A 57671-nucleotide genomic window follows, 5' to 3' on the forward strand; every position below is an offset into this window, starting at 1 on the left:
TTTTGTAGTAAGTGGCAATAAATATACATGATCAGCCATGGAAGGATCTGTCATGATGGTTGCAGGATTAGAGTTGATCAAAATTACTTCAATTCCTTCTTCACGAAGCGAACGTGCTGATTGTGAACCTGCATAATCAAATTCACATGCTTGTCCGATTACGATTGGACCTGAACCTATAATTAAAACCGATTTGATTGAATTGTCTTTTGGCATTGTATTTATTGTGTTGTGATTGTAGTTTAGTTGTATCTTCAAATTTAATCTCTTTGGCTTACATTATAAACTTTGAGATTTGAAACTTATTAAAAATTATAAACAAGTTTAAAAAAAAGCCGCTACTAATAAAAGTAACGGCTTGATATTGATTAGTAGCTAATCATTATTTTTTATGTCTTGGTTCGCAAGAAACAGTTAATTTGTGTCTTCCTTTTGCTCTTCTACGTGCAAGGACTTTTCTACCATTAGGAGTAGACATTCTATCCATAAACCCGTGTTTATTTCTTCTTTTTCTTTTCGATGGTTGAAACGTTCTCTTGCTCATTGCTTTATATCTTTAAAAATCTATTTTACTTTTTGTTATAGCTTCCTATAAATCGAGTGCAAATATACAAAGGTTTTTTTCATTTACAAGTAGTTTTTAAAATATTTTTTAGTTAGAATTTATTACCTTTGCTCCAAATTAAAAAATACAGTATGTTTAACAAGAATATCAAACTAATTTTAGCAGGTTTAATCATTGCTTTTGCTATATATCAATTTACAGAAGGCAATATAGGTAACGGGATTTTCTTACTTCTTTTTTCAATCATTTTTATTTTCTTATACTTTAAAAATGAAATGATTTTGTTAGCTTTTTTAAAATTGAGAAAACAAGATATGGATGGAGCCAAGTCTTGGTTAGATAAAATAAAAAATCCAGAAGCAGCTTTAGTAAGAAAACAACAAGGTTATTACAACTACTTAAACGGAATTATGGTTTCGCAAACTAACTTAACTTTAGCTGAAAAGTTTTTTAAGAAAGCTATTGAATTAGGATTAAGTATGGATCAAGATTTAGCTTTAGCGAAATTACAATTAGCTGGAATTTCTTTAACAAAAAGAAGAAAGATGGAAGCTACTAAATATTTAAATGAAGCAAAGAAATTAGACAAACACAATATGTTGAAGGAACAAATAGATATGTTAAAACAGCAATTGAAAAGGATTTAAGATTTTTAGATACTAGATTTTAAGATAAAAAAAATCACAAATTAGATAAACTAGTTTGTGATTTTTTTTGTGCTGTAATTTCTAAATATTATTTTTTAGGGATTTCAATTTCATAAGTCTTTCCTGAAGAAACTGTAAGTTTTTTGTCGCGTAACCAAGGATTTAAAACTTTAAGTGTTTTATAATTTGTTTCATGTTCTTTAGCAAACAAAGCTAAATCTTCAATTGTATTTTCAATTATTAATTTTTCTGTTGGAACATTAATATATAGTTCGTTTATTGGAATATCAAATCCGTATTTAGGTGAATTTTTCATAATTTCTTTCAAAGCTAAAATTCTGAAAACATAACGACCAGTTTCTTCATAAAACAAAGCATCATAATAACTTGAAACTTGCTGAGCTTCTAAAACTCTATTAATTCCAGCCATTCCACCATTGTATGAAGCAGCAACTAACGTCCAGTTTCCAAATCTCTTGAAAGCATCATTTAAATATTTACAAGCAGCTTCAGTTGATTTTTCCAAATGATAACGCTCATCCACTTCACTAGAAACTTCCATTCCATATTCTTTGGCAGTTGTAGGCATAAATTGCCAAATACCTCTAGCTCCAGCTGGAGAGACTGCATTTACCAAACTACTTTCAATTACTGCCAAATATTTAAAATCATCAGGAATTCCATTTCTTTTTAAAATAGGCTCAATGATTGGAAATACTTTATTAGCTCTTTTGATTACTAAAGTTGTATTTGAGTGGTAATTGATATTGGTAACCATTTCTCTATCCAAACGCTCACTAACATCGTTATCACTAGTTGGAACCATTTCACCTGCAAAATTCATTTCTGAAGGATAAGGAACTGTTGGACTAATTCTTGTAATTGTATTGGAAGCAGCATAAATAAACAAACTACTAATAGCTATAATTCCTGTTATTTGTAACGTTTTTCTAAGTTTCTGATTCATCTTCTTCATTGTTTAAAATTAATTTAGGTAAATTTTCATTCAACCATTTGTACTTCGTTATCACTAAAATATGTGTTGCACCTTTCACAACAATACTATTTTTAATATGTCTTATTGGAAAAACTGCATCTGCATCACCATGAATATGAATTATATTCTTAGCTGGATTTGTTCTTTGCCATAAAATTACGTTTTCTATTGCCCAATCCAAATATTTTTTGTCTCGCATTTGCAAATATTTTTCATAAAGTTTTAAACGTCTTGTAACTAAATTCTCGCCAAAAGCATATTTTGCTAATGCTTCAACACTTGAAAGCAACTGTGTTGGAATAATCTTATAAGCCTTGGTTGACTTAGCTATTTTCATTCGCAACGGCAATTCAAGATTTGATTTGACACTTGAAATAATAATTACTTTTCTAGTTTCAATATGCAAAGCCATTTCTTGCACTAAAATTCCTCCGAAAGAAACTCCGACTAATACTGGATTCTTATGCTTTATTTTTTTTGTCATTCGCAAAGCATAGTCTTCGATTGTCTCTTTATCATTTGGCAAAAACCATTCCAAATAAAAAATTTCAAAAGTTTCTTCTGGTAATTTTATAAATTCAAAAATTGTTGAACTTGCAGCTAAACCAGGCATTAAATAGACAGGAATCTTACTCATGGGATTTGTAGAAAAAGTTTCGTAACTTTGTGAAACAATTAAATTTAAAAATGGAAATCAAAGATAACGAACTTTTAAGACAATTTGAAATAACAACAGACACTGGTTTAGTTGCCATTGAATATTCTTTACAAGAGCGAAAGATTTTTTTAACAAAATTCTGCGAGAATGAAAATGAAGATATTGATTTACAGGATGAATTTATCAAAAAAGTGTTAGCTATTGCAGAAGATAGAAACTTAAAGGTAGTACCAACTCACTTGAGATTGATTAAATTTTTTAGAAAACATAGACGTTACCAAGAAATGCTTCCTCCAGGCTTAAAAATATAAAAAACAAAAAATGCTCTTTTAAACAAAGAGCATTTTTTTATAAGTTAATTTGATGTTTTCTTAAACTTTAACATTTAAAAACTCTAATCTTACACTTCCATCATCATCTATTTTTGATAATTTGATTTCGTGTGATGTATTAGCTAATTCAGGGTTCCAAGGAGTTTTTACTTTTACGTAATTTTCTGTAAAACCGTGAATGTATCCTTCTTTATTTTCACTTTCAAATAAAACTGTTCGGTTAGTTCCAATTTGACTTTCGTAAAATGCTCTACGTTTTTTAACTGACAAACCTCTTAACATTTTACTTCTTTTGGCACGAACATTCTTTGGCACTACTCCATCCATTTCGGCTGCTTCTGTATTATCTCTTTCTGAATAGGTAAAAACATGTAAATAAGAAATGTCTAAATCATTCAAAAAATGATAGGTTTCTAAAAAATGTTCATCTGTTTCACCTGGAAAACCAACTATTACATCCACACCAATACAAGCATGAGGCATTACTTCACGAATTTTATTTACTCTATCCACATACAATTCACGTAAATAACGACGTTTCATTTTTTTTAAAATGTCATTACTACCAGATTGTAATGGAATATGAAAATGTGGAACAAAAGCTCTGGATTTTGAAACCAATTCAATAGTTTCATTTTTCAATAAATTAGGTTCGATTGATGAAATTCGCAAACGTTCAATTCCTTCAACTTTATCTAATTGGGTAACCAAATCTAAAAAAGTATGTTCGTGTTTTTTATTTCCAAATTCCCCTTTTCCGTAATCTCCAATATTTACACCTGTTAAGACTATTTCTTTAATTCCTTTAGCAGAAATTTCAGCAGCATTTTTCAAAACACCTTCCATAGTATCACTACGAGAAATCCCTCTTGCTAATGGAATGGTACAATACGTACATTTATAATCACAACCATCTTGAACTTTTAAGAAAGCACGTGTTCTATCTCCAAAAGAATAACTTCCTACATAAAAATCAGCCTCTTCAATTTCACATGAATGCACTTCACCCATGTCATTTTTAGACAAATCGTTAATATAATCAGTTATTTTAAATTTCTCGGTTGCTCCTAAAACTAAGTCAACACCATCAACTGCAGCTAACTCTTCTGGTTTTAATTGGGCATAACAACCAACAGCAGCAACAAATGCATTTTCATTAGTTTTTAATGCTTTTTTGACTATTTGTTTAAATTGTTTATCAGCATTTTCGGTAACTGAACAAGTATTGATAACATACATATCAGCAAATTCTTCAAAATCTACTCGTTCAAATCCTTCGTCTTGAAAATTTCTCGCAATAGTTGAAGTTTCGGAGAAATTTAATTTGCATCCTAAAGTGTAGAATGCTACTTTTTTTTTGTTTTCCATAAGTTTGCTCAATTGATGAAATCGTTGTCAAAAAATTGAGTTTGCAAATTTAGGTAAAAATTATACAACCGCAAATTCGCAAATTAAATTTGTAACTTTTTGGTAATTTGGTTCGTATAATTATTAAACTAAAGATTATGGCTGGTGAAGGTTCTATGATGCATGCAATTCATACCATGCGAAATAACAAAGCACTTTTAAAAGATAAAAGAAGAAATAGTTGGAAAAATTACACAGGAAATAAAATTATTCTAACAGAAGACCATATTAAAGCTTCACCAGAATTGTTGGCTAAAATTAGAGAAAAATTTAAAGCAGAAAGAAGACAAAAAGTTAAAGAAAATATCTTTTATTTTATAATTACAATCATCATTCTGATTATACTTTTTTATACTATTTATTGGTTATACTTTTTTGACAATAGTATAAATGTTTACGAACAATAACATATTCTGAGAACTGGAAACTAATTACTCTTTTCTGAATTTTTTAGTTTCTTCAAAAATATGTTCCATTATTTTGGCATCTTCATCTGTGAATTCTACTTTTCTTCTACTCATAACTATTTTTGCCGTTTCAAAAGCTTTTTTAGTGACATAAGTTGTAAAACCAGAAGCTCCACCCCAAGAAAAACTCGGAACAAAATTACGCGGAAAACCTGAACCAAAAATATTGGTTGAAACTCCAACAACTGTTCCTGTGTTAAACATCGTGTTAATTCCACATTTAGAATGATCACCCATCATTAAACCACAAAATTGCAATCCTGTTCGAGCAAAACCTTCCGTTTCATAACTCCATAGACGAACCTCATCATAATTATTTTTAAGATTGGAATTATTGGAATCAGCTCCAATATTACACCATTCTCCTAAAACAGAATTTCCTAAAAATCCATCATGACCTTTGTTTGAATATCCAAAAAGTACCGAATTATTTACTTCTCCACCAACTCTACAATGAGGTCCAACAGTGGTAGCACCATAAATTTTTGTTGCTAATTTAACTTGTGCTTCTTCACAAAGTGCAAAAGGTCCACGAATCACAGAACATTCCATTATTTCTGCATTTTTTCCAATATAAATTGGTCCAGTTGAAGCATTAAGTGTTACGAATTCCAACTTTGCTCCTTCTTCAATAAAAATATTTTCGGGTGCAATTACATTAACGCTTTTTGGAATAGGTTGTGACTTTCTATCTTGTGTTAAATAATCAAAATCTTCTCTAATAGCAATATCATTTTTCTCAAAAATATCCCAAGTATTTACAATTTGTAAAACATCACCTTCATAATCAATCAAATCATATTTATCAAAATCAATTTCTTCTTGGGTATCATTGGTAAAAAAAGCAATAATTTCTTCTCCATAAATAATCGCTTGATTGCTTTCTAAATTCATAATCATTTCAACCAAAATTTCATTAGGCAAAAAAGAAGCATTAATCATGACATTTTCTTCCATTTCGACCATTGGAAATTTTTCCATTAAATATTCTTCAGTTAATGAGGTTGTAGTATATCCTAAATACATTTCCCATTTTTCTCTAATAGTCAAAATTCCAACACGAATATCAGCTACAGGTCTAGTAAACGTAAATGGCAAAAGTGAGTTACGAACAGTTCCGTCAAAAAGTATATAGTTCATGATTTTTTTTAATTTGAAAGCTCAAAGTTACAAAGTTTATTCCATAAAAAAACCTCCCAAATTGGAAGGTTTTCTATGTTTTGAAAAATTTCGATTATTTTTTATCGAATTTAGCATATTTAGTTTTGAATTTATCAATACGTCCTGCAGTATCGATAAGTTTAGATTTACCTGTGTAAAAAGGGTGAGAAGTTCTAGAAATCTCCATTTTAAAAACTGGATATTCAACACCTTCGTGCTCAATTGTTTCTTTAGTTTCTACTGTTGATTTTGTAATAAATACATCATCGTTACTCATGTCTTTGAAAGCTACTAATCTGTAATTTTCTGGGTGGATTCCTTTTTTCATCTTTGTAAATCTTTTTATTTGTTGGCTATAAACCGTTCTGATGCTTTCTCTTTTTACTGAAAAAGGTATAAACGTCTATAACTTTTTGTTTATAATCTTTTATATTTTGAGAGTGCAAATTTACACTTAATTTTTAATTTACAAGCACTTCTGTAACTTTTTTTATTTTTTTATCACTTATATAGGTAAACTTTATTATTTCTATATTTGTAAATTAATTAAAAACAAACTAACCATGAACGAAATTATTAAAAAGAACGGAATTACTTTTGGAATAATCACGGGTGTGATTTCTATCCTAATAACAGGATTTATCTATTTGGTAGATATTAAACTTTTTACTGCTTGGTGGCTAGGATTAGTTAGCATAGCTATATATTTAGGAATTGGAATTTATTTATTAATAAAAACTAGAAAAGAATTAGGTGGAGTTTTCTCATTTAAAGATGCTTTTACTACTTATTTTATTTCAGCAGTTATTGGGATTGCAATTTCTGTAATTTTTAATATTTTGCTTTTTAATGTTATTGATCCTTCATTAAAAGACACTGTTCAAGAATTATCCATTGAATCTGCTGTTAGCATGATGAAAAAATTTGGAACGCCAACTTCTGAAATCAAAAAAGCTGTAGAAGGTATGTCTGAAACAAATCAATTTGAAACTATGAGTTTGTTAAAAGGTTCTGCATTTAGCATTATTTTTAGCTCAATTTTTGGATTAATTTTAGCAGCTATTTTCAAAAGCAAACCAAAAGACCAATACTAAATGAATTTATCCATAGTTATTCCTTTATTAAACGAACAGGAATCTTTACCCGAGTTGCACCAATGGATTGCAAAGGTTATGCATGAAAATAATTTTTCGTATGAAATTCTCTTTATAGATGATGGAAGTACGGATAATTCTTGGCAAACCATTGAACAATTATCTCAAAAAGATGAAAACGTAAAAGGAATTCGTTTTTTGAGAAACTATGGAAAAAGTCAAGCTTTACATGCAGGTTTTGCACAAGCAAAAGGTGATGTGATTATTACTATGGATGCAGATTTACAAGATAGTCCAGATGAAATTCCAGAATTATTTGACTTAATTAGTAAAGAAAACTATGATTTAATTTCGGGTTGGAAGAAGAAAAGATATGACTCTGTTGTATTTAAAAATATTCCATCCAAATTATTCAACTGGGCAGCAAGAAAAACTTCTGGTGTAAAATTGCACGATTTTAATTGTGGTTTAAAAGCTTATAGAAAGAATGTTGTAAAAAACATTGAAGTTTCTGGAGAAATGCATCGTTATATTCCTGTTTTAGCTAAAAATGCAGGATTTGGAAAAATTGGTGAAAAAGTAGTGATTCATCAAGCTAGAAAATATGGAAGTTCTAAATTTGGAGTAAGTCGTTTTATAAATGGGTTTCTTGATTTAATAACGATTTGGTTTATTTCAAAATTTGGAAAAAGACCCATGCATTTATTTGGATTATTAGGAACATTAATGTTCATATTTGGTTTTTTAGCAGCTGGATATATTGGTTTTATGAAAATATGGAAGTTATATCATAATTTACCAACCATTTTAGTGACAAGAGATCCTTGGTTTTATATTGCATTAACCACAATGATAATAGGAACACAATTATTTTTGGCTGGCTTTCTTGGTGAAATAATTTTAAGAACAAAAAATAACGAAGAACGATACAAAATTTCTGAAAAAATAGAGTAAAGTTCATTAATGATAATAAATATGCATATCGATCAAAAGATATTAGACAAAGTAAATATTTGGTTAACTCCAACATTTGACAATCAAACTCAAGAAGAAATTAAAGAAATGATGACTTCTTCACCTTCAGAATTAGAAGATAGTTTCTACAAAAATCTTGAATTTGGAACTGGTGGAATGCGAGGAATAATGGGTGTTGGAACCAACAGAATTAACAAATACACCCTTGGAAAAAACACTCAAGGTTTATCTGACTATTTAAAAAAATCTTTTCCAAACGAAAATCTAAAAGTAGTTATTGCTTATGATTGTCGTCACAATAGTAATACTTTGGCTAAAGTTGTCGCTGATGTATTTTCAGCCAATGGAATTCACGTTTATTTGTTTTCAGATTTACGTCCAACTCCAGAACTATCTTTTGCTTTAAAACATTTGAATTGTCATGCAGGAATTGTTCTAACTGCTTCACACAATCCACCAGAATATAATGGATACAAAGTCTATTGGCAAGATGGTGGACAATTAGTTCCACCGCAAGATGGAGAAATTATTCAATTAATTGAAAGTCTCCAATATAGCGATATTAAGTTTGAGGCAAACGAAAGTTTGATTAAATATATCGATAAAGAAATTGACGAAGCTTTTGTAAATTCTACTATTGAAAATGCTAGTTTTAACACACCTCAAAGTGCTAAAGACAATTTAAAAATTGTTTATACCTCTTTGCACGGAACATCAATTAAATCAGTTCCAGATGTTTTGGCAAAAGCGGGTTATAAAAATGTAAATATAGTTGCCGAACAAGAAGCTCCAGATGGAAATTTCCCAACCGTAAAATCACCAAACCCAGAAGAACCTGAAGCTTTAGCTATGGCAACAACTTTGGCTGAAAAAACAAATGCTGATATTGTTGTAGGAACTGACCCTGATAGTGATCGAGTTGGTGTTGCCGTTCGAAACTTGGAAGGTGAAATGGTTTTATTAAACGGAAACCAAACAATGGTTGTAATGACTGCCTTTTTGCTAGAAAAATGGAAACAAGCTGACAAGATTACAGGTAAACAGTTCATTGGCTCAACTATTGTATCCACTCCAATGATGCTTGAATTAGCTTCTGCTTATGATGTAGAATGTAAAGTTGGACTAACTGGTTTTAAATGGATTGCAAAATTTATAAAAGACTTTCCTAATCAGCAATTTATTGGTGGTGGAGAAGAAAGTTTCGGTTATATGGTTGGAGATGCAGTAAGAGATAAAGATGCTGTTTCTGCTATTTTATTAGTTTGTGAAATTGCAGCAATTGCTAAAGCTAATGGAAGTAGTATTTACCAAGAACTTTTAAATTTATATGTTGATTATGGTTTTTACAAAGAACATTTAATTTCTTTAACAAAGAAAGGAATTGCTGGATTGGAAGAAATAAACCAAATGATGATTGATTTACGCGAAAACCCAATGAAAGAAATCAATGGTGAAAGAGTTGTAATGATTGAAGATTATCAAAATAGTACTGCTAAAAACATGTTCACTGGTGAAATTGAAACTCTACATCTACCAAAATCAAATGTGTTAATTTACTATTTAGAAGATGGAAGTAAAATTTGTGCAAGACCAAGTGGAACAGAACCAAAAATTAAATTTTACTTTAGTGTAAACGAGACTTTAGATAGTATAGACAACTTCAAGAAAGTAGAACAAGAAATAGATACCAAAATAAAAAATATTATTGCTTCAATGCAATTGAATTAATTGAATGAAAAAAATAATTCACAAATTAAGCCCCTATTTAAAACCATTTAAAGGTCATATTATCTGGAATGTATTTTATAACATTCTATATGCTCTTTTCAGCACGCTTTCATACGTTACTTTGTTACCCATGATGAACGTTTTGTTTGACAAAACAAAAAGAGTAACTACAGAACCAGTTTATGAAGATGTTTTTCATTTAAAAGATTATTTAGAAAACCTAATGTATTATAAAGTTACTATGTTTTCTGATAGTGGAACACCTCAAAAATCACTTCTATTAGTAGTTTCTGTTGTGATTTTAACATTTTTATTGAAAAATATTGCAGGTTATTTAGCATCCTTTCACATGATGCATTTACGTAATGGTGTTACCGCAAAGTTACGAAATGTAATGTACAACAAAGTAATTAGCTTACCAGTTTCATTTTATTCTGAAAAAAGAAAAGGAGATGTTATGGCAAGAATGCTGGGTGATGTTGGAGAAGTTCAAAATTCATTTTTCATGCTTTTAGAATTAATTGTAAAAGAACCCTTTACAATCATTTTTTCAATAGCAATGATGTTTGCTTATAGTTGGAAATTGACTCTTTTTGTTTTCATATTCATTCCTGTTTCTGGTTTAATAATCTCAAGAATTGGAAAAAGTTTGAAATCACAATCACTTCGTGCACAAAATGAAGGTGGTTACATGATTTCATTAGTGGAAGAAACTCTAACTGGTTTAAAAGTTGTGAAGAGTTACAATGCTGAACCTACGTTTAAAAACAAATTTGGAGACTCAATCAATCGTTTATTAAATCTATCAAATAAAATTGGTAAGAAAAACAATTTAGCTGGACCTTTGAGTGAAGTAATGGGAATTATAACAATTGCCATATTATTGTTTTATGGAGGAAGTTTAGTTTTGGTAGACAAATCATTAGACGGAGCTATTTTCTTGGTTTTTATGGGATTAGCATACAACATCTTGACTCCAGCAAAAGCTATTTCCAAAGCATCTTATGCGGTTAAAAACGGAATTGCAGCTGCTGATCGTGTATTTGAAATTTTAGAACAAGAAAATACTATTGATACTAAAATTGATGCTGTTGAAAAAACAGATTTCACAGATAAAGTTACCATTGAAAACATCAACTTTAGATATGGTGATGAAAATGTCTTGAAGAATTTTTCTATTGAAGTTCCTAAAGGAAAAACTGTCGCTCTTGTTGGGCAATCTGGTTCTGGAAAAAGTACGATTGCCAATTTATTAACTCGTTTTTATGATGTACAAGAAGGTGCTGTTAAAATTGATGGTGTTGATATCAAATACATGAATATTCATTCTTTAAGAGGTTTGATGGGATTGGTTACTCAAGATTCTATTTTGTTTAATGATACAATCAAGAACAACATTCTCATTGGAAAACCTGATGCAACCGATGAAGAAATTTTTGATGCCTTAAAAATTGCTAATGCTTATGAATTTGTAGTTGATTTACCCATGGGAATCGAAACAAATATTGGAGATGCTGGTGGAAAATTATCTGGGGGACAAAAACAGCGATTATCCATTGCGAGAGCTGTTTTAAAAAATCCTCCAATTATGATTTTGGATGAAGCAACTTCTGCTTTAGATACAGAAAGCGAAAAATTTGTACAAGTTGCGTTAGAAAATATGATGCAAAACAGAACATCAATTGTAATTGCACACCGTTTATCTACTATTCAAAAAGCAGATAATATCATTGTGATGCAAAAAGGTGAAATTGTGGAACAAGGAAATCACGCTGAATTAATGGCAAAAGAAGGTATGTATTCAAAATTAGTCATGATGCAATCTTTTGAATAACTAAAATAAATGTACATCAACAATCCGAATATTAAGCTAACAGACGATGAAGATATTATCGTTTGGAAATATTTAGATTTATCTAAGTTTTTAGACATGCTTATGTCCAAAAGATTGTTTATGTCACGTTCGGATAAATTTGAAGACCAATATGAAGGTACATTTTCTGAACCAACTTATGAGGAAATCAAAAAAATTGCAGCCAACAACCCTAAGTTTTTAGATTATTACAAATCACATCGTGAAAAAGTGGTGATTAGTAGTTGGCACATCAATGAATATGAATCATTTGCTATGTGGCAAATTTTCACTAAAAACAATGAAGGTTTAGCCATTCAATCTACAATCGGAAGACTTAAAAAAGCTCTTGAACCAGAACGAAAAACCGAACAACACATTGGAGAAGTCAACTACATTGATTACAAAAAAGAATACATTCCGTTTGATGATACTTTTTTTCCATTTTTGTTTAAACGAAAAAGTTTTCAATATGAACGTGAAGTCCGCATTATTTCTGATGTAACTACCGATAACTTAAAAATCAATGATGGTTTAAAAATTGATGTTGATATCAATCAGCTAATTGAACGTATTTATATTCATCCAAAAAGTGAAAATTGGTATAAAAATTTGGTAATCGAATTAGTAGAAAAACTAGGTTTCGGATTTACAATTGAAAAATCTGATTTGGAAAGTGATATTTTGATTTAATCTGAAATTAAAAAAATCTTTATTATAAATGAACTATTCTTCCTTATATCATTGAATTAAATGAATTTGAAGATATTATTATAATATAGGAATACTATTTCAATTCAATTTTTGATTCTCTTTTTTCCACTTCACTTTTTAAATTATAAATTACATTAACCATTATTAATGCAATAATATTTATACTTAATTCCTTGTATTCAATATGGTCATTTATTACTATTGCAGAGGAACTAATTCCAGACATAAAAGTTAAGATAGCATCATTTATTAAGTTTAATTTTATACCAGCATATATACCAGAAATATGTTCAAAATAAAAACCTAAAACTCCAAAACTCAATATTTGAATAAATTGATTAAAAATCGATAAATTTAAACCTTTTATTAATTTATTTTTTAAAAGTAAATATCCACAAAATATTGAATATAAATGTAGACTTATTATTATTAAGATAAGAAATAAAATTCCTCCATTAATTGAACCAAAGCTTGGTAAAAAACGAACTGTCACTAAACATCCTAGTATTCCTCCAATAATCTGATAAAAACCTAAAGTTTTTATTTTATTTTCTAACTTCATTGCTTAAAAAAATAACTAAATAGGCATATACTCCTCAACTTTCCACTCATTATCTAAAAGATTTACATAATGATAATGTACTTTGTCATCTTTGTCAAAAGCACCGTTTTTATTGATGTCTTCAATACATCTAAAGTACAAACGATTTTGAGCTTCAATAATATTCCAATCCATAATTTCGCTAAAATCTTCTGATAATTTGGTGAAATTTGAACCATCAATATTACTTAATGCTAACGATTTAATATCATTTTGGTTGACATTTCCATCTTTGTTGGTGTCGTTATCTACGAAACTATAAACCAAAATCTGTTTTTTAGTTTTTTCGGCAAACGTATTTAAAAAAGTTACGGTTTGAATTTGAATTCTATCAGTTGTTAAGGTTCTAAAACTTGTTGAATCAATATTTTGAAATTTTAAATTGGTAAAATAACCTGTTAATTCAAAACGATTGTAATTAGAAATCGCATAACTAACTTGATTTGTTTTACTTGAACCATAAACACTTTTATAATCATCATACACTCGAACATCACCAATAGGGTGAATCAAATATCTTGTTCCTTCCATTAAGATAGGTAAATCGGCAATTTTTATAGAAGACGAATCTACTTTAACTGGAGTTTCAACTTTAGTTTTTGAATCTTCGTATTTTACTTTTGGTGTTGTTTCTTCTTTTTTACAGCTTACTAAAGAAAGTATCGCTAAACCTAAAATGTATTTTGAAAGTGTTTGCATAGTCAAAAAAGTTATGTTCAAATATACTAATTTTCTAGTATTTAAATACGAGCTGTTAGTTTAATATTAAAAACTCTTGTGGTCATATAATTTGGAATTCCATATTGACTTTTGGTATATACATCTCTTACCCAAGTATTAGTAATGGCATTTTGGTTGTTGAACATATTAAAGATTTCAAAACCAAGGGCAAATTCTTGAAATGGTTTTAACCATCTTCTTTGCGATTGAATTTTTTCGTCTTTAAACACATATGAAAATCCTGCATCTGCTCTTCTGTAATCATTTAAACGCAATTGATAATTGTATGGATCAGCATAAGATGGAGAACCACCTGGTAAACCTGTGTTGTAAACCAAATTCAAGTAAATTTTTAAACTTGGAATGTTTGGCATATAATCTTGAAATAAAACCGCAAATTTTAAACGTTGGTCTGTTGGACGAGCAATATTACCTCTTCCATCTTGATTTTCTTCTGTTTTTAGATATCCAAAAGTAAACCACGACTCTGTTCCAGGTACAAATTCACCATTTAGTCTAGCATCAAATCCGTAAGCATAAGCTGTTGCATCATTATTAGCTCTGTATCGAATTCGAACATTATCAATCGTATATGTATTTACATTTTTAAAATCTTTGTAATAAACTTCAGACAGTAACTTGAAACCTCTTCCCCACATTTTAAAACTATAATCATTACTCAGTACAAAATGAATGGATTGTTGGGCTTTTACATCTTTTTGCACTACTCCATTATAATCTCTTAACTCTCTGTAAAATGGTGGTTGATTATAAACTCCAACAGCAGCTCTAAACAACATATCTTTTTCCCAATAAGGTTTAAAGGCAAATTGAGCTCTTGGTGCAAAAACAATTTGAGATTTTCCGCTTCCAATTTGATCATTGACTTGCCATTGGTGAAAACGAACACCAGTGTTTAACCAATATTCACCTTTTTCCCATTTTCCAGCATAATTCCATTGACCATAACCTGAAAATCTATTGATTGTTGTATAATTTGTAGCTCTTACATATTGATAAGGAGCTAAAGGATATTGATTGGGTTCATAAGGTTGATTGTCTGTGTAACCTAAAAGTGGATTTGGTAATGAAAATCCAGCAGAGTCAATAACTTCCCATTCTACTACTCTATCTCTAATATCTTCTCTAGTATATTTGAAACCCCATTCGATTTCGCTTTTGGTTTCTAATTTATGAAAACCTTTCACTTCAGCATTTACAATCAAAGCATCTAAGTTATTTCGAGCATGATTTAATTGCGAACCAATTCCTCGTGTAAATTGCACATCACCAAAAGTTTCAGAACCAATATTTGTGTCCACTTCACCTAATCTATATTGCGATAAAATATCAAAATGTTCTTGTTCTTGTGTGTGATAAGTAGAAGCAATAAACTTTAATTTGTTATTATCATTGTATTCATAAACTGATTTAACTGCTCCAAAAACCGTTAAATATTCATCTTTTTCTTGACCATCATAAATTACCTGAACACCAATTGGTTGGTCAACTGTTCCAAAATTAGTTTGCCTAAATAGAGGTTCGTAATTGTATTTATTTTGAGCTACATTTCCTAAAAAACTCCATTGCCATTTGGTTGAAGCATTGTAATTTAAAAATGTTTGAATGTCAGTAAAAGATGGCTTATAATTAGTTTCTGTATCTTGACTGTTTACCAAAAGACTGTTGTTTCTATAACGAACACCTGTTACATTACTCCATTTTTGATTTTTAGAAACACCTTCAACAGCTGCATTTACTCCTAAAAAACTAGCTTCTATGTTGGCTCCAAATTGCTTTGGGTTTTTATAAGTAATATCTAAAACAGAAGCCATTTTATCACCATATTTAGCTTGAAAACCACCTGCAGAAAAATCTACATTTTCAACCATATCTGTATTGGTAAAACTCAAACCTTCTTGTTGACCCGAACGAATTAAAAACGGACGATACACTTCAATTTCATTTACATAAACTAGATTTTCATCATAATTTCCACCACGAACAGCATAAGAAGTACTTAATTCATTATTTGAATAAACTCCTGGTAACGTTTTAATAATATTTTCAATTCCTGGATTTGCACCTGGAATTTTTCTAATTACTGTTGGTTCGATATTGGTTAAACCTTCTATTCTCTTTTTATTAGTTGCAGTTACGGTAACGACACTAATTTCTTCTACATTAACATTCATCACAGGATTGAATTCAAAATCCTCATTAGCATTTAATTGCAAATCCTTTAAAGTTGATGTTTTATAAGTGATGTGAGAAAATGTTACTGTTATTTTTTTATTGGCAGGAACTTGAAGAATGTAGAAACCTGTAGCATCAGTTGTTGTGCCAATTTCGTCAACTCTAATGGTTACATTTTCAACAGGTTCATTAAATTCATTTAAGATTACCCCTTTTATTTGGGCAGTTTGAGCAAAAGTTGCAGTGCAAAGTAAAAGGAAAAAGAATATATGCTTCAAAGGTGTAAATTTAATTGTTCTTATAAAAATAGCTCTCAAAGGTAGTAGAATTATTCATTTCATCAGTAACTACCAATTTAAAATCGTTCTTTCCTTTAACGTAAATATTGTCAGATAAAGTATGGACTAACTTTTTAGTCTTATAATCGTATTCCATCAAAATCCAATTTCCGTTTAAATAGGCTTTGTAAGAATCAATTCCAGATAAATTATCCGATATTTTTGCTGTGATAGTTGTGTAAGTATCAATTGTTTTTCCTTCTGAAAAATCCACAGCGTAAATTCTTGGAGCAATTGTATCTTGAACTACTTTATAATTTCCTAATTTCTTAACTTTTGCTGTAATTTTATCACCCTTCACATATGACTTTACATAATCAATATCTTTGCCATCTAGATAAGCAATGAAACTTTTCTTTTTCAATTCATCTGATAGTTTAGATATATCAAAAGAAAGTGAAAAACTATTTTTAACTGGAATTTCATCTTCATGCAAATACAACACTTCATCTTTAACACTCATTTTCATTTTAAAATCTTCATAAAATGTATTAGCCGGAAAAGTTATTGTGCAAATATCTTCTTCAAAAATATATTCGTTTTTGGCTTTTATTTTTTTTAATGAATTAGTGATTTCTGTAGGAGAAGATTCTGATTTTTTATAAACTACAGGAATTTCAATTACTGAAGTATTTTGCGAAAAATCTTCCACAACAATTTTATAAGTGTAAGAAGCTGCTGGTTGGACTTTTAAAATCCCATCCCTTTTATTTTTATTTACAACTGACAAAGGATAATCATTATCTATAAACATTTTCTGAAACCGTTGACCCATATTTTTAAATCGGTAATAATCTATAAAATAATTAATATGTTTCGATTCATCAAAAGAAAAAGTATCAAACTTGTATGAAAAATATGGAACTCCATTCACAAAAGTGGAAACTTTATAAATTCCGTTCTTATTGTATGGATTTGTCATATTATCAAAGACATTCATACTAAAACCAATAGCACCATTAGATGTGATTTTTGGAGTTACATAATTGCCTTCATTGTTAACAGACAAAGGAATGGTTTGTGCCAAAAAATCATTGTTAATAGCAATTGTATCGTTTAAAGGATAAACCATGATGCTATTTACTTTTGGCCTGTATTTATCAACAACTAATTTATCAAAACCAAAAAGTAACGGATTTATAATCATTTCTGTTTTGGTATCTCGAATTTCAAAATGCAAATGTGGTCCACCACTTCCACCACTATTTCCTGAAAAAGCAATTACTTCACCTTGTTTTACTGGCAATTCAGATGGTTTTAAAAACAGCTCAATTTCAAAAGATTTCTCATCATAATGTCTTTTTCTGATAGTTTCTTCAATTTTTCCATTAGCACTTTGAAGATGTCCATAAACTGAAGTGTAACCATTAGGATGTGTTATGTAAATTGCTTTTCCATAACCCCAAGTTGAAATTTTAATTCTTGAAACATATCCATCTGCAACAGCATAAACTGGTAAACCTTCAACACCTTTAGTTTTTAAATCTAATCCAGCGTGAAAATGATTACTTCTCAATTCTCCAAAAGCTCCAGAAACATCTAACGGAATATCTAGAGGAGAAATGAAATAATCTTTAGGGTATTCTTGTCCAAAACTATAAAAAGTGATAAAGAAGAGTAGAATTAGGTATTTCATTTAGGTCTATTTGCAATTAAAAAACTAAAAATAAATAATTAAGTACTTATAAAACAAGTAAAACAAAAAAAATAAACATTTAGTATGTAAAAAAAAATAAAAAGTGTTGTTATTTAAAATTCTAATCTTAACTTTGTAAATATTGTATTGAAATAAATGTTTTATGAGTGGATTAACTGAATTGATTGATTCTCTTGAAGTTAAATTTTCTAAGATGTATCACAAGATGGATACTTTGGAGAAAAAAAATCAAGAATTATCTGATGAATTATTACAATTCAAGGAAAACAACAAAAAGCAGTTAAAAACTATTGGTGAATTAGAAAGCCAGTTAGAAAGTCTAAAAACAGTCAATGCAATATTAGGTAGTGATGATAATAAAAGAGAAACAAAACTCAAAATAAATTCTTTAATAAGAGAAATTGATTATTGCATAGCACAACTTTCAGATTAAAATAAATGGAAGATAAACTAAAAATTAAAATATCAATTGCAGACAGAGTTTATCCATTAACAGTGGAACACTCTCAAGAAGAAGGACTCAGAAGTGCTTCCAAAAAAATTGATATAACAATAAAACAGTTTGAACAAAACTATGCAGTAAGAGATAAGCAAGATGTATTAGCCATGTGTGCTTTACAATTTGCCTCACAAGTAGAACAAAAGCAATTGAACACGTCTTATGACAATGATGATGCTTTGGAAAGGCTACAAAAATTAGATGATAAATTGAGCCGAATTCTTTCGAAATAATACGTTCTTACATAACAATACTACCTACATTAGTATCAATTTGGTAAACTCAACAGACACAAATTAAAATGAGTGAATTATTGCAACTAAAGCAAGCCATGCCATAGAGCAAGGATCCTTGAAAGGCAAACTAGCTCAAAACTTGTATAAATGGAGTTTATACAATTCTCTAATGTAGGTTTTTTTTATATAAATTTTTTAAATAAACCATGGATATAATAAGTATCATAATAGGAATCGTTGTTGGATTAGCATTAGGCTTTGGAATTGCAAAGTTCTTAGAAAAGAGCAATGTTTCTAATCTAATTAAAAACGCAAAAAAAGAAGCCAGCTCAATTTTGAAAGATGCTAAAGCTGAAGGAGAATCTATTAAAAAAGACAAACTTCTTCAAGCTAAAGAAAAGTTCTTAGAACTAAAATCTGAACATGAAAAGGAGATTTTAGCCAAAGACAAAAAAATGTCTGAAGCTGAAAAAAGAACCAGAGATAAAGAATCTCAAATTTCTAGTGAATTAGCTAAATCCAAAAAACTTAATGATGAGCTAGAAGCCAAAGTAAATGATTACAACACACGACTTGATTTCTTAGACAAGAAACAAATTGATGTGGAAAAAATGCACAAATCTCAAATAGAACAACTTGAAGTAATTTCTGGTCTTTCTGCAGATGAAGCAAAAAGTCAATTGGTTGAAAGTTTAAAAGCTGAAGCCAAAACAAATGCAATGGCTCACATTCAGGAAACTATTGAAGAAGCTAAATTAACAGCTCAACAAGAAGCTAAGAAAGTAATCATTAGTACCATTCAAAGAGTTGGAACTGAAGAAGCTGTTGAAAATTGTGTGTCTGTTTTCAATATTGAATCAGATGATGTTAAAGGTAGAATTATTGGTCGAGAAGGAAGAAATATTAGAGCTATTGAAGCTGCAACTGGTGTAGAAATTATTGTGGATGATACTCCTGAGGCAATCATTCTTTCATGCTTTGACCCTGTAAGAAGAGAAATTGCTCGTTTAGCATTGCACAAATTAGTAACAGACGGAAGAATTCACCCAGCGAGAATTGAAGAAGTAGTTGCTAAAACACAAAAACAAATTGAAGAAGAAATTATCGATATAGGAAAACGTACAGTAATCGACTTAGGAATTCACGGTTTACATCCTGAATTAATTAAGATTGTTGGTCGTATGAAATACCGTTCTTCTTATGGTCAAAACTTATTACAACACTCAAGAGAAGTTTCTAAACTTTGTGGAATTATGGCTGCTGAACTTGGCTTAAATGTTAAGTTAGCTAAAAGAGCAGGTTTATTACATGATATTGGAAAAGTTCCTGATACAGAAAGTGAACTACCTCACGCAATTTTAGGAATGCAATGGGCTGAAAAATACGGTGAAAAAGAAGAAGTTTGCAACGCAATTGGAGCTCACCATGATGAAATTGAAATGAAGTCATTGATTTCACCAATTATTCAAGTTTGTGATGCTATTTCTGGAGCAAGACCAGGAGCAAGAAGACAAGTTTTAGATTCTTACATCCAACGTTTAAAAGACTTAGAAGATATCGCTTATGGTTTTAATGGTGTAAAAAGTGCCTATGCCATTCAAGCTGGTAGAGAATTACGTGTAATTGTTGAAAGTGAAAAAGTTTCTGATGAATTAGCAGCTACACTATCTTTTGAAATTTCACATAAAATTCAAACAGAAATGACTTATCCAGGTCAAGTAAAAATTACTGTAATTAGAGAAACTAGAGCTGTTAATATAGCTAAATAAAAGTTGGCAGTGTTCAAGTAATTAGTGAACAGTTATATAAATTTAAAATCGCATTAATTCATTTTGATGCGATTTTTTTATGCTAAATTTTCTGCAGACTGATCACTGAATACTGAACACTTAATACTATTTCCTTGGGTGAAATTTCGTCAAAACTTGAGCTAAATGCTTTCTATCTAAATGCATATAAACTTCAGTTGTAGTAATAGATTCATGACCTAACATTAATTGAATCGATCGCAAATCAGCACCATTTTCTAATAAATGTGTAGCAAAGGAATGTCTAAATGTATGTGGACTGATTGTTTTGCTTAGGTTAATTTTTACAGCCAAATCTTTAATTATAGTAAAAATCATAGCTCTTGTTAATTGTCTTCCTCTTCTATTTAGAAATAATGTGTCTTCAAATCCTTTTTGAATATTCAAGTGATTACGTATTTGTTCTTTATAAATTAGAATATATTTTTCAGTAGATTTTCCAATGGGCACAAATCGTTGTTTATTTCCTTTACCAGTAACTTTTATAAAACCTTCCTCAAAAAATAAATCTGATATTTTTAAATTCGTTAATTCTGAAACACGCAAACCACAACTATATAAAGTTTCTAAAATAGCTCTGTTTCTTTCTCCTTCTGGAGTTGCTAAATCTATTGCAGCAATTAATTTATCAATTTCTGTGGTAGAAAGTGTATCTGGTAATTTTCTTCCTGTTTTTGGAACTTCAATTAATTCTAAAGGATTATCTTTTCTATAATCTTCGAATAAAATATAAGTAAAAAAACTTTTTAAACCTGAAATTACCCTAGCTTGACTTCTAGCATTTACGAGAGAAGAAATATGATAAATAAATTGTTGAATGGTTTCTTCAGTAATATTTATTGGTGTTTGAGTAATCGAATTAGTTTCTAAAAAAAGAACTAATTTTTCAATATCAAACGTATAATTTTGAATAGTATTATCAGACAAACCTCTTTCGAGTTTTAAATAATTTTGATATTCTTTGATATAAGATTTCCAGTTACTCATTGACCAAAATTACAAAAAATTAAGCATAAAAAAATCCCGAAATTAATCGGGATTTTAAAATAATGGTGTTATTTAATTAGAATCTATATCCTAAAGAAATTTGTAAATTATTAATTTTAGCTTCAGGCTCAAAAGTATAAGAACCAAAATCAGTATCTACTGTTTGAGATTCTAAAACATTAGAAATACCTACATTATATCTAACTTCTGCAAAAATATTTTCTGTAAAGTAGTAACCAGCACCAACTGCAGCAGAAAAATTAATTGATTTATATTGATCTTTTACATCCTCATTGCTAGTTGACTCGCTTTCAGTTTCTCCACCTTCAAAAGCAAAAGTATAATCACTATCTTCTTTAGCACTCATCAAGAAACCAATTTGAGGTCCAGCATTAATAAAAAGTTTTTCAGTAGCATAGAACTTAGCTAATAAAGGTACATTAATGTAATTTAATTTAATTTTTGATTCTGAAGTTTCAGAATAAGTAATACCACCAAAATCCTCAACAGAACTTGATTCAAATTTAGAACCTTCCATAGAGAATAATAATTCTGGTTGAAAAGCAAACTTTTCAGAAATACCAATTTCTGCAAATCCACCTACATGAAGACCAACTAACATTTTATTATCAGGAATTGTAAAACTAGCTCCTTCAACACTAGGCATAGATATACTAGCACTAGAAAGATTAGCTCCAATCTTAGCTCCAAATTTAATTTCTTGTGCATTTGCAGCACCAAATGCAAAAACTGCTACTGCAGCAAATAATACTTTTTTCATTTTTGTTTAATTTTAAGTTATTTTCAAATATATATATTATTTATTTTAGGAATAAAAACATTCTGAATAGTTATCAACATTTTCTTATTAATAAAATATTAACTTTTTACACATTATTAATACATAAAAAACATTCAATTAAAGTATATTTTATTTGTCAAAACTATTGAAAAAAAAATCCCGACTAAATCGGGATTTTTAAACTTTTATGTTGTACAAATTAGAATTTGTAAGTTAAACCAAAGTTAATTGCACTTAAGTCAACATTTAAACCAAATGTATTTGTTTTATCAGCTCCATCACCACCATTGTCATCAGTGTTATATCCTAACCCTGCCCAACCAGCTTCAATAGCAAATTGATTAGAAATAAAATAATTTACACCAACTCCAGCATTAACTCCAAAAGTTTGACTTTTCTCTTCTGGACCAACCTCTGGTTCATATTTAGTAGAACCAATACCAGCTGCTAATTCAGCAAATAATGAAAACTGTGAAGCTGGTGTCCAAAAGTATCTACCAAAAACTTCAGCCCCAAATGAGCTTGCTTTGTTTTCAGCAATTCCATTGTCTTCTTTACCAGAAGCAATTCCTAATCTTGCACCAATCGCAATATTATCTGAAACAAAGTAACCTACAGCAGGTGAAAATTCAACCCCTGATGTTTTAAAATCTCCTGTTTTTGAAGAATTAAAACCTAAACCTCCTGAAACAAATATATTTCCTTTAGAAAAACCACCTGTTCCACCTTCTTGTGCGTTAGCAGCACCAAAAGCAAAAACTGCAATTGCAGCAATTAATAATTTTTTCATTTTGTTTATTTTTAAGTTATATAACAAATTTAAAAGTTTCTTTTTTTGATAAATTAGTTAATTTTAATACTTATTAACATTTTAAATTGAGATATAAACATATATTTGTTATTCTTAAAATCATAATTAAATCAATAAAACATGAAGAAGTTAGCCTTTTTAGTTATTAGTTTATTAACAATTTCACAAATTACAAATGCACAATCTAATATTCGATTTGGTGCAAAAGCAGGTTTAAATTATGCAAATTTTACAAATACTGAGATTAAAACAGATGCAATCACAAGTTATCATGCAGGTCTTTTAATGGAAGTTAGTCTATTTGATAACTTAGCCATTCAACCTGAATTATTGTATTCTACTGTTGGTGCAAGTTATGATACTGCTGTAGCAGATTTTAAAAATGAATTGGGTTATATATCAATACCCGTTTTAGCAAAAATCAAATTATCTGAAACTTTATTTTTAGAAGCTGGTCCACAAGGTTCATTTTTATTAAGTAAAAAAGATGAAGCTTTTGATGATTACAACACATTCGATTTTTCTCTAAATGCAGGTTTAGGACTAGATATATCTAAAAACTTATTTGTTTCCGCTAGATATAATTTAGGTGTAACAGAAATTGCAAGAGATGCTGATGCAAAAAACTCAGTGCTTCAAGTTTCAGCTGGAATCATATTTTAATTAAAAAATTCATAAATTTATTAAAAACCATCTTTATCAAAGGATGGTTTTTATATTTTTACATCAAAGCAAATCACAATGAATATAATTATTATCAATGGTCCAAACCTGAATTTATTAGGAAAGCGAGAACCAGAAGTTTATGGAAATGAAACTTTTGAAGAGTATTTAAATAAACTTAAAACTAAATATCCTCAAATTAACTTTACTTATTTTCAAAGTAACATTGAAGGAGAGTTAATTGATAAAATTCAAGAATATGGTTTTTCTTCTGATGGAATAATTATCAATGCTGGTGCTTACACACATACTTCTATTGGAATTGGTGATGCCATCAAAGCCATTTCCACACCAGCTATAGAAGTTCATATTTCTAATACTTTTTCAAGAGAGACTTTTCGTCATCAATCTTATATTTCACCAAATGCAAAAGGTGTTATCATAGGTTTTGGTTTAAAAAGTTATGATTTAGCTGTTGAATCATTTTTATAATAGCATTCTTACAACCATTTTATTTTTATTCTCGTCTATAGTAACAAATCCTCTTATATGAAAAAAATTTACACTTTTGTTTTTGCTCTTTTCTCTTTTATAACTTTTGGTCAAATTAAAGGAACTGTTACGGACAGCAACAATGAACCATTAGCTTTTGTTAGTATTTATATTGAAAACACCTACATTGGAACAACGACTAATGAAAATGGAAAATATGAATTAAACTATTCTGGAGAAAAAAATGTGAATATTATTTATCAATATTTAGGTTATAAAACTCAAAAAAACAGTTTAAACATAGATAAATATCCGTTTACAAATGATGTAAAATTAATTGAGGAAAATTACAATTTAACAGAAGTTATTTTAACAGAAGGAGAAAATCCTGCAAATGAAGTAATTAGAAATGCTATCAAATCCAAAAAAATAAATAGTGCTAAAACAGATAAGTTTGAAGCTGATTTTTATTCAAGAGGGATTTTTAGAGTTAAAGATATTCCAAAAAAAATCATGGGAATGAAAGTTCGAGAAGAAATGATTGATTCTGGAGCAGATTTAGATTCAACAGGAAGCGGAATTATTTATTTATCAGAAACGGTTTCTAAAATTAAAGTCGAAAAACCCAACAAACTTAAAGAAGAAATTATTGCTAGTAAAGTTGCTGGAGAAGATAATGGGTTTAGTTATAACACTGCTTTAAATACCAATTATGATTTTTATGAAAATTACATTGATTTTGATGTAAATATGGTTTCTCCGATTGCAGACAACGCATTTAATTATTACAAGTTTACATTGGAAAGTACTTTCTATGATGACAATAATAATTTAATCAATAAAATACAAGTTACTCCAAAACGTGATAAAGAACCTGTTTTTGAAGGTTACATTTATATTGTTGAAGATTCTTGGGCAATATATGGAGTTGATTTAGATATTAAAGGATATAGAATGCAACAACCTATTCTAGAAACTATGAAGTTGACTCAAAACTTTAGCTTCAATAAAACGAATAAACTATGGGTTAAAAATGTGCAAGCTTTAGACTTTTTAGCAGGAATTTTTGGTGTCAAATTCTCAGGTAAATTTACACATGTCTTCAGTAATTATAATTTTAAAGATGCTTTTGAAGCTAAAACTTTTGGAAGAGAAATTGTTTCATTTGCTGAAAACGCTAACAAAAAAGAAGATTCATATTGGAACACTAAAAGGTTAGTTCCTTTATCTGAAGAAGAGGAAAACAATTACATTAGAAAAGATAGTATTTCAACTTTAAGAAACTCTCAAAAATACTTAGATTCAGTAGATGCAAAAACCAATAAATTTAAAATTTTAGATATATTAACAGGTTATACTTATAAAAACAGCTTCAAAAAAAGTCGTTTTAATTATGATGGTCTTGCTAACATTGGCTCTATAAGTTTTAATACTGTTCAAGGTTATAATTTAGATAGTGGATTTTCATATACCAAGTACAATGAAGAAAACGGAAAATACACCTCTATTAATTCAACTTTCAATTATGGATTTGCTGAAGACAGATTAAGAGTAAATGGAAGATTTTATCATAGATTTAATGCACAAAATTATGCAAATATTTCTGTAGCTGGTGGAAGTAGTATCAATCAATTCAATGCTTCAGAACCTATTAGCAAACTTTTAAATTCTGTCAGTACACTTTTCTTTACCAATAATTTCATGAAGCTTTATAACAAAGAATTCGTTGAAGCAATGTATGGACAAGAAACAATAAATGGTTTATATATTTCTGGAAAAATTGGCTATGAAAACAGAAAACCTCTATTCAACAATACAGATTATACATTAATAAAATCAGATGATATGTATAGCTCAAACGACCCTTTGCAACCAAACAACTTCACTTCTACTCCATTTGTAGAACATCATTTATACAAAGCAAGTGTTGGAGCTCGAATTCGTTTTGGTCAAAAATATATTACCAGACCCGATAGAAAAATAACAGTTTCAAACGATGATTATCCAGTAATTTATTTGGGTTACCAAAAAGCATTTGCAGGAAGTGATAAAAATTACAATTTTGATTTAGTAACCGCAACGGTTGATTTTGACAAAAAACTAGGCAACAAAGGTGATTTCGGTATTCGATTAAAAGCAGGTAAATTTTTCAATGCAGAAAACATTTCATTTGTTGACTACAAACATTTCAATGGAAATCAAACACATGTAGTTTTAGACGGAAGCTACCTGAATTCATTTGGACTATTACCTTATTATAGTAACTCTACAAATGATGCTTATTTTGAAACACATATTGATCACAATTTTAAAGGATATATTATGAATAAAATTCCTTTGTTGAACAAACTACAATGGAATTTAGTAGGTGGATTTCACCAAATTAATGTTCCAAAACTAAAACCATACCAAGAGTTTTCTGTTGGATTTGATAATATCGGAATTGGAAAATTAAGAATTTTTAGAGTTGGTTATGTAAGAGCCTATCAAAATGGATTTCAAGGTGATGGATTTGTATTTGGTATAAAAATGTAATTATTAATGAATTCCAATATTTTAAAATTCCAAATTCTAATTTAAAGTGAATTTGGAATTTTTTTATACATTTACTATAACTAACCAATAAAAAATAAAAAAATGACAACAACAAACCAACCAAGTAAAAGCTTTTGGATTATTAGCATTCTTGCATTAATTTGGAATTTAATGGGTGTAAATCAATACATATTAATGGCTTATAAATCAGAAGGTGTTAGAGAGCATTTAACACCTGAGCGATTAGCTTTAATAGATGCAACCCCAACATGGGCAACAGCAGCATTTGCAATTGCAGTATTTGCAGGAGCTTTTGGATGTATAGCACTTTTAATGCGTAAAAAAATTGCTAATCCTTTATTCATACTTTCATTTTTAGCAATTGTAGTCCAACAAATTGATGCTTTTATGCGTTTTGAAATTTCTGACTTTAATACAATGGAACTTTCAATGACAATTATGATTCCTCTATTTGGATTATTTTTAATTTGGTATTCAAAAAGTGCAATTATAAAAGGATGGTTAAAGTAAACTCCTATTTCTAAAACTTAAAGTTCCAAATTCCAATATAATATGAATTTGGAATTTTTATTTTATGAAGATATCGTATCCAAAACGAAGTAAGGCAATTCCAACGATAATCAGAAAGAAAACACGTATAAAACTATTTCCTTTTGAAATGGCTAATCTTGCTCCAAGCCAAGCACCAGTTGCATTGCAAATTGCCATTGGAATTGCAACAGACCAAATGATTTTTCCTTTTATGACAAATAGAGTTATAGAACCAATATTGGTTGCCAAGTTCACAAGTTTTGCATAAATGTTGGCTTGTAAAAAATCAAATCCTAAAATAGCTATGAAAGCCATAATTAATAAACTTCCTGTTCCTGGACCAATAAACCCATCATAAAAACCTAGAAAAACACAAATAACAATAGCATAAATATAAATCTGCTTTTGAGTTAATTTATCCACTTGAAATTGCCCAAAATCTTTTTTAAAGTAAGTATAAACTAATAACAAAACCAAAATCACAAAAAGTAATGGTTTCATAAAATCATTTTGCATCACGTTTAATAAACTTGAACCTATGTAAGCAAATACAAAGGAAAAAATGGCCATTAATCCAAATAATTTCCAATTGACAGTTGCTTTTTTTAGGTATTGATAAGTTGCAATGCTTGTTCCGCTAAATCCTGGAATTTTTAAAGTTCCTATAATGGAAGCCACACTTTGATTAGGAAGTAAAATCAAAGCAGCTGGTGTTTGAATCAATCCACCACCACCAACGATAGCATCAATAAATCCGGCAAAAAATGAAGCAATGCAAAGTAAAATGATGATGTATGTTTCCATTTTTATAAATTCCAAATTAAAAAATCCAAATTCCAATAAATATATTAGAATTCGGATTTGTTTTTTACTACTAACTAAAAACTGACCACTGCCAACTTTTTAGCTGACTCTAACAATCTTAGCACCAATAGCTTTTAATCTTCCATCAATATTTTCGTAACCTCTATCAATTTGTTCAATGTTTTGAATAGTTGAAGTTCCTTTTGCAGAAAGTGCAGCAATTAATAGTGAAATTCCAGCTCTAATATCTGGTGAAGACATAGTCGTAGCTTTTAATTGCGATTGGAAATTATGACCAATAACTGTTGCTCTGTGTGGATCACAAAGTATAATTTTGGCACCCATATCAATCAATTTATCTACAAAGAACAAACGGCTTTCAAACATTTTTTGATGAATTAAAACATCACCTTTACATTGTGTTGCAACGACTAAAACAATACTCAATAAATCTGGTGTAAATCCTGGCCAAGGAGCATCAGAAACTGTTAAAATTGAACCATCAATATCCGTTTTTACTTTGTAACCATCTTTGTGTTCTGGAATATAAATATCATCTCCTCTTCTTTCAAGTGTAATTCCTAGTTTTCTAAATACATTTGGAATCTGACCTAAATTATCCCAACTCACATTTTTAATGGTGATTTCACTTCTTGTCATAGCTGCAAGTCCAATCCAAGAACCAATTTCAATCATATCAGGTAAAATTCTGTGTTCGCAACCTCCTAGAGATTCAACTCCTTCAATTACTAATAAATTAGAACCAACACCTTTGATGTTTGCTCCCATTGAATTTAACATTTTACACAATTGTTGTAAATAAGGTTCACAAGCTGCGTTGTAAATTGTAGTTGTTCCTTCAGCTAAAACAGCAGCCATAACAATATTTGCTGTTCCAGTAACAGAAGCTTCGTCTAAAAGCATATAAGCTCCTTTTAATCTTCCTTCATTTTCAACACCATAAAAATGGTCTTCTCTTTCATATCTAAATTTGGCTCCAAGATTAATGAAACCTTCAAAGTGTGTATCTAATCTTCTACGTCCAATTTTATCACCACCTGGTTTTGGAATGTAACCACAACCAAAACGAGCTAATAAAGGACCAACAATCATAATTGAACCTCTTAAACTTCCACCTTCTTTTTTAAAAGCTTCAGTTTTTAAGTAATCTATATTAACCTCATCAGCCTGAAAAGTAAAATCTCCAGGTCCATTTTTTTGAATTTTTACTCCTAAATTTCCTAAAAGAGTAATTAATTTATTGACATCGATAATATCAGGAACATTTGTAATTCTAACTTTTTCTGATGTTAACAAAGCTGGACACAATACTTGTAGAGCTTCATTCTTTGCACCTTGAGGAGTTATTTCTCCTTTTAATTTTATGCCACCTTCAATTTGAAATGTTCCCATAGAATACTATTTTCTCGTATTTTGTTTATTATTATTTTTTGTGCTTTTTCCTTTTTTAACAATCGTTTTTCCGTTTGAACCAAATTGAGTTTTATTAGATTGTTTCTTGTTTACTTTAATCAAATCATATGATGTAGAAAGCTCTTCTTCAGATTTTGTTAAATCAATTTTTCCTCCTGAAAGCTCATACAAATGATTAAATATTATTGCATCTTCAACGGTATCTTTGTTCCAACTTAAATAACATTTTTTCATATGATTAGCAATCACAATAATTAATGCATTTTTCAACTCTCCTTCTTCCCATTTATTTGCCACATCAATCATATACTTGATGTTATTTCCATAAAAACGATATTTTGGAAAATTTTGAGGATAAGCTAATCTTTCAGGTTTTTGGTTTAAAACTTCTCTAGAAGGAATAGGATAAGGTGAATCAACATCTAGTTGAAAATCTGACATAATAAACAACTGATCCCATAATTTATGTTGAAAATCAGGCACGTCTCGTAGATGAGGATTTAAAGTTCCCATTACATCAATAATGTATTTTGCTGCCTTATTTCGCTCTTCTCTATCTTCAATTGCAGTAGCTAAATCAATAAGTTTTTGCAAATGTCTTCCATATTCAGGAATAATTAAATGTGAACGCTCTGCATTGTATTCCAAATTAAAAACAGCGTCTTGTGTATTAAATTTCATAGGTATTTTTATAAAGAAATAATGCCTTCAATAGTAGAAAGTTCTTGATATTTATCAATTACTGATTGAGCACTTTTCATTGTTGTATTAACAGAAATACTTGTATATTTCCCGTTTTTAGAAGCATTAGTTTTTATTACAGCTCCCATATTGTCAAAAGAATTTTCAACAAGAGCAATTTTTTTATTATCCGTTGGAACTATAAATTTAAATAAATATTCCGAAGGCCAAACCGTTGAGTTTGATAACTCTTCTTTTAATCTTTTGTAAAAATCTTCTGTTTTCTTGTCCATTTATTGAAATCCATTAGAATAGCAAATATACTTTTTTATGTTCAGACTTAAAAGCATGTAACTTATAATTTTAAAAGGAGTAAAGATTTTTAAAAAAAACTTATTTTTGTCCCCATAAAATCATCTAATGAATAAAGAAATAGTAGTTTTAATTGGTGGACCAAGTTCAGGAAAAACAACTTTGATTAATAAATTAAAAGAACATGGACATGTTTGTTATCCAGAAGTTTCTAGAGAAGTCATCAAAGAAGCTCAAGAAAAAGGGATAGAACAATTATTTTTAGAACAACCCTTACTTTTTAGTGAGTTATTACTTGAAGGAAGAAAAAAACAGTTTTTTTCCGCTAAGAATGAAGAAGCAAACATTGTTTTTTTAGATAGAGGAATTCCAGATGTTTTGGCTTATATGCATTACATTGGAGATAGTTATCCTGCCTTTTTTGATGAAGCTTGTAAAGAACATAAATATTCTAAAATATTCATTTTACCAACTTGGAAAGAAATTTATGTAAGTGATGATGAACGATATGAAAGTTATGAACAAGCTTTGCTGATTCAAGAACATTTAGTAGAAACTTATAAAAAATATGGTTACGAATTAATCGAAGTTCCAAAAGATACCGTAGAAAACAGAATGCAGTTTTTACTTCAAAATTTAAATCTTTAAATAAAATTAGTATTTTTATATTGATTTATACCAAACCTTAAATGTCTGAAGCTCTACAAATTCTTAAAAAACACTGGAAACACGATAGCTTTAGAGAACCTCAAGAGCAAATTATTGATGCTATTTTAGAAGGTAATGATGTTTTTGCATTATTACCAACTGGTGGTGGAAAATCTGTTTGTTATCAAGTTCCTGGAATACTTTTACAAGGAATTTGTTTAGTAATTTCTCCTTTGATTGCTTTGATGAAAGATCAAGTTGAAAACCTTCAAAAAAGAGATATAAAAGCCATTGCTTTAGTTGGTGGAACTTCACAAAATGATATTATTGATATTTTAGACAATTGTCAATTTGGCAATTATAAATTCTTATATCTTTCTCCTGAAAGACTGCAACATGATTGGATTGTTGACCGATTAAAGCAACTAAAAATTTCTTTAATTGCAATTGACGAAGCACATTGTGTCAGTCAATGGGGACATGATTTTCGTCCAGCTTATTTAAAAATTGCTAAGTTGAAAGAAGTGTTTCCAAACACATCTTTTTTAGCATTAACAGCTTCAGCAACAGCAAAAGTTCAAGTTGATATTATTGAAAATTTAGCTTTCGAAAACCCAAAAATATTTACTAAATCATTTGAGCGAAAAAACTTAGCTTATCATGTTATAAAAACAGAAGACAAACTGTCTAAAATCAAGCAAATTCTAACAAAGAACATACAATCTTCAATTATTTATGTAAGCAACCGAAAAGCATGTTTGGAAATTTCAAGTCAATTGAATCATCTGGGATTTTCAGCAACTTTTTATCATGGAGGTTTATCTTATAAAGAAAAAGAAAAGAATCGTTTGATTTGGATGGAAAATAAAGTCCAAATTATTGTTGCAACAAACGCTTTTGGAATGGGAATTGACAAGCCTGATGTAAAAACAGTAATTCACATTCATTTGCCTCAAAACTTAGAAAATTATTACCAAGAAGTTGGACGTGCTGGTAGAAATGGAGAAAAAGCTTTCGGAATTTTGCTAACAAATTCAAGTGATGTAAAATCAGCCAAATCTCAATTTCTTTCCGTTTTACCTGATAAAGAATTCTTAAAAAACGTTTACATCAAACTAAATAATTATTTTCAAATTGCCTATGGTGAAGGTTATAATGAAAATTTCTCATTCAACTTAAATCACTTTTGTTCGCACTATCAATTTCCTATTGTAAAAACATATAACAGTATTCAGTTTTTGGATAGACAAGGTATTCTAACCTTACAAAATTTATTTTCAGAAAAAATTGACTTGCAATTTATTATTCCAAGCAAAGAAGTTATTCGTTATATGAGTTTAAATACGAATGACGAAGAAATTATTTCCACAATTTTAAGAACATACACTGGAATTTTTGAAATAGAAATATCTGTTAATCCAATTTTAATTGCCAAAAAGTCAAATTCAACGGGAAAAAAAGTTTTAGAAGCCATTCATAAAATGCACCAAAGTCATGTTGTAAATTTAAAAATACACAATAACGATAGCAATATTACATTTAATGAAGTACGAGAAGATGAACTAACCATCAACAGAGTTAGTAAATTTTTAGAAACTCAAAATCAGCAAAAAGAAGAAAAGTTTAAAAAAATGATTGATTTTGTAGAGGATACTTCTATTTGCAAAAACAAATTGCTTCTTACCTACTTCAATCAAGAGGTAAAAGAAGATTGTGGAATTTGTTCAACTTGTATTTCAAAAAATAAAACTTTTGACGATAATTTGTCAAAATTAGTGTCTGAATTATTACAAGCAAACCCTCATTCTTCAAAGGAAATAGAAAATAAACTTTCAATAAGTTCAGAAGAAACTATCTTTGCATTGCAACACTTATTAGAAAAAAATAAGATTGCCATAAATTCACACAACAAATATTACCTAATATAATGAAGAAATTAAAAATTGTATTTATGGGAACTCCAGACTTTGCAGTTGGAATTCTTGATACCATTTATAAAAACAACTATGAAATTGTTGGAATAATAACTGCACCAGATAAACCAGCAGGTCGTGGTCAAAAAGTTAGCACAAGTGCAGTTAAAGATTATGCTTTGGCCAATAATTTACGTTTATTACAACCAACGAATCTTAAAAACGAAGATTTTTTAGCTGAATTAAAAAGCTTGAATGCCAATTTACAAGTAGTTGTAGCTTTTAGAATGTTACCAGAAGCTGTTTGGAAAATGCCCCAATTAGGAACTTTCAACCTTCATGCTTCTTTATTACCTGAATATCGTGGAGCTGCTCCTATTAATTGGGCAATTATCAATGGTGAAACAAAAACAGGTGTAACTACTTTTTTTATTGACGACAAAATTGATACTGGAGCAATCATTTTGAAGAAAGAAACTCCAATTGATGATAAAGAAACTGTTGGACAACTTCATGATAGATTAATGAATTTAGGATCAGAAGCTGTTTTAGACACTTTGTCTTTGATTGAAAACGAAAAAGCAACTACAACTATTCAAACTGAATCTAACGATTTGAAAACAGCTTACAAGCTAAATAAAGAGAATTGCAAAATTGATTGGACAAAACCTGGAAAAGAAATTTATAATCAAATTAGAGGTTTAAATCCTTATCCTGCAGCTTGGACATTTTTTGTTGATGGAGAAAATGAATGGAATGTAAAATTATATGAAGTGGAGTTTCACAAATCAAACCATTCAAATACTGCAGGAAAAATTGTATTCACAAAAAAAGAGTTACATATTTATACAGTTGATGGATTTTTAAACATAAAATCCTTACAATTCCCAGGAAAAAAGAAAATGGAAGCTCAACAATTACTAAATGGCATCACTTTTTCTGAAGAAATTAAAGCTAAATAAGCCTCGAAAGTCAATAAACATAGGTGTTTATATGGGTTTTATTAACATTTAAACGATTTTATCAACATTTTAGACGAAAAAGATTGTAAATACTTGCACCGTTCATAGATACTGCTAAATTTGTATAAGTAAATTAAAGTTTAACCAAATAATTAAATCATTATTATGAACAAATCAGAATTAATCGATGCAATGGCAGCTTCTGCTGGTATCACAAAAGCAGCTGCAAAATTAGCATTAGAGTCATTTTTAGGAAATGTTGAAGGTACTTTGAAAAAAGGTGGAAGAGTTTCATTAGTAGGTTTTGGATCATGGTCAGTTTCTAAGAGAGCGGCTAGAGATGGTAGAAATCCTCAAACAGGAAAAACAATCAAAATTGCTGCTAAAAATGTAGTAAAGTTTAAAGCTGGTTCTGAATTAGAAGGTGCTGTAAACAAATAATCTAAGATACAATATTAAAACCTCTCCTAGTGAGAGGTTTTTTTTTACAAAAACTTTACTTTTTTTGAATTTAAAAAGAATTTTCTTAACTTTATTATAAAATCATTACTTATGAATGAGGTAAAAATAAAAAGAGGTCAGTTATTACTTTCAGAACCAGCACTTTTGGGAGAAAATTCTTTTAACAGATCTGTAATTTTATTAGCTGAATACACAAAAGAAGGAACTGTAGGTTTTATTTTAAATAAACCTCTTGATTTTACCATCGGAGATTTAATTCCTGAAATAAATTCTAACCTAACCGTTTATAATGGTGGTCCTGTTGAGCAAGATAATTTATACTTTATTCATACTATTCCTGACAAAATTATAAATAGTGTGGAAATTTCTAATGGTATTTATTGGGGTGGTGATTTTGAATCGCTTAAATTCCTTTTAAATGAAGATAAAATTCTAAAAACAGAAATTCGTTTTTTTCTCGGTTATAGCGGTTGGACAAAAGAACAATTAGAAACTGAATTAAAAGATAACAGTTGGCTTCTTATCGAAAATAAAGAAAAAGACAATTTACTAGCAAAACCAACTAGTGATTTTTGGAAAGAAAAAATTGAAGCACAAGGTGGTGATTATATACTTTTTTCAAATGCTCCTGAAAATCCAATTTTAAATTAATTCATTTAATTTTTCATTTAATTGAATTGAAAAATCTATTCCAAATTCTTTTTTTCTATATTTTGTTATAGGTTGAATTCCAGTAATAACATTTGTAATAAATAATTCATCTGATTTTTGTAAATCAAAAGGAGAAATTGATTTTTCTAAACACTCAAAACCTTCCATTTTATTAATCAAATTGATTAATTGTTTACGCATAATTCCATTCAAACAACCATCAGAAATTGGTGGAGTTACTATTGAATTACCCATTTTCATAAAAATATTACCATTTAGAGCTTCTACAACATTTTTATCATCATTTAATAAAATACAATTATGATAATCATTTTCTTTGGCAAAGATGTTTCCAGTGACATTAATCATTTTATTATTTGTCTTCAACGTTGACAAAAGATGCTTGGAAACGTAAAAATCTTTATATAATTCAACTTCATAAAAATCAGTTGAAACATTATATTCTTTGGAAAGTAACTTCTGACCTTCAATTACAAAACCAATATCATTTGAAAGTGGAGCATAAAAACCTTCAGAATCTCTAAAAACAGTCATTCTAACTCTTACAGAATGATTAAAACTTAAAGCATTTGTCAAAGCTAAGATTTGCTCTTCAAAATATTCCAAGGTAAAATTCATTGGTATTTCCATCCTACAAATTCGCATAGAAGCCATTAATCTAAAATAATGATCTTCAGCAAATAAAATTTTGTTATCTACTACTTTTAAAGTTTCAAAAATAGCATCACCAAAGAGAAAACCCCTGTTTTTTTCAATCGTAATTGTACTTGAAGGCTGTATATTTCCGTTAAAATTTATCATAAAAAAATCCCGATTTTTAGTCGGGACAAATATACCTTTTATATTTTTGATTACATAGAACCTAATACATGTTTCAAGTCAGAAATTTGATTTTCCCAAAGTGATTTTGATTCTTCAATCTCATCCTCATCTGCAAAATCAACAATTACAATAGAAACGTCTTTTGTAATTTCATCAACCATTAATTTAATTTCAAAAAAGTAATCTGTTTCAGAATTATCTTCGTTCAACCACTTAAACTTTACTCTTTCATCTGTCTTTTTAGACATAAGTTTAGCTTTCTCTTCACTATCATCCCAAATAAAAGTGAACAACTCACCTCTTGAATTAACATTATCTGCAAACCACTCCGATAAACCCGAAGGAGTTGATATATATTGATACAATAACTGTGGCGAAGACATTATAGGAAACTCTATTTCATATTTTACTTTAACTTCCATCTCTATAATTTAAAATTTTTCGAATATATAATAAATATGATGTAAAAAAAAATAAAAATTGAAAAATAATTTTTAAAAATATATTTGAATTAGAAACAAATAATTATATATTTGCACCCGCATTCGCAAAGGATGTAATAACCAAAATTGGCGAGGTAGCTCAGTTGGTTAGAGCGCAGGATTCATAACCCTGAGGTCACGGGTTCAACTCCCGTCTTCGCTACGAAAAATCAAATCCCTAAACAACAACTGTTTAGGGATTTTTTTTGTACTAAAAGATAATTGATTACATAAAAACAATTATTTTTACATTTCAAAACCAACTTAACCTATCTCTTTTCAATGAAATTATTATTTTTCTTTGTAATATTAGTCACTACTTTACAAACTTCTTCAGCTCAAATAATACTTAAAGGGCAAATAAAAGACAAAAACACACAAATAAATCTTCAAGGTGCAACGATTTATGTTGTAGAAGCAAATAAAGGAACCTCTTCTGACGAAAGTGGAAACTACTCTATTTCAGGTTTAGGAAAAGGTTCATATAAAATTCAAGTCTCATATTTAGGTTATGAAACAGTAATAGAGGAAACTCAAATTTCAAATACAAGTGAAACCATACTTAATTTTGAACTTATCAAAAAATCATTTGAAATCAATGAAGTAGTTGTTTCAAGTCCTTATATCTTATCACAAGAAAAAAATACTTTCAAAATTGATTTAATTGACAAAAATGAAATGCAAAAGAAAGGAGCATTTACTGTGATGGACATTATTAACAAAACTCCTGGTGTAGATGCTATCACAACAGGTTCAATAGTAAGTCGTCCTGTTATAAGAGGTTTATCTGGAAATCGAGTTTTAACAGTTGTAGACGGAATTCGATTTGAAACACAACAATGGGATGATGAGCACGGAATTGGTGTAAATGAGTTGGGAATTGACAAAATTGAAATCATAAAAGGACCTGCAAGTTTATTATATGGAGCCGAAGCAATGGGTGGTGTTATCAACTTCATAAAATCAAAACCTGTTGATGTAGGAACAATTAGAGGTAATGCTTTAGCCGCAATTTACACAAACAACTTAGGAGCAAGAGTAAATGCTGATATAAATGGAGCAAATGAAAATTTAAACTGGGGAATAAATATCAGTAGTAAACTTTTATCTGATTATTTCTTCAATGGGTATGATTTCAGAGTTCCTAATACTCGTCTTTTAGAAAATGGATTCAAAACTTATGCTGGAATAAATAAAAAATGGGGTTCATCTACCTTGACTTTTACCAACAATAAAGCTTTTTACGGGATTTTGGATGCAAAAGACATCGTTATTGATGAGCAAGGACAAATTACAAACGTTGATGTTGGTGAAAAAGAAAAATTCCCTTTTGAAGTAGAAGCTCCTTTTCATGAAGTAACAGATTATAGAATAAACTCAAAAACAACAGTATTATTTGGAGATTCTAAATTAGAAACAGTTTTAGAATATCAAAATAATAAAAGAGCTGAAAACGAAGAACAAACTGGTTCAAAAAAAGGATATAGATATTTAGACATGAATCTACAATCCTATAATTATGATGTAAAATGGTATTTACCTACTTGGAAAAAATTTAAAACGATAGTTGGTTCTCAAGGTATGCATCAAACAAATAAAAATACTTCAAAAGCAGCAACTCAAATTATTCCTGATGCAACAATTAACGATTTAGGTTTTTTAGCAGTTACTAAATTAGATTTAGACAAAATTATTTTAAGTTTTGGAACTAGATATGATGTAAGAAACTTAAGCACTCAGTATTATTCTGCAAACAATAGCAATATTGATGCTATAAGTAGAAGTTATAACAATTTGAGCTCTTCAATAGGTTCTTCTTTTTATTTAGCGAAAGATTTACAGCTTAAAGTAAACTATGCTTCTGGATATCGAGCTCCAAACTTAAATGAATTGACTTCAAATGGTGTAAAATTAGAATCACAGCATTATGAAATTGGTAATTCAAATTTCAAAAAAGAGCAAAATCATCAATTTGATTTTAACGTAAATTATAGCAAGAAAAACTTTAGTGTTGATGCTTCTGTTTTTTGGAATACGATCAATAATTTTATTTATATCGCTCCAACAGGAAATCAAGTTGCCAGTAATATAGATCCAACAATAACATTGGAAGCTTATCAATTTTATCAATCTGATGCTACTATTAGAGGTGGAGAATTGAGTTTTAACATTCATCCATCTTCTATTAAATGGGCTCATTTTGAAACCAAGGCTTCTTCTTTAATAGGAAAAAGATCTGATGATGATTCATATTTACCAATGATGCCAACTACTAAATTTACTAACACATTATATTTTAGTTTTGATAAAGTTTTAAATTTAAAAGATGTATTTATTAATCTTGGAACAATGACTGCTCTTAAACAAGATAAAGTTGCCACTAATGAAATGAAAACACCTTCTTACACTTTGGTAAATTTTGCAATAGGAACTAAAATCAAAAAAAGTGAAATAACTTTAACTGCAAATAACTTATTTGACAAAAAGTATTTAAACAATATGTCAAGACTTAGATCATTTGGTATATATGAACCTGGAATGAATATTTCATTAAGCGTAAAAGTTCCAATTGACATTAAATAGTTAAAGTTAAAAAACATTTCAAAACCTGTTAATAACTTTAAAATCAAATTAAATTCCTATAAAAACAATCTTTTAAACGATTATTTAAGGCATTACAACGAATATGTTAAAAAATATTTTTGTTAATAACTACAATAACTTACATTTGAGAAGTAATAAAAATAGAGAGTTAAGGGACTTTATTTGATATTACTTTATAAAAAATTTAAAGTGTAATTTTTAGAATTTTTTATTAAATATTTGATTGTTTGTTTTGATGAAAAAATCCAACTTGCCAGTTGGATTTTTTTGTTTTTTATCGAATTTAAAAGCTTGAATTATTTCAATAATACAACTAATTTATCATAATCAACTTTTTGCTGCTCTCCAGTACCTAAATTTTTAAGCGTAAATTCTTGATTATTTATCTCTTCTTCACCTACTAAAACAGCAAACGGAATTCCTCTTTTATCTGCATGTTGGAATTGTTTTCCAATTTTAGCATTGTCTGGATAAAGCTCTACTTTTATGTTTTCAGCTCTTAATTTTGTAATCGCTTTCATACTATACAAAGCTTCTTTATCTCCAAAATTAATGAACATGGCTTTTGAAGTTGCTAAAACTGTTTCTGGAAATAAATTTAATTCTTCAATTACCAAAGCAATTCGGTCTAGACCAAATGAAATCCCTACACCACTCATGTTTTTTAAACCGAAAATTCCAGTTAAGTCATCATATCTTCCACCACCACCAATAGAACCCATCGCAACTTCTTTTGGTGCAGCGACTTCAAAAATAGCTCCTGTGTAATAATTTAAACCTCTAGCTAAGGTTACATCTAAATCTAAAGAAGCTGTTTGTAAGCCTAATTCTTTGATATTTGAACAAATAAACTGCAACTCCTCTACTCCTTTTTTGCCCTCTACTGAAGTGGAAAGCAAATTAGAAAGTTTATCTATTTTCTCATTTATAGTTCCTGTAAAATTGAATAAAGGTTGAATTTTTCCAATAGCTTCTTCAGTAATTCCTTTTTCAAGCATTTCCTTTTTCACACCATCTTCTCCAATTTTATCTAATTTATCTAAAGCAACAGTAAAATCAATCAATTTATCAGAAGCACCAATTACCTCAGCAATTCCAGATAAAATTTTACGATTGTTGATTTTTATAGTAGTTCCTTTTAAACCTAATTGACTAAAAACAGAATCATATAATTGAACTAACTCTACTTCTTGCCATAATGATGTTGAACCTACTACATCTGCATCACATTGATAAAACTCTCTGAAACGTCCTTTTTGAGGTCGATCAGCTCTCCAAACCGGTTGAATTTGATATCTTTTGAACGGAAATTCAATTTCATTTTGGTGTTGAACAACATATCTTGCAAAAGGAACTGTTAAATCGTAACGAAGGGCTTTTTCTGATATTTTTCCTGTTAGTTGTTTATAGTTTATAGTTTGTAGTTCATCAGCAGCAACTTTATCTAAAAAATCTCCAGAATTCAAAATCTTAAATATCAATCTATCCCCTTCTTCTCCATATTTTCCCATTAAGGTTTCAGAATTTTCAAAAGATGGTGTTTCAATAGGTTGAAATCCAAATTTTTCAAAATTCGATTTAATGATAGAAAATATATAATTTCTCTTGGCTACCTCAGCTGGAGAAAAATCTCTTGTTCCTTTAGGAATACTTGGCTTTTTAGACATTTTTTTAGAATTTAGAATTTAGAATTTAGAATTCAGAAAAACTGAAATCTAAAAATAAATCTATTTTTTATTAATTCGGGTTTTAGTATTTTTTAAAGTTGTTACAAAAATAGCAGTTAATTCATTTGCTTCACTTAAAAGTGGTTTTAATTTATCCTTTTCGATGACATTTAATTCTTCCAAAACTTCTAACCAAAACAAAGACTCATCTGTTTCCTCTAAAACTATATTCAATTTAGATACATATTCATTATCACTTCTAGCTCTTAATGATGCTCTATAATTGGCTCCAACAGAACTTCCAGATCTGCCTAATTGATTTGCAACAATTTTTGTAGAATATTTTAATGGTAAGTTATCTACTAAGTTTAAAATCGAAATAGTAAATGATTTAGTTCGCTTTTTTAAGTCAAATTCTTTCATATTAACTTTTTGCAAATATCGAATATATTGTTCGTTTTAAAAAACAATTCTAAATTCAAATTTCTCAATTCCAATTTTCTGAATTCTAAATTCTAAATTCTTACTTCACAAGTGTAACAATTTTGAAACTCGATAGTCTAATACAACATGGTAGGATTATTTAAAGAAAATACGAAAATTGCATTAGACTCCATCAGAAGTCAAGTTTTGCGAACCTCTTTAACGGTTTTTATTATTGCCCTTGGAATTATGGCTTTGGTTGGAATTCTGACAGTTGTTTCTGCATTAAAGAATACAATTTTAAAGGATTTTGCTTCCATGGGAGCCAATACATTTTCTATAAGTCAATATGATTTTTCTTCAGAAATCAATCAAAATGATGTTGATGTTCGTGTAAATCCAATCATAAGCTACCCACAAGCTAAAGAATTTCAAGAAAAATACGATTTTCCATTTACAACTACTTCCCTATCATTCACAGCTGCTACTGGCATTGAAGTTAAATTTAGAGATAAAAAAACCGATCCGGAAATCAATATTGTAGGTGTAGATGAAAATTTTTGTCCAAATAAAGGTTTAGAAGTAACAAAAGGACGAAATTTTAATATGTTTGATATTTCTAACAATAATTATGTATGCGTTTTAGGTTCAGATTTTGAAAAAGGTTTGTTTGAAGGAATTAATCCTATTGATAAAATCATTTCTATACGTGGAGCTAAATTTAAAGTCATAGGTGTTTTAAAAGAGAAAGGTTCAACTTTTGGAAACAGCCAAGATTTACGTGTTTTGATTCCCAATCAAGTAGCTCGATCTTTATTTTCTGCTCCTAATATTAATTATGATTTAGATGTAAAAGTCAACAACGAAGCATTATTAGACGAAGCTGTTGACAATGCCATTATTACAATGCGACAGGTTCGAAAATTAAGTCCCGTTGAGAAAGAAAATTTTGGTATTGAACGAAGTGATGATTTAATTCAGACTTTATTATCAAATACAGAAGTGTTGAGTTGGACTGCATGGATAATTGGAATAATTACTGTCTTTGGTTCTTCGATTGCTCTGATGAACATCATGTTAGTTTCCGTTAGTGAACGAACACGAGAAATTGGAATTCGAAAATCATTAGGAGCCAAAAGTTCAACTATAGCATGGCAATTTTTTACTGAAACTGTAGTAATTGGTCAACTAGGTGGAATTGTTGGAATCATTCTTGGAATTTCTGCTGGTTTAGGAATAGCTACAGCCATTGGATTTGCCTTTGTAATTCCGTGGATGGCAATGATTGCAGCTTTTATTACAACTTTTGTAGTTACAGTAGTTTCTGGAGTTTATCCTGCTATTAAAGCTTCTAAATTAGATCCTGTGGAAGCTCTTCGTTATGAGTGATGGGATTAAAGTACAAGGTACGATGTACGTTGTACGAAATACTAAACATTAAATATAAAGTACTAAGTTTCTAGTAAAAATTAAGTCTCATTTTTTTGCTTACTTTTTTGTATTTTGATTATTTCTTGAGGTTTTTATTGAAGCTACTATAATGGCTAAAATTTCATTTCCTTCTTTCAGTAGTGATTCTATTTCTGTTTTTAATTCTTGATTTTTATTTATCTCTAAAATTATTTCAAGAAAAAAATTACTTTCATCAGCTTCTTCCTCTACAATTTTTAATTTATTGATGAAATCAGCTGTTGATTTAGCTCGTTGAGATGCTCTGTAATTTGCTCCTACTGAACTGGAACTTCTAATAAGCTGATTAACACAAGCGTTAAATTCTCTTGAATGAGGTAACTTAGAACATAAAATAGCACAATCAATTGTAAACTTTTTTGTTCTTGATTTCATATCAATTCTCATATTTTTTTCTTTAAATAAATAATTCTTGAATATAAATTCCTTACTTCATAACTTAAAATATCTCGTACTTTGTAGTTCTCACCTCGTACATTGAATTATTCTATCATTTCCATAAACATCTTTGATTAATTCAATCTTTTTGAAATTCAAATTTTGAAGTAATTCAACAGTTTCTTTTCCTAAATATTGATTGATTTCGAAATATAACTTTCCATTTTCTGAAAGGTTTTTTTGAGCCAATTGTGCAATTTTTCTATAGAATAAAAGCGCATCATTATCTTCCACGAATAAAGCTAAATGAGGTTCATATTCAAGCACATTTTTCTTGATTTCCTCTTTTTCTAAATTTCTTACATAAGGAGGATTAGAAACTATTATGTCGAAAAGAGTTGTTGAATGTTGGTTGTTGGTTGTTGGTATTATTGAATTTTCAACTTCTAGGATGCTTTTGTTTATGAAGTTTAGTCCAACTTTATTTAATTCTGCATTCTTTTTCGCTATTTCTAGAGCCTTTTCAGAGACATCTAGAGCAAATACTTCTGCATCTGGTAAATTCTTAGCCAAACTTATTGCGATGCAACCTGAACCAGTTCCAATGTCTAGAATTTTGGGATTTGGAATTTTCTTTTTGGAATTTTCGTTAAGAATAAGCTCAACTAACTCTTCAGTTTCTGGTCTTGGAATTAATGTGTTTTCATTGACTAAAAATCGCAATCCATAAAATTCGGTTTCACCTAAAATATATTGAATTGGTCTTTCTTGTTTTAACTCAGCTAGAATTGAACTCCATTTTTCAAGTTCTTTTTCAGTTATTAAAAAATTAGTTTCCAAAGCTAAATCAATTCGTTTTTTTTGATGTAAAAATTCGGTTATGATATAAAAGAAACTTTCGATTTCTTCTTGATCATAAATAGGAATCAAAGCTTCAATAAAATCTATTTTATATTCTTTTAAAATCATTTTTCTGTCTTGAATCTTAACACTTGAACTTAATACTACAATTCTTTCATCATCCAAACCGGACAACTAGTATGACCTGTGCAACCTAATGGTTTTTCTAAATAGGTAAAACCAACTTTTTGATATAATTTTTGGGCATTTTTCATCATTTCTAAAGTCTCTAAATAGCAACTTTTAAAACCTACTTCTTTAGCAAAATCTAAACATTTTTGAATCATTTCTAATCCAAGTCCTTTTCCTCTTGCTTCTGGAGCAAAATACATTTTTTGCAATTCGCATATTTCTTTTGGACCATTTTCTAACGGTGCAATGCCACTTCCACCAATAATTCTTCCTTCATGTTCAATTACGAAATAAACGGATTTATCTTTGTCATAGACTTCAAACAAAGTATCCAAAATTGGATCTTCATAAGCAGTTCCGGTTTTTGGTGCATCTAATTCTATAAAAACAGCTCGAATCACTTTTGCAATTGAAGCATTATCCTCCTTTTTTATTTTTCTAATCTGCATAAAAATATATTCTAAAACAAAAGTACTATTTTTGTCTTGTGAAAACGCATGAAAAATATATAAATCGCTGTATAGAATTAGCCAAAAATGGTTTAGGCACAACTTATCCAAATCCGTTGGTAGGAAGTGTAATTGTTTTTGAAGATAAAATTATTGGTGAAGGTTGGCACAAAAAAGCAGGTGAACCACATGCTGAAGTTAATGCTATCAATTCAGTTAAAGACAAATCGCTACTTTCAAAAGCTACTATTTATGTGAGTTTAGAACCATGCAGTCATTTTGGAAAAACTCCACCTTGTGCTGATTTGATTGTAGGTCACAAAATTCCAAATGTAGTAATTGGAACAGTTGATCCAAATGAAAAAGTTGCTGGTAATGGTATCAAAAAACTTCTGGAAGCTGGTGCAAATGTGACTGTTGGTGTTTTAGAAGAAGAATGTTATGCCTTAAACAAACGTTTTTTTACATTTCACAATAAAAAAAGACCTTATATTATTCTAAAATGGGCAGAAACTGCTGATGGATTTATTGCTCCTTTTAAGATACTGAAACAAGTTCAGCATGACAAATTGAAACCTGTTTGGATTACCAATACATATTCTAGACAATTGGTTCACAAATGGAGAACTGAAGAACAAGCCATTTTAGTGGGAACGCAAACTGTTTTAGATGATAATCCAAGTTTAAATGCACGTGATTTTTATGGCAACAATCCCGTTCGAATTGTTTGGGATAAATCTGGTAAAATTGATGCTAAATTTCATGTAAAAGACAATTCTATTAAAACACTTTTTATAACAGAAAGTAAAGAATTTAAATCTACTGAAAATTGTATTTATGAAATTTGTCAATTCGATGAAAATTTGGTTAAAAACACTTTAGCAATTTTAGTAAAACATCAAATTCAATCGGTTATTATTGAAGGTGGAAGTCAAACTATTCAATCTTTTATTGATAAAAATTTATGGGATGAAGCTCGAATTTTTAAAGGCAAAAGCACTTTTAAAAATGGTATAAAAGCTCCAAAAATTAAGGGTAGAACAATTGAAACTAAAAACATTCTAGAAGACCAACTTATAATTGTAAAGAATGATAATTGATACTATTATATTTGATTTTGGTGATATTTTTATCAATTTAGACAAGCCTAAAGTGGAAGAAGAATTGCGTAAAATTGGTTTAACAGAATGGACTAATACTTTAAACGAACTAAATCATCAATATGAAATTGGAAAAATTTCAGAAAATAAATTTTTAAAAGGATTTCAAAAACAAATTCCAGCAGTTGAAATTGATGTCATTAAAAAAGCCTGGAATAGTGTTTTAGCAGATTTTCCTATATATAGATTAGAATTTTTGGAAGAATTAACTTCAAAATATCGATTATTTTTACTGAGTAATACTGATTTCACTCATATAGAAGAAGTGAAACGTAAAGTTGGTTCAGAATTTCACAATCGTTTTCTCAATTGTTTTGAAAAAGTATATTATTCTTTTGAAATGGGAATGCGAAAACCCGATGAATCAATTTATCAATTTGTTATTGAAAATCATCAATTAAATCCTAAAAAGACATTGTTTGTGGATGACAAAAAAGAAAACACAGATGCAGCAAAAAAAACTGGTCTTTTGGTTTGGAATTTACAAGTCGGAAAAGAAGATGTAATTGAATTGCAATCATTCTTAAATAACAATTTATGGTAAATTTATTATTAGCCATTTTATTTTCAAGTTTACTTTATATTGTTTTTAAGTTTTATACAAAATTTAAAATCAATACCTTCCAAGCCATTGTTTTTAACTATTGTACCGCTTTTTTAGTTGGCTTTTTTTTATCTAGTGAAAGAATAAATTTTAATATTTTATGGAATAAACAGTGGATAATTAGTAGTATTATTTTAGGTGGTTTATTTATTTTGGTATTTAATTTTATGGGTAAAACATCACAAGAAAACGGTGTTTCTGTGGCTTCTGTTTCTAGTAAAATGTCGATGATTATTCCCATTTTATTTGGAATTTTCTTTTTCAAAGAAATTATAACTTTTGAAAAAACAATTGGAATTATAATAGCTATAGTTGCCGTTTATTTCACTTCAAAAAAAGAAACTGGAAAAATTGAAATCAAAAATTTTATATTTCCAATACTTCTATTTTTTGGAGCTGGAATTATTGACACAACTATAAATTATCTTCAACATACTTATTTAAATGATAATGAAGTTGCTTTGTTTTCAGCAACCACTTTTTTATCTGCTTTCTTTTTTGGTATTATAATTTCAATTATAAAAGTTTTTAGAGGAAATTTCAAACTTCAAGGAAAAAATATTATTGGAGGTTTATGTCTAGGTATTCCTAATTATTTCTCCATGTTTTTTATTATCAAAGCATTACAAAATAAAAATCTAGAAAGTGCTACTATTTTTACTTTAATGAATATTGGTGTAATTTTGCTATCAACTCTTTTTGGAATTCTTTTATTTAAAGAAAAACTCCTTAAACAAAATTATTTTGGAATTGCACTAGCTATTCTTGCAGTAATTTTAGTCACAAAATAAAATGAGCGAAGAAATAAAAGATACATATAAAACCATTTCACAACCTTCAGAAGAAATATTGTTCAAAGAAAAAAACAGTAAATTTTTTGGATATGCATTTCCTGTGAACAGCGAAGAAGAAGTGAAAGAATGTTTAGAAATCTTAAAACTCAAACACTCACAAGCCAGACATTTTTGTTATGCTTATCAAATAGGTACAGAAAACATGGTTTACAGAGTTAATGATGACGGAGAACCAAACAACAGTGCTGGAATGCCAATTTATGGCCAAATTCAATCTTTTGATGTTACAAATATTTTAGTTGTTGTAGTTCGTTTTTTTGGAGGAGTAAAACTTGGTGTTGGAGGTTTAATTAGTGCGTACAAAACAGCTGCACAAATGGCATTTGAAGTTTCGGATATTATTGAAAAAACCATTGATGTTCATTTTGTTATTTCTTTTGATTATAAAAACATGAATAAAGTTATGCGAATAATCAAAGAAAAAAACCTCGAAATTGTAAGTCAAAAAATGGAATTAAGTTGTGAAATTGAAATCGCAACTCGAAAAAAAAATGCCGATCAAATATTCGACATTTTTAATTCAGTTTATGAAATTATCATTAAAAAAAAGGATTCATTATAAATCTGCTAATTTATCCATAATATAGCTTGGTGGAATTGTTGGTTTGCTAGTTTTCATGTCCACAAAAACTAACATTGAGTAGCCAGTTGTTAATAACTCTTGTTTCTCGTTGTAAATTTCATAGTCAAATTCTATCTTAACAGACGTTTGTCTTTTAAAGACAGTTTTTACCGTTAAAAGGTCATCATAACGTGCTGGTTTTTTATAGTTTATAGTCAAGGAAACAACTGGAAGCATTATTCCATTTTCTTCCATCCATTTATACGAAACACCCATATTTCTCAGCCATTCCACGCGTCCCATCTCAAAATATTGAGCATAATTGCCGTGATAAACTACTCCCATTTGATCTGTTTCTGCATACCTAACACGTACCGAAAATTGATATTCTTTCATATATAAAATTATGTTAATTATTTTTATTACATTTGTTAATGAGCTTACAACTTTTTTTTTTATAAATCAACCCCTATTTAATTTTTTTTATAAAAAAAATGTTCACATATTTGTTCTCCCAAATGTTAAGACATCTTTTTGTTGAAACAACGATTAAAAATTAATAAAAAACAAACTAATAGAATTGAATTTATGACTAGAACTGCGCAATCAGTATGGGAAAACTGTTTAGATTTTATCAAAGATAATATTCAAGATCAAGCATTTAAAACTTGGTTTGAACCAATAAAATCAGTTGAACTAACCGACAACGCATTATACATTCAAGTTCCTAGTAAGTTTTTCTACGAATGGTTAGAAGAACATTATGTTAAATTATTAAAAGTTGCTCTTACAAAAGAACTTGGTCCTTCGGCAAAGTTACTATATAAAATTAAAATGGAAAATACTTATGGTAATAATGTTCCTTACACAGAACAATTACCAAGTTCACAACGCTCAAGCGTAAAACCGCAAGAAGTTGATTTTCCTGTTACTAACAAAAGCGCTGAACTAAGAAATCCATTTGTGATTCCTGGTATCAGAAACTTAAAAATTGAATCTCAATTAAATCCAAACTATAATTTTGACAACTTCCTTGAAGGTGACTCAAATAGATTAGCTCGTAGTGCTGGTATGGCTGTTGCCAATAAGCCTGGAGGAACATCATTTAATCCATTATTAATTTTTGGTGGAGTTGGTCTAGGTAAAACACATTTAGCTCACGCTATTGGGGTTGAGATTAAAGATAAATATCCTGAAAAAACAGTTTTATATATTTCAGCTGAAATTTTCACGCAACAATATATTGATTCGGTTAAGAAAAATACTAGAAATGATTTTATTCACTTCTATCAACTAATTGATGTTTTAATCATTGATGATGTTCAATTCTTATCTGGAAAATCAGGAACACAAGATGTATTTTTCCATATATTCAACCATTTACATCAAAATGGAAAACAGGTAATCCTTACTTCTGACAAGGCACCAATTGACATGCAAGACATTGAACAACGTTTATTGTCTCGTTTCAAATGGGGACTTTCTGCAGAATTACACCAACCAGATTATGAAACAAGAGTTTCAATTTTGAAAAACATCTTATATAGAGATGGTGTAGACATGCCTGATGAAATTATTGAATATGTTGCTAAAAATATAAAATCAAATGTTAGAGAGTTAGAAGGAGCCATTATTTCTTTAATTGCTCAATCTTCATTTAACAAAAGAGAAATCACTGTTGAACTAGCTAAACAAATCGTTGAAAAATTTGTTAAGAACGTAAAACGTGAAATTTCTATTGATTATATCCAAAAAGTAGTTTCAGATTATTTCCAATTGGATTTAGATATTTTACAGTCTAAAACTAGAAAAAGACATGTGGTTCAAGCACGTCAATTAGCTATGTTTTTTGCGAAAAAATACACTAAAAATTCATTAGCCAATATTGGTTCACAAATTGGAGATAGAGATCATGCTACTGTTCTTCATGCTTGTAAAACAGTTGATAACTTAGTTTCTACTGACAAGCAATTCAAAAAATTCGTAGAAGACATCAACAAAAAATTATCATTATAAAATGATGGTTAAAGTTGTGATGGTTTGCCTTGGAAACATTTGTCGTTCTCCATTGGCTGAAGGTATTTTACAATCCAAAGTTTCTGAAAACATATTTGTAGATAGCGCTGGAACAGCTGATTATCATGTTGGTGAATTACCCGACAAGAGATCAATTGCTGTTGCCCAAAAACATGGAATAGATATTTCTAAACAACGATGCAATCATTTTACTAGTAAACATTTTGAAGAATTTGATTATATCTATGTTATGGATAAATCCAATTATGAAAATGTAATTCAACTTGCTCCGTCAGAAGAAACAAAACAAAAAGTTAAGTTGATTTTAAACGAATCACATCCTAATCAAAATCTAGAAGTTCCAGATCCTTATTATGGAGGTGATGATGGTTTTGAAAATGTTTTTCAAATGTTAGATGAAGCATGTGAAGTGATTGCAAACAAACTTAAAACTGATTTGAAATAGATTTCTATTTAGATTACAAATTACTTACTTTTGTAAGAAATCAACTTTTTTAATATGAAGCCTGTTCAATATTTAGGAAAACTCTATTTAATTCCGTGTACTTTATCAAATCCAGGAGAAACAACTGTTGTTCCAGAAGATGTTTTGCCTCAAAGTATAAAAAGAACTATAGATTTCATAGATTACTATATTGTTGAAAATGAAAAAACAGCAAGACGTTTTATCAAAAGCATTCATCCTGAAAAGAAACAACCCTCTTTACATATTTCTTTATTAAATAAACATACAGAAGTTTCCGATTATTACGAAATGATCAAACCTTTGTTAGATGGAAATAATATTGGTTTATTAAGTGAATCAGGTTGTCCTGGTGTGGCAGATCCTGGAGCAGTAATTGTAAAATTGGCTCATGAAAAAGGAATTCAAGTTGTTCCTTTAGTTGGACCAAGTTCGATTTTATTAGCCGTAATGGCAAGTGGAATGAATGGACAAAGTTTTGCATTCAACGGTTACTTACCTATTGATAAAAGCGAAAAAAAATCAGCTATAAAAAATTTGGAACGCTTATCTTTTGAAAAAAATCAATCGCAATTATTTATAGAAACTCCGTACAGAAATAATAAAATTTTTGATGATATTTTACAAGCTTTACAACCAAACACTCATCTGTGTATAGCTTGTGATATTACTTTGCCTACAGAATTTATTAAAACGAAAACTGTTAAAGAATGGCAAAAAAATAAGGTCGATTTACATAACCGACCTTGTATTTTTATTATTCATAAAATGATTTAAACACTAATACTAATAATTAGAAGCTTTAGCATTTGCATCAGCTTTAATGTTTGAAATATCGTAAGAACCAAACTTTTTAATGTAGCTTCTCAACGAAGTACCAAAACCATCTTTAAATCCATTACGACCATTACTTTTAAGGTATTTTCTAACAGAACCTGCTCCACTTAAATGAGCAGCAGCAATAATTCCTGATTCAGTGATTTCTACACCATTGATAACTCTTCCACAGTATTTTTCAATTTCATTTCTTAATTCCCATTTGTTTTTGGCAACTAATGCTTTGAATGCTTTGTCTTGAAGTGCAACATTGTTTAAAAATTCTTGAGAATCATAAACTCCAACAGCTCTTAAAGTACTCTTACCAAATTGGTATTTTCCCATATAACCATAAGGATTTACTAATTTTGTTTTTCCTCTTGATTCTTTGTAAGCAACAGCTTGTCTGAAACCTATAAAATTTCTTCCAACATATGGAATTTTCATTGAAACTACATTACTTTCTGCTTCATCTTCAGTTGGAACGTGGTAATTAATTACCTCATCTTCTTCCAAATGAAATCCTTGAACTTTATCAATTTTAAAACTACTAAAACCAACAACTGCCAAAGTAAGCGAACTTAATAAACTTATAAAAAATATAAATTTTTTCATTGTTTTTTCTTTTAACGAATGTGATATACACTTTCGTAAATTGAGCGTGCAAATATACGAAAAAAATTATATAATTGATTTACAGCATGTTAAATTTTTCTAAAAGAAGAATCCATAAGCTCTAACTTCCTTATTTGAATTAAGTTGCAGTGTTGGAGTAGGTATTTTTATAGTGTTAAAAACAGAGAAAATTGTCTTTAAAAAGTGTGAATTTGTTTTGATTTTTGTCAAATCTACATCAAGACTAAGGTAAAATTGACGATATTCGTTTTGAATATAACCGTTTTCTAAAGCATCAGATTTTGTTCCAAACAACATTCCAGAACCACCATGACCAATGGCAAGATTTAACCATTTTGGCACAAAATCTAATTTAGTAAACGAATAAATATTGAAAGACAACCAATAATTTTGACCGTTATAATCTTTTAAAACTTGTTCCAAACTATTTTCTCCTAATGTATTTGGACGCAATGAAGGAAAATCTGTTTTATGATAGGAGAATTTTGGGGTGATTCGTTGTTCATTCCATAATAATTCTTGTGAAACATACAAAGCTGTCCCAGAAACATTTGCAATAATATCTCCAGAGGAAGCTCCCCATTCTGAAGAATAGCCATCAAAAACCTCAACAACTGTTAGAAAACCTAACCCAATTGTTGAACCGTAAATCAACTGTTCTTTTTTAGAAGCTCCAGACCATTGCAAAGCTTCTGCTCCTATTCTACCTAAATGATAAGACGAATACATATGACCCAGTTTATCCATTTGAAGCCATTGGTCATTGTCATTGATGAAATGGAATTTTGATTTTTCGTAATCTTTATACCAAATTTGGTTTAAACCTATTAATGTTGTTCCTAGTAAAGCTCCTTCTACAATAAAGACTGAAGTTCTCCTTGAAGAATTTAATGAATCTGATGGTGTTAAAAATTGATTTATTTTGGATTGGGAAAAACTACTAAAACTTACAAATACAAAAAAAAGTAGCTTACCTAGCCCCGATGGAAATGGCATCCTTTTTTGTTTTTTCAACAAAAAAGATAGAATGGACAGCGGGAAAATGGTTAATAAGTAAGCTCTAGCCATTTGCTTCTAACGGTTAATCCCTAATTTATTAACCCAATCTGCATATTTTCTAGCGTTAACTTGATGAGCAGCGTAATTAGAGGCAAATTCGTGATAACCCATTCTTTCTACACTAGCACAAAAATAAATATAATCGTGTTTTTCAGCATTTAAAACAGCGTCTATTGCAGAAATATCTGGCATAGTGATTGGCCCTGGAGGCAACCCTTGATTGATATAAGTGTTGTAAGGAGAAATTGTACCTTGTGTATCTTTACTGTAAACTCTTTTAATAATTTGGTCAAAATCACCAGAGTTTTTCTTCATAGCATAAATTACGGTTGGATCTGCTTGTAATGGCATATTTAAGGCTAAACGATTTAAATAAACTCCAGCAACTCTTGGTCTTTCATCAACTTTAGCAGTTTCTTTATGCACAATAGAAGCTAAAACTGCAACTTGAATTGGAGTAAGATTTTTATCCAAAGCTTTTGCTGTTCTTTCTTCATTCCAAAACCTTTTATATTCTGAAGCCATTTTTTCTGCTATTTTTTCTCCTGAAGTATTCCAGTAAAACTCATAGGTATTTGGAATAAACATAGCCAAAACAGTTTCTTCAGTAAATCCATTTGACGCTAAAAAATCTGGATTTAAGAAAGCGGCTAATAATTCTTCTTTTTTTGGCTCAACTTGTGTTGTGATTCTTTCGGCTAATTTTTCTAATGTTTCTTGGTTATTGAAAGCTAATTTAACCGGAACATTACTTTTCATGGCTCTAACAATATCAAAAGTGGTCATGTCTTTTTTTAGTAAAAACTTCCCAGCTTTTACATTAGAATTGTAATTTCTTTTTTGAGCTACAAAATCAAATTTTTCTATGTCTTTTACGAAAGGAGAAATGATTTCTTTGGCTTGTTCATACGTTGAATTGGTTGGAACATATACAAAAACTTCTTTTTGGTTAAAAGTAGTGTTTGCTGTAAATGCTTGATTGTACACATAAAAAGTAATGATACCAGCAATAATAATTCCGACAACTGCAATTATTGCAACTAATTTTTTTAGATTCAAAGTGTAATTATTTGATGTTAATTAATTGGTACAAAGCTTCATCTTTAAATTCATTGTCAACTTTATTCCATTGTTTTTTTATTCCTATTAATTGGAAATCAAATTTAGTAAAAAGAGCTATACTGATTTCGTTTTCTGTGCCAATATTTGCATAAAGTTGGTGCAATTGCAAATGTGTAAAACAATATCTGATTAAAAGTTCAAGTGCTTCAGAACCAATTCCGTTTTCTCTCTTATTATCTTGATGAATGATTATGCCAATTCCTGCACGATTATTTGTTGGATCAAAATCAAATAAATCAATCAAGCCAATTGCTTCATCAGAATTATTCAAACATATTGCCAATCGTAATTGCTTCGCTTCATAAATATCTTGATGTGCATTTTCTAAATATTGCTTAATTAAAAACTTACTGTAAGGAGTTTGAGTGTTACTTACATTCCAGATAGATTCGTCATTTTCTATAGTATAGATAAATGCTAAATCTTCAGGCTCAAGAGCTCGTAAATAAATGTTATTTCCTTTTAGAGTAATCAAAATATTATTCGTCTTTTTTCTTCATTAATATAGCTACAGCAACACCAACTACAATCATTATTAAAACTAAAAATACCACAAAAATTGCCATCATAATTATTAACTATTTATAGTTCCTTCAAAAACAAAAGTAGCTGGTCCAATTAAAAACACATTGGTGAATTTATTGTTTTCAGCATCAAATTTTACTTTTAAAGTTCCTCCTTCTACGTTTAATTTTATTTCTTTACTTGTTGTTTTACCTATTTTATGCATAGCAATTGCAACAGCAGTTACTCCTGTTCCACAAGACAAAGTTTCATCTTCCACACCACGTTCATATGTTCGAACTGCAAAAATGTCATTTTCTAACTGCTTTACAAAGTTAATATTACTTCCTGCTTTTCCATATAAATCAGAATATCTAATTTTTGCTCCTTCTTGTTTTACATCAAATTCTTTTAAATTTTCTATTAAAGCAACATGATGTGGTGAACCTGTGTTTAGAAAAGTGTAATTACCTTCTTCTTTAATTTCATCAACATCCATCATTTGTAGTGAAACAATTCCTTCTTTATCAATTGTTGCATAATGCATACCATCAATAGCTTCAAAAGTAGCTTCATTTGAAATTACATCCATTTGTTTTGCGAAAGCAACTAGACATCTTCCTCCATTTCCACACATGGAACTTTCATTTCCGTCTGAATTATAGTAAACCATTTTAAAATTTAAATCTGGATGGTTTTCTAATAAAATTAATCCATCAGCACCAACTCCAAATTTTCTATCACACAGACGTGCAATGAGTTTGGTATCATTTTTGGGAAATATATTTTGTCGATTATCAATCATGACAAAATCATTTCCAGTACCTTGATATTTGTAAAAATGTATTTTCATAATAAATTTATTACTGCAAAAGTACAAATATTAATAAGATGTTAAACATTGTTAATCGAGCGTTAAACCAATTTTATATAAAATAATATGTGTGTAATTTTAACCTATAATTAATTAAATTAATATAAAGAATGAAAAAATTAGGAAGTTTATTACTGATATCGCTTTTTAGTGGAGCGATGACATTGGGAGCTTATAAGTTATTTTTTGATTCAAAAGAAAATAGCTCAATAACTGTAGCCTCACCAAATTATACAAAAAACGTTGGCTTAAATGCCGAAACAGTTGATTTTACTGCAGCAGCAGAAAACACGGTACATAATGTTGTCCATGTTAAAAACATGACAACGCAAAGAGTCTATAGAGATCCATTTGCTTATATGTTTGGTAATGGACACGGTGGAGTACAAGAACAATACCAAGTAGGAACAGGTTCTGGTGTTATTATTAGTGAAGATGGATTTATAGTGACTAATAATCACGTAATTCAAAATGCAAATGAATTAGAAGTTACCTTAAATGACAACAGAACATTTAAAGCAAAATTAGTTGGGACAGATTCAAAAATGGATATTGCTTTATTAAAAATTGAATCTGACGAAAAATTACCTTTTGCTATTTTTGGAGATTCAGATGAAATAAAGGTTGGAGAATGGGTTTTAGCTGTTGGAAATCCTTATAATTTAACCTCAACAGTTACAGCAGGAATTGTTTCAGCAAAAGCTAGAGATTTAAGTAATAATGGAATTCAATCATTTATACAAACTGATGCTGCAGTAAATCCAGGAAATAGTGGTGGTGCATTAGTTAATACTAGAGGAGAATTAATAGGAATTAATACTATGATTTCATCTCAAACAGGTTCATATGTTGGATATTCTTTTGCAGTTCCTTCAAACATTACCAGAAAAATTGTGGAAGATTTAATGCAATTTGGAAATGTACAAAGAGGTGTTTTAGGGATTGAAGGTCGTGAATTGAATCAAAATGCATCAGAAGAATTAGGAACAACTATATCTAAAGGATTTTATATTTCGAATATTACACAAAAATCTGGTGCTGAAAAAGCTGGATTGAAAAAAGGTGATATTATTACAAAACTAGACGATAAAATGGTTAGCGGTTTTAAAGATTTAACTTCTTACATTAATACCAAAAGACCTGATGATATAGTTAATGTTACTGTAATTAGAAATGAAAAAGAAAAAACAATTCCAGTTAAATTAACTAAAAGAGAATTATTAACAATTGAATTTAACCAAATTGAATTATCTGACATTGATGAGAGTGATAAAAAAGCATTGAACATAGATTATGGTGTAAAAATCAGTAAGATTAATAATCCAGAATTAGTTCAATATCAAGATCAACTTTTGGGTGGAATTATTCTTTCTATTGATGGTAGAAAGGCAACTGATATTAGTAGTATCAATAGCTATTTGAACACAAAGAAAACGGATAGAGCTCAGTATAAAATCATCACTCCAAATGGTCAGCTATTTTCAGTAATATTTTAACAAATAAACCTTTAAAAAATCAAACCAGTCAACTAGGCTGGTTTTTTTATTGAAAAAAAGAAAGAAAAAGCTTTACGAAAACGATTGAAATCTATATTTTTGCAAAAAATTTAACAACACACTTTTTTACAACTTATTTCATGAGTAACAACAACTTATACGAGAAAGAGCTTTCTTTTCAGGCTGACAGAAGAAAAGCTGGTGTAGAATTTATCAAAATCATTAGTGATTTGTGGTATGATAAATCTATAGAATTAGTTTTATTTAGAAATCAATTAATTGATAGAAACGTAAGTGACATCATTAATTTACATGAATATGCTGGTGCATTTGTTCAAAAACCAATTAACATTTTTGATTCAGTAGAAATTGCTGACGCTATTAACAGCTTAGATTTACCACCATCAAGAATTGATATTGGAAAATTAACGTATGAGTATCATTTAGAAGATGACAAATACAACGACGCTAAAGCTTTTGTAATTGACAAATTGAAAGATGCTAAAGCTACTACTGAAATTAAACCAAAAGATGTTGTTCTTTATGGTTTTGGTAGAATTGGACGTTTATTAGCTCGTGAAATGATGGGCAAAATAGGAAAAGGGCAACAATTACGTTTACGTGCTATTGTTACAAGAGATAAAAGTGATGCAACTTTATTAGAAAAAAGAGCTTCATTATTAAGATATGATTCAGTTCATGGTGATTTTGAAGGATCAGTTGAAGCAGATGTTGAAAATAATGCTTTAATTATCAACGGAACAACTGTTCATAT

General features: G+C 29.2%; 62 protein-coding genes and 1 tRNA gene (2 of these 63 running past the window's edge). 32 read left to right on the forward strand and 31 right to left on the reverse strand.

Translation table 11 applies throughout. The features are described from left to right. Both carB and rpmH read right to left on the reverse strand, forming a co-directional pair. Positions 1 to 216, reverse strand: the 5' end (the start) of a protein-coding gene (gene carB, locus ACFO3U_RS11345) for a carbamoyl-phosphate synthase large subunit (protein WP_379742477.1). 2640 nt of this gene lie to the left of the window's left edge; only the first 216 of its 2856 coding nucleotides appear in the window; its start codon is at positions 214 to 216; the stop codon falls past the left edge of the window. Between the two features lie 166 nt (positions 217 to 382). After that, a complete protein-coding gene (gene rpmH, locus ACFO3U_RS11350; RefSeq protein WP_035665819.1) occupies positions 383 to 544 on the reverse strand; it encodes a 50S ribosomal protein L34 in 162 nt (53 codons plus the stop codon). A gap of 152 nt (positions 545 to 696) precedes the next feature. On the opposite strand from rpmH, the gene ACFO3U_RS11355 reads away from it, so the two are divergent. Then, positions 697 to 1212, forward strand: a complete 516-nt coding sequence (locus ACFO3U_RS11355; RefSeq protein ID WP_379742265.1) for a DUF2892 domain-containing protein — start codon at positions 697 to 699, stop codon at positions 1210 to 1212. An 88-nt stretch (positions 1213 to 1300) separates the two neighbouring features. Here ACFO3U_RS11355 and ACFO3U_RS11360 read toward each other — a convergent pair whose 3' ends face one another. After that, a complete protein-coding gene (locus ACFO3U_RS11360; protein ID WP_379742267.1) occupies positions 1301 to 2179 on the reverse strand; it encodes a lytic transglycosylase domain-containing protein in 879 nt (292 codons plus the stop codon). Continuing rightward, positions 2163 to 2846 (reverse strand): alpha/beta fold hydrolase, encoded by a 684-nt coding sequence (locus ACFO3U_RS11365; protein ID WP_379742270.1) that lies wholly within the window; start codon positions 2844 to 2846, stop codon positions 2163 to 2165. Before ACFO3U_RS11365 ends, ACFO3U_RS11360 begins: the two co-directional genes overlap by 17 nt. Before the next feature lie 50 nt (positions 2847 to 2896). On the opposite strand from ACFO3U_RS11365, the gene ACFO3U_RS11370 reads away from it, so the two are divergent. Then, entirely contained in the window at positions 2897 to 3178 is a 282-nt protein-coding gene (locus ACFO3U_RS11370) for a GNAT family N-acetyltransferase (RefSeq protein ID WP_379742273.1), read from the forward strand. A gap of 60 nt (positions 3179 to 3238) precedes the next feature. Here ACFO3U_RS11370 and mtaB read toward each other — a convergent pair whose 3' ends face one another. Then, positions 3239 to 4567, reverse strand: coding sequence for a tRNA (N(6)-L-threonylcarbamoyladenosine(37)-C(2))-methylthiotransferase MtaB (gene mtaB / locus ACFO3U_RS11375; protein ID WP_379742276.1), 1329 nt, complete (start codon positions 4565 to 4567; stop codon positions 3239 to 3241). Between the two features lie 137 nt (positions 4568 to 4704). On the opposite strand from mtaB, the gene ACFO3U_RS11380 reads away from it, so the two are divergent. After that, positions 4705 to 5013 carry a hypothetical protein gene (locus tag ACFO3U_RS11380; RefSeq protein WP_379742279.1) on the forward strand — a complete coding sequence of 103 codons (309 nt, stop codon included), beginning with the start codon at positions 4705 to 4707 and terminating at the stop codon, positions 5011 to 5013. A gap of 24 nt (positions 5014 to 5037) precedes the next feature. Here ACFO3U_RS11380 and ACFO3U_RS11385 read toward each other — a convergent pair whose 3' ends face one another. Beyond that, positions 5038 to 6213 (reverse strand): GlmU family protein, encoded by a 1176-nt coding sequence (locus ACFO3U_RS11385; RefSeq protein WP_379742282.1) that lies wholly within the window; start codon positions 6211 to 6213, stop codon positions 5038 to 5040. Positions 6214 to 6307: 94 nt separating this feature from the next. Beyond that, entirely contained in the window at positions 6308 to 6562 is a 255-nt protein-coding gene (locus ACFO3U_RS11390) for a type B 50S ribosomal protein L31 (RefSeq protein WP_379742285.1), read from the reverse strand. A gap of 235 nt (positions 6563 to 6797) precedes the next feature. Between ACFO3U_RS11390 and ACFO3U_RS11395 the strand changes: the two genes are divergently transcribed. From ACFO3U_RS11395 to ACFO3U_RS11415, 5 genes are read left to right on the forward strand one after another with little or no spacing between them, the layout of a single operon-like run. Then, positions 6798 to 7328, forward strand: coding sequence for a DUF4199 domain-containing protein (locus tag ACFO3U_RS11395; RefSeq protein ID WP_379742289.1), 531 nt, complete (start codon positions 6798 to 6800; stop codon positions 7326 to 7328). Beyond that, entirely contained in the window at positions 7329 to 8282 is a 954-nt protein-coding gene (locus tag ACFO3U_RS11400) for a glycosyltransferase family 2 protein (RefSeq protein ID WP_379742292.1), read from the forward strand. It abuts the gene before it with no gap. A 21-nt stretch (positions 8283 to 8303) separates the two neighbouring features. Then, the gene (locus ACFO3U_RS11405) at positions 8304 to 10031 is read left to right on the forward strand and encodes a phospho-sugar mutase (protein WP_379742295.1); all 1728 of its coding nucleotides are present in this window, start codon (positions 8304 to 8306) and stop codon (positions 10029 to 10031) included. A gap of 4 nt (positions 10032 to 10035) precedes the next feature. Continuing rightward, positions 10036 to 11865, forward strand: coding sequence for an ABC transporter ATP-binding protein (locus ACFO3U_RS11410; protein ID WP_379742298.1), 1830 nt, complete (start codon positions 10036 to 10038; stop codon positions 11863 to 11865). Between the two features lie 9 nt (positions 11866 to 11874). Continuing rightward, entirely contained in the window at positions 11875 to 12576 is a 702-nt protein-coding gene (locus ACFO3U_RS11415; RefSeq protein WP_379742301.1) for a hypothetical protein, read from the forward strand. A 94-nt stretch (positions 12577 to 12670) separates the two neighbouring features. On the opposite strand, the gene ACFO3U_RS11420 is transcribed toward ACFO3U_RS11415, so the two are convergent. Genes ACFO3U_RS11420 through ACFO3U_RS11435 form a run of 4 tightly spaced genes read right to left on the reverse strand, consistent with a single transcriptional unit; the run spans position 12671 to position 18088 of the window. Next, positions 12671 to 13159: a hypothetical protein gene (locus ACFO3U_RS11420; protein WP_379742304.1), complete on the reverse strand. Its 489-nt coding sequence runs from the start codon at positions 13157 to 13159 to the stop codon at positions 12671 to 12673. A 15-nt stretch (positions 13160 to 13174) separates the two neighbouring features. Then, on the reverse strand, positions 13175 to 13897 hold the full coding sequence (locus tag ACFO3U_RS11425; RefSeq protein WP_379742307.1) for a hypothetical protein: 723 nt from the start codon (positions 13895 to 13897) through the stop codon (positions 13175 to 13177). Positions 13898 to 13938: 41 nt separating this feature from the next. Further along, positions 13939 to 16392 carry a TonB-dependent receptor gene (locus ACFO3U_RS11430; protein WP_379742310.1) on the reverse strand — a complete coding sequence of 818 codons (2454 nt, stop codon included), beginning with the start codon at positions 16390 to 16392 and terminating at the stop codon, positions 13939 to 13941. Between the two features lie 10 nt (positions 16393 to 16402). Beyond that, the gene (locus ACFO3U_RS11435) at positions 16403 to 18088 is read right to left on the reverse strand and encodes a M23 family metallopeptidase (RefSeq protein ID WP_379742313.1); all 1686 of its coding nucleotides are present in this window, start codon (positions 18086 to 18088) and stop codon (positions 16403 to 16405) included. A 163-nt stretch (positions 18089 to 18251) separates the two neighbouring features. On the opposite strand from ACFO3U_RS11435, the gene ACFO3U_RS11440 reads away from it, so the two are divergent. The 3 genes from ACFO3U_RS11440 to rny all read left to right on the forward strand — a co-directional run bounded on the left by ACFO3U_RS11440 (position 18252) and on the right by rny (position 20613). Further along, positions 18252 to 18542: a hypothetical protein gene (locus ACFO3U_RS11440; protein ID WP_379742316.1), complete on the forward strand. Its 291-nt coding sequence runs from the start codon at positions 18252 to 18254 to the stop codon at positions 18540 to 18542. Positions 18543 to 18547: 5 nt separating this feature from the next. Continuing rightward, on the forward strand, positions 18548 to 18841 hold the full coding sequence (locus ACFO3U_RS11445) for a cell division protein ZapA (RefSeq protein WP_379742319.1): 294 nt from the start codon (positions 18548 to 18550) through the stop codon (positions 18839 to 18841). 209 nt (positions 18842 to 19050) lie between these two features. Continuing rightward, a complete protein-coding gene (gene rny, locus ACFO3U_RS11450; protein ID WP_379742322.1) occupies positions 19051 to 20613 on the forward strand; it encodes a ribonuclease Y in 1563 nt (520 codons plus the stop codon). A 126-nt stretch (positions 20614 to 20739) separates the two neighbouring features. Here the strand turns inward: rny and xerD are convergent, their stop codons facing one another. The 3 genes from xerD to ACFO3U_RS11465 form a co-directional block, all read right to left on the reverse strand. Beyond that, positions 20740 to 21639 carry a site-specific tyrosine recombinase XerD gene (gene xerD, locus ACFO3U_RS11455; RefSeq protein ID WP_379742325.1) on the reverse strand — a complete coding sequence of 300 codons (900 nt, stop codon included), beginning with the start codon at positions 21637 to 21639 and terminating at the stop codon, positions 20740 to 20742. 76 nt (positions 21640 to 21715) lie between these two features. Continuing rightward, complete coding sequence (locus ACFO3U_RS11460; protein ID WP_379742328.1) at positions 21716 to 22420, reverse strand: porin family protein; 705 nt, start codon at positions 22418 to 22420, stop codon at positions 21716 to 21718. Between the two features lie 220 nt (positions 22421 to 22640). Then, the gene (locus ACFO3U_RS11465; protein ID WP_379742331.1) at positions 22641 to 23231 is read right to left on the reverse strand and encodes an outer membrane beta-barrel protein; all 591 of its coding nucleotides are present in this window, start codon (positions 23229 to 23231) and stop codon (positions 22641 to 22643) included. Between the two features lie 141 nt (positions 23232 to 23372). Between ACFO3U_RS11465 and ACFO3U_RS11470 the strand changes: the two genes are divergently transcribed. From ACFO3U_RS11470 to ACFO3U_RS11485, 4 genes are all read left to right on the forward strand, one after another. After that, complete coding sequence (locus tag ACFO3U_RS11470) at positions 23373 to 23915, forward strand: porin family protein (RefSeq protein ID WP_379742334.1); 543 nt, start codon at positions 23373 to 23375, stop codon at positions 23913 to 23915. A gap of 78 nt (positions 23916 to 23993) precedes the next feature. Next, entirely contained in the window at positions 23994 to 24407 is a 414-nt protein-coding gene (aroQ, locus tag ACFO3U_RS11475; RefSeq protein ID WP_379742337.1) for a type II 3-dehydroquinate dehydratase, read from the forward strand. Positions 24408 to 24464: 57 nt separating this feature from the next. Next, a complete protein-coding gene (locus ACFO3U_RS11480) occupies positions 24465 to 26942 on the forward strand; it encodes a DUF5686 and carboxypeptidase regulatory-like domain-containing protein (protein WP_379742340.1) in 2478 nt (825 codons plus the stop codon). A gap of 102 nt (positions 26943 to 27044) precedes the next feature. Continuing rightward, positions 27045 to 27473 carry a hypothetical protein gene (locus ACFO3U_RS11485; RefSeq protein ID WP_379742343.1) on the forward strand — a complete coding sequence of 143 codons (429 nt, stop codon included), beginning with the start codon at positions 27045 to 27047 and terminating at the stop codon, positions 27471 to 27473. A gap of 57 nt (positions 27474 to 27530) precedes the next feature. On the opposite strand, the gene ACFO3U_RS11490 is transcribed toward ACFO3U_RS11485, so the two are convergent. From ACFO3U_RS11490 to ACFO3U_RS11505, 4 genes are all read right to left on the reverse strand, one after another. Then, on the reverse strand, positions 27531 to 28298 hold the full coding sequence (locus ACFO3U_RS11490; RefSeq protein ID WP_379742346.1) for a sulfite exporter TauE/SafE family protein: 768 nt from the start codon (positions 28296 to 28298) through the stop codon (positions 27531 to 27533). A gap of 99 nt (positions 28299 to 28397) precedes the next feature. After that, complete coding sequence (gene murA, locus ACFO3U_RS11495; RefSeq protein WP_379742349.1) at positions 28398 to 29711, reverse strand: UDP-N-acetylglucosamine 1-carboxyvinyltransferase; 1314 nt, start codon at positions 29709 to 29711, stop codon at positions 28398 to 28400. Between the two features lie 6 nt (positions 29712 to 29717). Further along, positions 29718 to 30413, reverse strand: a complete 696-nt coding sequence (locus ACFO3U_RS11500; RefSeq protein ID WP_379742352.1) for a DUF4290 domain-containing protein — start codon at positions 30411 to 30413, stop codon at positions 29718 to 29720. 8 nt (positions 30414 to 30421) lie between these two features. Continuing rightward, entirely contained in the window at positions 30422 to 30706 is a 285-nt protein-coding gene (locus tag ACFO3U_RS11505) for a DUF493 family protein (RefSeq protein ID WP_379742355.1), read from the reverse strand. 127 nt (positions 30707 to 30833) lie between these two features. Between ACFO3U_RS11505 and ACFO3U_RS11510 the strand changes: the two genes are divergently transcribed. From ACFO3U_RS11510 to ACFO3U_RS11530, 5 genes are all read left to right on the forward strand, one after another. Next, positions 30834 to 31373, forward strand: coding sequence for an AAA family ATPase (locus tag ACFO3U_RS11510; RefSeq protein ID WP_379742358.1), 540 nt, complete (start codon positions 30834 to 30836; stop codon positions 31371 to 31373). A 41-nt stretch (positions 31374 to 31414) separates the two neighbouring features. Then, positions 31415 to 33301, forward strand: a complete 1887-nt coding sequence (locus tag ACFO3U_RS11515) for a RecQ family ATP-dependent DNA helicase (RefSeq protein WP_379742361.1) — start codon at positions 31415 to 31417, stop codon at positions 33299 to 33301. After that, positions 33301 to 34248 (forward strand): methionyl-tRNA formyltransferase, encoded by a 948-nt coding sequence (fmt, locus tag ACFO3U_RS11520; RefSeq protein ID WP_379742364.1) that lies wholly within the window; start codon positions 33301 to 33303, stop codon positions 34246 to 34248. The genes ACFO3U_RS11515 and fmt overlap by 1 nt, the downstream gene beginning before the upstream one ends. Before the next feature lie 165 nt (positions 34249 to 34413). Next, complete coding sequence (locus tag ACFO3U_RS11525; protein WP_379742368.1) at positions 34414 to 34689, forward strand: HU family DNA-binding protein; 276 nt, start codon at positions 34414 to 34416, stop codon at positions 34687 to 34689. 111 nt (positions 34690 to 34800) lie between these two features. Beyond that, positions 34801 to 35361 carry a YqgE/AlgH family protein gene (locus ACFO3U_RS11530; RefSeq protein WP_379742371.1) on the forward strand — a complete coding sequence of 187 codons (561 nt, stop codon included), beginning with the start codon at positions 34801 to 34803 and terminating at the stop codon, positions 35359 to 35361. Here the strand turns inward: ACFO3U_RS11530 and ACFO3U_RS11535 are convergent. After that, on the reverse strand, positions 35353 to 36183 hold the full coding sequence (locus tag ACFO3U_RS11535; protein WP_379742374.1) for an aminotransferase class IV: 831 nt from the start codon (positions 36181 to 36183) through the stop codon (positions 35353 to 35355). The genes ACFO3U_RS11530 and ACFO3U_RS11535 overlap by 9 nt on opposite strands. Positions 36184 to 36233: 50 nt before the next feature. Continuing rightward, complete coding sequence (locus ACFO3U_RS11540; protein ID WP_379742378.1) at positions 36234 to 36626, reverse strand: START-like domain-containing protein; 393 nt, start codon at positions 36624 to 36626, stop codon at positions 36234 to 36236. Positions 36627 to 36775: 149 nt separating this feature from the next. Here ACFO3U_RS11540 and ACFO3U_RS11545 point away from each other — a divergent pair. Together ACFO3U_RS11545 and ACFO3U_RS11550 are read left to right on the forward strand one after the other, a co-directional pair. Further along, positions 36776 to 36849 (forward strand) — tRNA-Met (locus tag ACFO3U_RS11545). Positions 36850 to 36968: 119 nt separating this feature from the next. Continuing rightward, a complete protein-coding gene (locus ACFO3U_RS11550; RefSeq protein WP_379742381.1) occupies positions 36969 to 39269 on the forward strand; it encodes a TonB-dependent receptor in 2301 nt (766 codons plus the stop codon). A 317-nt stretch (positions 39270 to 39586) separates the two neighbouring features. On the opposite strand, the gene hisS is transcribed toward ACFO3U_RS11550, so the two are convergent. Continuing rightward, a complete protein-coding gene (gene hisS, locus ACFO3U_RS11555; RefSeq protein ID WP_379742384.1) occupies positions 39587 to 40957 on the reverse strand; it encodes a histidine--tRNA ligase in 1371 nt (456 codons plus the stop codon). Positions 40958 to 41017: 60 nt separating this feature from the next. Beyond that, the gene (locus tag ACFO3U_RS11560) at positions 41018 to 41380 is read right to left on the reverse strand and encodes a four helix bundle protein (RefSeq protein WP_379742387.1); all 363 of its coding nucleotides are present in this window, start codon (positions 41378 to 41380) and stop codon (positions 41018 to 41020) included. Between the two features lie 147 nt (positions 41381 to 41527). On the opposite strand from ACFO3U_RS11560, the gene ACFO3U_RS11565 reads away from it, so the two are divergent. Further along, a complete protein-coding gene (locus ACFO3U_RS11565; protein WP_379742390.1) occupies positions 41528 to 42769 on the forward strand; it encodes an ABC transporter permease in 1242 nt (413 codons plus the stop codon). A 99-nt stretch (positions 42770 to 42868) separates the two neighbouring features. Here ACFO3U_RS11565 and ACFO3U_RS11570 read toward each other — a convergent pair whose 3' ends face one another. From ACFO3U_RS11570 to ACFO3U_RS11580, 3 genes are all read right to left on the reverse strand, one after another. Further along, on the reverse strand, positions 42869 to 43225 hold the full coding sequence (locus ACFO3U_RS11570) for a four helix bundle protein (protein ID WP_379742393.1): 357 nt from the start codon (positions 43223 to 43225) through the stop codon (positions 42869 to 42871). Between the two features lie 90 nt (positions 43226 to 43315). Continuing rightward, complete coding sequence (gene prmC / locus ACFO3U_RS11575) at positions 43316 to 44197, reverse strand: peptide chain release factor N(5)-glutamine methyltransferase (protein ID WP_379742396.1); 882 nt, start codon at positions 44195 to 44197, stop codon at positions 43316 to 43318. 35 nt (positions 44198 to 44232) lie between these two features. Further along, complete coding sequence (locus ACFO3U_RS11580) at positions 44233 to 44709, reverse strand: GNAT family N-acetyltransferase (protein ID WP_379742399.1); 477 nt, start codon at positions 44707 to 44709, stop codon at positions 44233 to 44235. A 38-nt stretch (positions 44710 to 44747) separates the two neighbouring features. On the opposite strand from ACFO3U_RS11580, the gene ribD reads away from it, so the two are divergent. From ribD to ACFO3U_RS11600, 4 genes are read left to right on the forward strand one after another with little or no spacing between them, the layout of a single operon-like run. After that, a complete protein-coding gene (gene ribD / locus ACFO3U_RS11585; protein WP_379742402.1) occupies positions 44748 to 45809 on the forward strand; it encodes a bifunctional diaminohydroxyphosphoribosylaminopyrimidine deaminase/5-amino-6-(5-phosphoribosylamino)uracil reductase RibD in 1062 nt (353 codons plus the stop codon). Then, entirely contained in the window at positions 45799 to 46413 is a 615-nt protein-coding gene (locus ACFO3U_RS11590; RefSeq protein ID WP_379742405.1) for an HAD-IA family hydrolase, read from the forward strand. Before ribD ends, ACFO3U_RS11590 begins: the two co-directional genes overlap by 11 nt. Continuing rightward, on the forward strand, positions 46407 to 47264 hold the full coding sequence (locus ACFO3U_RS11595; RefSeq protein ID WP_379742408.1) for an EamA family transporter: 858 nt from the start codon (positions 46407 to 46409) through the stop codon (positions 47262 to 47264). The genes ACFO3U_RS11590 and ACFO3U_RS11595 overlap by 7 nt, the downstream gene beginning before the upstream one ends. A gap of 1 nt (position 47265) precedes the next feature. Beyond that, positions 47266 to 47889, forward strand: a complete 624-nt coding sequence (locus ACFO3U_RS11600; protein ID WP_379742411.1) for an IMPACT family protein — start codon at positions 47266 to 47268, stop codon at positions 47887 to 47889. On the opposite strand, the gene ACFO3U_RS11605 is transcribed toward ACFO3U_RS11600, so the two are convergent. Next, the gene (locus ACFO3U_RS11605; protein ID WP_379742414.1) at positions 47884 to 48285 is read right to left on the reverse strand and encodes an acyl-CoA thioesterase; all 402 of its coding nucleotides are present in this window, start codon (positions 48283 to 48285) and stop codon (positions 47884 to 47886) included. The genes ACFO3U_RS11600 and ACFO3U_RS11605 overlap by 6 nt on opposite strands. A gap of 192 nt (positions 48286 to 48477) precedes the next feature. On the opposite strand from ACFO3U_RS11605, the gene dnaA reads away from it, so the two are divergent. The 3 genes from dnaA to ACFO3U_RS11620 are packed head-to-tail and all read left to right on the forward strand — an operon-like array spanning position 48478 to position 51166. After that, entirely contained in the window at positions 48478 to 49905 is a 1428-nt protein-coding gene (gene dnaA, locus ACFO3U_RS11610; protein WP_379742417.1) for a chromosomal replication initiator protein DnaA, read from the forward strand. Between the two features lie 4 nt (positions 49906 to 49909). Next, positions 49910 to 50371, forward strand: coding sequence for a low molecular weight protein-tyrosine-phosphatase (locus ACFO3U_RS11615; protein WP_379742480.1), 462 nt, complete (start codon positions 49910 to 49912; stop codon positions 50369 to 50371). 54 nt (positions 50372 to 50425) lie between these two features. Then, positions 50426 to 51166 carry an SAM-dependent methyltransferase gene (locus ACFO3U_RS11620; protein ID WP_379742420.1) on the forward strand — a complete coding sequence of 247 codons (741 nt, stop codon included), beginning with the start codon at positions 50426 to 50428 and terminating at the stop codon, positions 51164 to 51166. Between the two features lie 9 nt (positions 51167 to 51175). Here ACFO3U_RS11620 and ACFO3U_RS11625 read toward each other — a convergent pair whose 3' ends face one another. From ACFO3U_RS11625 to dapF, 5 genes are all read right to left on the reverse strand, one after another. Next, positions 51176 to 51820 (reverse strand): peptidoglycan-binding protein LysM, encoded by a 645-nt coding sequence (locus tag ACFO3U_RS11625; protein WP_379742423.1) that lies wholly within the window; start codon positions 51818 to 51820, stop codon positions 51176 to 51178. Positions 51821 to 51919: 99 nt separating this feature from the next. After that, positions 51920 to 52837: a DUF2279 domain-containing protein gene (locus tag ACFO3U_RS11630; protein WP_379742426.1), complete on the reverse strand. Its 918-nt coding sequence runs from the start codon at positions 52835 to 52837 to the stop codon at positions 51920 to 51922. A 78-nt stretch (positions 52838 to 52915) separates the two neighbouring features. Then, entirely contained in the window at positions 52916 to 53959 is a 1044-nt protein-coding gene (mltG, locus tag ACFO3U_RS11635) for an endolytic transglycosylase MltG (RefSeq protein WP_379742429.1), read from the reverse strand. A 7-nt stretch (positions 53960 to 53966) separates the two neighbouring features. Continuing rightward, entirely contained in the window at positions 53967 to 54497 is a 531-nt protein-coding gene (locus ACFO3U_RS11640; protein WP_379742432.1) for a GNAT family N-acetyltransferase, read from the reverse strand. 99 nt (positions 54498 to 54596) lie between these two features. Beyond that, the gene (dapF, locus tag ACFO3U_RS11645; RefSeq protein WP_379742435.1) at positions 54597 to 55379 is read right to left on the reverse strand and encodes a diaminopimelate epimerase; all 783 of its coding nucleotides are present in this window, start codon (positions 55377 to 55379) and stop codon (positions 54597 to 54599) included. Between the two features lie 131 nt (positions 55380 to 55510). Here dapF and ACFO3U_RS11650 point away from each other — a divergent pair, with 131 nt between their 5' ends. Together ACFO3U_RS11650 and ACFO3U_RS11655 are read left to right on the forward strand one after the other, a co-directional pair. Beyond that, entirely contained in the window at positions 55511 to 56896 is a 1386-nt protein-coding gene (locus ACFO3U_RS11650) for a S1C family serine protease (protein WP_379742438.1), read from the forward strand. Positions 56897 to 57036: 140 nt separating this feature from the next. Continuing rightward, positions 57037 to 57671: the beginning of a glyceraldehyde-3-phosphate dehydrogenase gene (locus tag ACFO3U_RS11655; RefSeq protein WP_379742441.1), read on the forward strand. 814 nt of this gene lie beyond the right edge of the window; only the first 635 of its 1449 coding nucleotides appear in the window; the start codon lies at positions 57037 to 57039; the stop codon falls past the right edge of the window.

This window comes from Flavobacterium ponti (assembly GCF_042652765.1).
Lineage (GTDB): Bacteria > Bacteroidota > Bacteroidia > Flavobacteriales > Flavobacteriaceae > Flavobacterium > Flavobacterium ponti.

Excerpts from the sequence above, each read along its gene's own strand:
- rpmH (WP_035665819.1), bottom strand. The coding sequence starts at position 544 with ATGAGCAAGAGAACGTTTCAACCATCGAAAAGAAAAAGAAGAAATAAA.
- ACFO3U_RS11400 (WP_379742292.1), top strand. The coding sequence starts at position 7,329 with ATGAATTTATCCATAGTTATTCCTTTATTAAACGAACAGGAATCTTTA.
- ACFO3U_RS11380 (WP_379742279.1), top strand. The coding sequence starts at position 4,705 with ATGGCTGGTGAAGGTTCTATGATGCATGCAATTCATACCATGCGAAAT.
- ACFO3U_RS11370 (WP_379742273.1), top strand. The coding sequence starts at position 2,897 with ATGGAAATCAAAGATAACGAACTTTTAAGACAATTTGAAATAACAACA.
- ACFO3U_RS11540 (WP_379742378.1), bottom strand. The coding sequence starts at position 36,626 with ATGGAAGTTAAAGTAAAATATGAAATAGAGTTTCCTATAATGTCTTCG.
- ACFO3U_RS11390 (WP_379742285.1), bottom strand. The coding sequence starts at position 6,562 with ATGAAAAAAGGAATCCACCCAGAAAATTACAGATTAGTAGCTTTCAAA.
- ACFO3U_RS11440 (WP_379742316.1), top strand. The coding sequence starts at position 18,252 with ATGAGTGGATTAACTGAATTGATTGATTCTCTTGAAGTTAAATTTTCT.
- ACFO3U_RS11505 (WP_379742355.1), bottom strand. The coding sequence starts at position 30,706 with ATGGACAAGAAAACAGAAGATTTTTACAAAAGATTAAAAGAAGAGTTA.
- ACFO3U_RS11460 (WP_379742328.1), bottom strand. The coding sequence starts at position 22,420 with ATGAAAAAAGTATTATTTGCTGCAGTAGCAGTTTTTGCATTTGGTGCT.
- ACFO3U_RS11515 (WP_379742361.1), top strand. The coding sequence starts at position 31,415 with ATGTCTGAAGCTCTACAAATTCTTAAAAAACACTGGAAACACGATAGC.
- ACFO3U_RS11360 (WP_379742267.1), bottom strand. The coding sequence starts at position 2,179 with ATGAATCAGAAACTTAGAAAAACGTTACAAATAACAGGAATTATAGCT.
- ACFO3U_RS11435 (WP_379742313.1), bottom strand. The coding sequence starts at position 18,088 with ATGAAATACCTAATTCTACTCTTCTTTATCACTTTTTATAGTTTTGGA.
- ACFO3U_RS11490 (WP_379742346.1), bottom strand. The coding sequence starts at position 28,298 with ATGGAAACATACATCATCATTTTACTTTGCATTGCTTCATTTTTTGCC.
- xerD (WP_379742325.1), bottom strand. The coding sequence starts at position 21,639 with ATGAGTAACTGGAAATCTTATATCAAAGAATATCAAAATTATTTAAAA.
- ACFO3U_RS11590 (WP_379742405.1), top strand. The coding sequence starts at position 45,799 with ATGATAATTGATACTATTATATTTGATTTTGGTGATATTTTTATCAAT.
- ACFO3U_RS11550 (WP_379742381.1), top strand. The coding sequence starts at position 36,969 with ATGAAATTATTATTTTTCTTTGTAATATTAGTCACTACTTTACAAACT.
- ACFO3U_RS11500 (WP_379742352.1), bottom strand. The coding sequence starts at position 30,413 with ATGAAATTTAATACACAAGACGCTGTTTTTAATTTGGAATACAATGCA.
- hisS (WP_379742384.1), bottom strand. The coding sequence starts at position 40,957 with ATGTCTAAAAAGCCAAGTATTCCTAAAGGAACAAGAGATTTTTCTCCA.
- fmt (WP_379742364.1), top strand. The coding sequence starts at position 33,301 with ATGAAGAAATTAAAAATTGTATTTATGGGAACTCCAGACTTTGCAGTT.
- ACFO3U_RS11535 (WP_379742374.1), bottom strand. The coding sequence starts at position 36,183 with ATGATAAATTTTAACGGAAATATACAGCCTTCAAGTACAATTACGATT.
- rny (WP_379742322.1), top strand. The coding sequence starts at position 19,051 with ATGGATATAATAAGTATCATAATAGGAATCGTTGTTGGATTAGCATTA.
- ACFO3U_RS11355 (WP_379742265.1), top strand. The coding sequence starts at position 697 with ATGTTTAACAAGAATATCAAACTAATTTTAGCAGGTTTAATCATTGCT.
- ACFO3U_RS11595 (WP_379742408.1), top strand. The coding sequence starts at position 46,407 with ATGGTAAATTTATTATTAGCCATTTTATTTTCAAGTTTACTTTATATT.
- ACFO3U_RS11615 (WP_379742480.1), top strand. The coding sequence starts at position 49,910 with ATGGTTAAAGTTGTGATGGTTTGCCTTGGAAACATTTGTCGTTCTCCA.
- ACFO3U_RS11425 (WP_379742307.1), bottom strand. The coding sequence starts at position 13,897 with ATGCAAACACTTTCAAAATACATTTTAGGTTTAGCGATACTTTCTTTA.
- ACFO3U_RS11385 (WP_379742282.1), bottom strand. The coding sequence starts at position 6,213 with ATGAACTATATACTTTTTGACGGAACTGTTCGTAACTCACTTTTGCCA.
- ACFO3U_RS11470 (WP_379742334.1), top strand. The coding sequence starts at position 23,373 with ATGAAGAAGTTAGCCTTTTTAGTTATTAGTTTATTAACAATTTCACAA.
- ACFO3U_RS11410 (WP_379742298.1), top strand. The coding sequence starts at position 10,036 with ATGAAAAAAATAATTCACAAATTAAGCCCCTATTTAAAACCATTTAAA.
- ACFO3U_RS11530 (WP_379742371.1), top strand. The coding sequence starts at position 34,801 with ATGAATGAGGTAAAAATAAAAAGAGGTCAGTTATTACTTTCAGAACCA.
- ACFO3U_RS11625 (WP_379742423.1), bottom strand. The coding sequence starts at position 51,820 with ATGAAAAAATTTATATTTTTTATAAGTTTATTAAGTTCGCTTACTTTG.
- prmC (WP_379742396.1), bottom strand. The coding sequence starts at position 44,197 with ATGATTTTAAAAGAATATAAAATAGATTTTATTGAAGCTTTGATTCCT.
- mtaB (WP_379742276.1), bottom strand. The coding sequence starts at position 4,567 with ATGGAAAACAAAAAAAAAGTAGCATTCTACACTTTAGGATGCAAATTA.
- ACFO3U_RS11565 (WP_379742390.1), top strand. The coding sequence starts at position 41,528 with ATGGTAGGATTATTTAAAGAAAATACGAAAATTGCATTAGACTCCATC.
- ACFO3U_RS11650 (WP_379742438.1), top strand. The coding sequence starts at position 55,511 with ATGAAAAAATTAGGAAGTTTATTACTGATATCGCTTTTTAGTGGAGCG.
- ACFO3U_RS11510 (WP_379742358.1), top strand. The coding sequence starts at position 30,834 with ATGAATAAAGAAATAGTAGTTTTAATTGGTGGACCAAGTTCAGGAAAA.
- dapF (WP_379742435.1), bottom strand. The coding sequence starts at position 55,379 with ATGAAAATACATTTTTACAAATATCAAGGTACTGGAAATGATTTTGTC.
- ACFO3U_RS11405 (WP_379742295.1), top strand. The coding sequence starts at position 8,304 with ATGCATATCGATCAAAAGATATTAGACAAAGTAAATATTTGGTTAACT.
- ACFO3U_RS11560 (WP_379742387.1), bottom strand. The coding sequence starts at position 41,380 with ATGAAAGAATTTGACTTAAAAAAGCGAACTAAATCATTTACTATTTCG.
- ACFO3U_RS11580 (WP_379742399.1), bottom strand. The coding sequence starts at position 44,709 with ATGCAGATTAGAAAAATAAAAAAGGAGGATAATGCTTCAATTGCAAAA.
- ACFO3U_RS11630 (WP_379742426.1), bottom strand. The coding sequence starts at position 52,837 with ATGCCATTTCCATCGGGGCTAGGTAAGCTACTTTTTTTTGTATTTGTA.
- ACFO3U_RS11600 (WP_379742411.1), top strand. The coding sequence starts at position 47,266 with ATGAGCGAAGAAATAAAAGATACATATAAAACCATTTCACAACCTTCA.
- murA (WP_379742349.1), bottom strand. The coding sequence starts at position 29,711 with ATGGGAACATTTCAAATTGAAGGTGGCATAAAATTAAAAGGAGAAATA.
- dnaA (WP_379742417.1), top strand. The coding sequence starts at position 48,478 with ATGACTAGAACTGCGCAATCAGTATGGGAAAACTGTTTAGATTTTATC.
- ACFO3U_RS11525 (WP_379742368.1), top strand. The coding sequence starts at position 34,414 with ATGAACAAATCAGAATTAATCGATGCAATGGCAGCTTCTGCTGGTATC.
- ACFO3U_RS11415 (WP_379742301.1), top strand. The coding sequence starts at position 11,875 with ATGTACATCAACAATCCGAATATTAAGCTAACAGACGATGAAGATATT.
- ACFO3U_RS11620 (WP_379742420.1), top strand. The coding sequence starts at position 50,426 with ATGAAGCCTGTTCAATATTTAGGAAAACTCTATTTAATTCCGTGTACT.
- ACFO3U_RS11420 (WP_379742304.1), bottom strand. The coding sequence starts at position 13,159 with ATGAAGTTAGAAAATAAAATAAAAACTTTAGGTTTTTATCAGATTATT.
- ACFO3U_RS11605 (WP_379742414.1), bottom strand. The coding sequence starts at position 48,285 with ATGAAAGAATATCAATTTTCGGTACGTGTTAGGTATGCAGAAACAGAT.
- ACFO3U_RS11480 (WP_379742340.1), top strand. The coding sequence starts at position 24,465 with ATGAAAAAAATTTACACTTTTGTTTTTGCTCTTTTCTCTTTTATAACT.
- aroQ (WP_379742337.1), top strand. The coding sequence starts at position 23,994 with ATGAATATAATTATTATCAATGGTCCAAACCTGAATTTATTAGGAAAG.
- ACFO3U_RS11570 (WP_379742393.1), bottom strand. The coding sequence starts at position 43,225 with ATGAAATCAAGAACAAAAAAGTTTACAATTGATTGTGCTATTTTATGT.
- ACFO3U_RS11395 (WP_379742289.1), top strand. The coding sequence starts at position 6,798 with ATGAACGAAATTATTAAAAAGAACGGAATTACTTTTGGAATAATCACG.
- ACFO3U_RS11365 (WP_379742270.1), bottom strand. The coding sequence starts at position 2,846 with ATGAGTAAGATTCCTGTCTATTTAATGCCTGGTTTAGCTGCAAGTTCA.
- ACFO3U_RS11485 (WP_379742343.1), top strand. The coding sequence starts at position 27,045 with ATGACAACAACAAACCAACCAAGTAAAAGCTTTTGGATTATTAGCATT.
- ACFO3U_RS11445 (WP_379742319.1), top strand. The coding sequence starts at position 18,548 with ATGGAAGATAAACTAAAAATTAAAATATCAATTGCAGACAGAGTTTAT.
- ACFO3U_RS11465 (WP_379742331.1), bottom strand. The coding sequence starts at position 23,231 with ATGAAAAAATTATTAATTGCTGCAATTGCAGTTTTTGCTTTTGGTGCT.